This window comes from Paenibacillus dendritiformis, assembly GCF_021654795.1.
GTDB lineage: Bacteria > Bacillota > Bacilli > Paenibacillales > Paenibacillaceae > Paenibacillus_B.
This window is the reverse complement of sequence record NZ_AP025344.1, coordinates 3742906-3799738: the sequence shown is the minus strand read 5'-3', so window position 1 is coordinate 3799738 and position 56833 is coordinate 3742906. Positions and strand designations below refer to the sequence as shown.

The following is a 56833-nucleotide window of genomic DNA, read 5'->3' as shown; positions in this document are numbered from 1 at the left end:
ATCCTCATGTATTCAAAAACGGTTGTGCAGTCAGTACTAATGTATAGGAATGTTATATTATTGTAACGAATTTCAACACCGTTTTCCACATCATGATTTTGCGGAACTCTGTAATCTCCCTTCCTCGATTGGTGCATACTAGCGCATATATGTCGTCTCAGGAAAGGAGAGCAATCGCTATGAACGAACGTCAGACCCGCAAGCAGCAAAAGCGTACGAATCCGTTCACGTTCGGCGTGCTGACCGGTTTTTTTGCCGGATTGATATGGGGAGGATTGCATTGGCTAAGCTATATTTTTCACTTTACGATAATCGTGCCCGGTTTTTTGGTCGAGCCGTATTTTAAGCATGCCTATTTGACCACGGGGTACGGCCAGCTTCTCGGCCTGGGCTCATTCATCGTTTTCTCGATTCTGGCGGCGCTGCTGTACGTGCTTCTGCTCCGCAAAGTGCCCGGTCCTTGGGCGGGCGTCATCTTCGGCCTGGTGTGGTGGGTGATCCTGTTCGTCGCTCCCGGGCCGCTGCTGGGATTGGTTCCGCCGGTACGTCACACGACATGGAATACGATATGGACAGAATCATGCACGATGCTGCTGTGGGGACTGTTCATCGGCTACACCGTGGCGACGGAATTCAATGAGGAGCGGGAGCGAGAGCCCGAAGATGCAGATCAATCCGGTGCGTCAGGAGAACCGCAGGATTCGCCGGGGAATGGAGAAAATGACGGCGGCGGAGATGCACCCGACGACCGCGGGCAGCCTCAGCCTGTCATGTAATCCCCAAGCAGGCCGAAAGTAAGCTTCTCCTTTGCGGTTACGCTTCTCATTTGCCGCTTCGTATGTTAAAATACGTGAGGATTCTCATGTAATCGTGTACGGGGAAAGGGGTGTGCGGCTTGGCTTCCTATCTGTTATTGAACGGACCGAATCTGAACATGCTCGGCATTCGCGAGCCCGGCGTCTATGGCGACGAATCGTTGGCGGCGATCGAGGGCAGGCTGACGAGAATGGCGGAGGAATGGGGCGTCCGGCTGGAGACCTTCCAGAGCAATCATGAAGGCGAGCTGATCGATCGCATCCATGCCGCTTACGGTACGCATGACGGCATTCTGATTAATCCGGGCGCTCTGACGCATTATAGCTATGCGCTCCGTGACGCCATTAGCGCCGTGAACATCCCGACAGTTGAAGTCCATATGTCGAACATACATAAAAGGGAAGCCTTCCGGCATGTGTCGGTAACCGCACCGGTTGTCCTCGGTCAGATTGCGGGATTCGGATCGAGGTCCTACGAGTTGGGCCTAATGGCGCTTCATCAGGCCGTAAGCGATGTGAAGCGGGAATAATCGGGCGGGCCGGAATAACGGATTGACAATAGTCCATGTCAGGAGATGATGAGAATGAGTCAACACCGCATTACTCGGTTAAGAGAAGCGATGGAAGCTCGCGGCTTGGAAGCACTGCTTGTGACCAGTGCGGTTAACCGGACCTATTTGACCGGATTTACCGGATCTTCAGGCTATGTCTTCATTTCAGCCGAGCGGGCGGTTCTAATGACGGATTTCCGTTACACGACGCAAGCGGCGGATCAGGCGAAGCATATGGAAGTGGTGGAGCACGCGCCGAGAATGACAGACACGCTGAAGCAGCTGCTGTCGGAGGCCGGCTTGACCCGAATCGGCTTCGAGCAGGAGCACGTGACCTATTCCACCTATGCCGCCTACAGCGAGCAGCTCCAAGGGATCGGGATGGTTCCGGTCGGCAGACTCGTCGAAGATCTGCGGATGATCAAGGACGCGGAGGAATTGGCGGTAATGAGGGAAGCGGCCCAGCTGGCCGACAAAACCTTCAGTCACATTCTGGGCTTCATCAAGCCGGGCGTGCGGGAGAAGGATCTCGCATTGGAAATGGAATTCTTCATGCGCAAGCATGGGGCCACATCCAGCTCGTTCGATACGATCGTCGCTTCCGGGGAGCGTTCGGCGCTTCCGCACGGCGTGGCGAGCGAACGGGTCATTCAAGGCAACGAATTCATCAAATTTGATTTCGGCGCATTGTATAACGGCTACTGTTCCGATCTGACACGGACCGTCGTACTCGGCACTCCGTCGGATAAACACCGGGACATTTATAATATTGTACTGGAAGCGCAGCTGAATGCGCTGGCTCACATCCGTCCAGGGATGACGGGACGGGAAGCCGACGCGTTGGCGCGCGATATTATCAAGCGCCATGGATATGGCGATCAGTTCGGGCACAGCACCGGGCACGGCGTAGGCATGGAAATTCATGAAATGCCCCGTCTTGCCTCTTCGTCCGATGATGTGCTTACCCCGGGCATGACCGTAACGGTCGAGCCGGGCATCTATTTGCCAGGCTTCGGCGGGGTGCGCATTGAGGATGATATTGTCATTACGGACAGCGGAATCGAGATTATTACTCATTCGACCAAGGAACTGCTCGTATTGGACATGTAGTCGGACAGGATTGAGAGCTAGCTGCAAGGATCTGCTCCGTCCAAGGAATCTGGGTTGCATAATTGTAGGAGGGAATCAAGCGAATGATATCAGTTAACGATTTTAAGACAGGATTGACAGTTGAAGTGGACGGAGATATTTTTACGGTCCTCGATTTCCAGCATGTGAAGCCGGGTAAGGGCGCCGCTTTTGTGCGTTCCAAGCTGAAAAACCTTCGTAACGGCAACACAGTGGAAAAAACATTCCGCGCGGGCGAGACGCTCTCGAGGGCGCAAATCGATAACCGCGAAGTACAGTACCTGTACAATAGCGGCGATGAATATACGTTCATGGATAATGAGACCTACGATCAGTTCAACCTGACGAAGGAACAACTCGAATGGGAACTGAACTTCCTCAAAGATAACATGATCGTTCATATCGTCAGCTACCAAGGCGAAATTATCGGCATCAATCTCCCGAACAGCGTTGAGCTGAAAGTCGTCGAGACAGAGCCAGGCGTTAAAGGCAACACCGCAACAGGCGCAACGAAAAACGCGACCCTGGAAACGGGCCTCAACGTTCAAGTGCCGCTGTTCATCAACGAAGGCGACGTCCTTCTGATCGACACGCGCGAAGGCAAGTACATTTCCCGCGCCTAAATACCGGATTCCCGAATCGAATCCGCACAGCCCCGAAAGCCTGCCGCTTCCGGGGCTATTTATATGCCTTGGGAGAGGCGTCACCTTGGGCGTGCCATTCATTCGCAGGTTAGTACAATCCTTCGCAGTCTTATGATGAGTATCCCGGTAGCTCAGGAATTCAGTAAGTCAGTCGCGGCTTCTACCTAGCATTGAGGTAAAAGATTACCGGGTTAACTAAAATATGAAAAACATCACCGCTAACTAACGCCTGAGAAGGCCCCAAAATCCCTCATTCATTGCCATGAACGGTGCTGAGATGATGGAATTCGCTGCCTTCTGCTTCCTTCTCCTATCTTCAGTCCCTTACACTCAGTCCCTTACACTCAGTCCCTTATGCTCAATATCCCCGCTCCTCAGGAACCGGGGTTTTTACCGTGCGCTAGACCCTCTACTTGGTCCCGCTATCCCCATTACTCAGGAAGGCTCCGTAACTGAAAGCCTAGATGTTGGGATAAGCCACGGTACCAAAAAATGGAGCTATCTGCTTCGGTTGCTTCCCGTCAGGCATAACCCATCCAAATTCCTATCTAGGCTGCTATAAAATAGCCGTTGGGGCTTATAGACGAGGCAGCTCTCCACAAGTAGCGGCGTCTTGCTCCATTGTCGGCACAGCAAATTGCCGCCAATGGCTCCCAGCCTGTCGTATGGCGGGCGACAGCATTTTCGCGGTAACAAAATTCATCCAGATAATTCTGCAGATACTTGCCGCTTATCCCGCGGAACGTATCGCATAACCAACGCTGCGCACGCCGGAACACAGTATAGACCGGACTATTCCGCTTAACCCGAAAGCGCTGGCGGATGATAGAGATCATGGACTCCGGAGCGGAGACGTGTTCGGTGATAAAGTGATCGCGGCCGCAAGGAAGCAGCAGCTTGCCGGACATATGCTTCCGGTTGACCTGCTTCATTTTATATTGCCGTTCCTCTCCATTTGAATCAAGTGAGGCAGCCACAATTAGCGGCTGCTCGCGCGGGCCGAGATCGATATTGGGATATTGGCGCGGGCCGTTAAAGGCAATAAAGCCAAACACACGCTGATCAAGCCGCTCTTGTTCATCGGCACAACAAATTGCCGTTCGAATTTTTTGGAGCATCGCCCATGCCGTTTTGTAGGTCACTTGAATAATGGAGCTCAACCGAACAGCATTTATTCCTGCTGCGGGACAAGAGACAAGCCATATCGCAGCTATCCATTTCCGAAGGGAAGTTCTGCTTCCTTCCATGATCGTACCGGCAGTCAGGGACGTCTGATGCTGGCAGTCGCTGCATTCATAGAGAGGAAGCCTCCGCGTCCGGATCGTATACGCATGGGTATGCCGGCAGTTCGGACAACGAAAGCCGCGTGGCCATTTCAGCCCAAACAGGGCAGGTATGCATGATTCTTCTGTAGGGAATTGCTTCATTAATTCTTGTAACCCTCCAACATTCGACCAGCCTACCATCACGGCAGCCTCCCCTATAAATGAATGCAAACAAATGTTCCTATTCTGAATTATACCAAACATATGTTTCCATATCAAGCGTGTAAATGGGATGTTGGTTCCGGAAGTTTCCCAAAAAATGCGGAATTTAACTGCGGGATGACCACTTCAATTTTATGGGATCACCGACTCTTTATAAGGAAATGAAATTTTTAGGCATGAAAACGATCTGAACGAATGGTTTTACGTTTGAAAGGACCTGAGCGCATGGGAGATACCTTAATAGGAAGCGGAGACCCCTGAGTGGCGGGGATATCGAGCATAAGGCTGAAAGTGGGAACAGAAACGACGGGCACCTCCGTATAATGGATGCCGCAAGCTTGCCTCAGCACCTTTGAAATTCGCGGTATGGGCAACTGGAGGGCTGGAGCTGAACTGTATAATCGGGCGCTTCACCCAAGCATATTGAGCTCCCGGAGAATCACTGCGACTTGAGTGACAATATTCTAGCTTCCTGAGCATCTATGCGACTCGAGTGAGGAAATTCGAGCTTCCTGAGCATCTATGCGACTCGAGTGAGGAAATTCGAGCTTCCTGAGCATCTATGCGACTCGAGTGAGGAAATTCGAGCTTCCTGAGATCTATGTGACTCGAGTAAGGAAAGTCTGGCTTCCTTGGCATCTGTCCGACTTGAGTATGGAAATTCCAGCTTCCTGAGCAGAGGGGAGACTCCCTATAAGCATGTAGAAGTATGCTGAATGTATGGAGCATTTTTCTTATCGTTTGTCTCGATCCGAACGAAGGAGGGTAGAGGGCATCAAGTCGTCCGTGATTGTTGTATTTTTTTCTTCCATCGGCCCAAAAACGTGCTATAATATGCAATTAATGATTGATACAGTCCATTGAGGGTGGGAGTGAGTCAGCGTGGCACTATACGTTATGAAGTTCGGAGGCAGCTCCGTCGGCACGGTCGAACGGATGAAGCGGGTTGCCGAACGGATCGTAGAGAAAAAATTAGAAGGCCACCAATGTGTTGTCGTTGTATCTGCCATGGGGGATACGACGGATGACTTGATTGACCAAGCGAAAAGCGTAAACGATCAACTGCCGGCCCGCGAGATGGATATGCTGCTGACTACGGGAGAGCAAATTTCGGTATCCCTGCTGTCGATGGCCATCCAGAAGCTGGGCCATGCGTCCATGTCCATGACCGGATGGCAAGCGGGCTTCCGGACGGACGACATGCATGGAAAGGCGCGAATTAAGGACATTGCTCCTGAACGTGTGCATGCGGCGCTGAAAGCGGGGAACATTGTCATCGTCGCCGGCTTCCAAGGCATGACCGAGGAGGGAGAGATTACGACCCTCGGCCGCGGCGGATCCGATACGACGGCAGTCGCGCTGGCTGCGGCAATCGAAGCCGATGTATGCGAAATCTATACGGATGTCGACGGGATTTATTCTACTGATCCGAGAATCGTGCGCCGCGCGCGCAAACTGAAGGAGATCTCATACGATGAAATGCTGGAGCTGGCCAACCTTGGGGCGGCGGTTCTCCACCCCCGGGCTGTAGAATATGCGAAGCATAACAGGGTCTGTCTCGTCGTGCGATCGAGCTTCAATTACAATGAAGGGACCTATGTGAAGGAGGAAGCGAAGATGGAGCAAGGGGTGGTCGTTAGCGGCATCGCCTATGACAAAAATGTGGCACGCATCAGTGTTCTCGGCGTAGCCGATCTTCCGGGGGTTCTCGCCCGCATGTTCGGCGCGCTTGCCGATGAACAGATTGATGTGGATATCATCGTTCAGAGCGGGGTAACGAACGGGGAAGCCGATTTCTCGTTCACCACCGCCCTGCATGATCGTGACCGCGCTGTTCAGGTGCTGGAGAACATCCGATGCGAGGTTCCTTACCGTGAAGTGACCTCTGAGGCCGACCTGGTCAAAATCTCGATCGTCGGCGCAGGCATGGTCAGCCACCCTGGCGTCGCGGCGCAAATGTTCCGCGTCATCTCGGAGACGGGCGTCAGCATTAAAATGGTGAGCACGTCCGAAATCAAAGTCTCCTGCGTCGTGTCGAATGCCAAGCTGAACGATATTATTACTGCGCTTCACACTTCATATGGGCTGGATGCCGTCGAGGAAGCGTTCGTCGGCGGGCCAAAGGAACGAAGATAAAAAAAGGAAGATATGAACAAGATAAGCCGGTCCGATGGGCCGGCTTGTTGTCATTTGTCGCAAGGGGTTGGGAGAAGCGGCTAGAACTTATCGATAATCCATCGGCTGATGGTCAAGAGCAAAGCCGTTATTCCGGCCGCCATTAGCGGCCCCACCGGCACGCCCCGCAAGAGAACGATCCCGACCAGAGAACCGGCCACGAGGCCGACGATCATCTGAGGATCATTTTTCAGCAGCTCCAGGCCCCGGCCGTTCATGGATGTGGCGATGGCCCCGCCGGCCAACGCGATAATTCCTGGCCAAGATGTGAGCGTGCTCCATAGATGTTCGGCCGTGATCCGCTCGGCAGCGAAAGGGACAAGGACGGCTATCGTCAGGAACAGCAGTCCCAATTCGAGCCCTCTCCGCTCGATGGCAGGCAGATACCGTTCCAGATGTACGAGCTTGACGATAAGCAGGATGCATGCAGCCGTCGTAATGATCGGGGAACGGCTGACCAGTCCGACAACAATGAGTACAACCAGTACCAATTCGCCATTCATGATTATTGCTCCTCGACAAGAAAAGTTTGTCCGTCCAATTGATCAAAAGGGGACGTCGTGAACATCCTCTATTTACTGTATGAACAAGCCTTCTCTGTTTAGAACAATGAACGTTGCTTATCATGATGAGTCTGGGAGCCCTATGTTGCGAACGGAAGCATCATCTGCTGAACCCACACCGGAACGACCGATACCGTGTCGATGCCGGCGCAGTATTCGACATCCTTGGCATATCCCAGCTTGGCAAGACGCATCCCGCCGGAGCAGCCGAGCAGCGCGGACGTAATGTCTCCTGCATGGTGTCGATAGGCGCTGACGAGAATGCTTCCCAGGTCATTTGTGCGCATCTCCTGTTCCTGGCTGCCAAGCCGGAACAGTTCGGCGACGATAAGACCGGCGCACAGGCCGTCCTCGAAGGCGAATTCATCCTGCATACCGGCGCATAATAACGCAATGTCCTTGCGAAGCTGGTAGGCAATTCGCGCGCATTCCGACGCATTCAGAAAGGCTCCGGCCAAAATAACGTCCGCCTTTGCCGCCTTATGGATCGCCCGCGTTCCGTTCGACGTCGTCAGCACGACACGCTTCCCGTACACGTTCTCGCCAATATATTCGAACGGAGAATTGCCGGCATCGAATCCCGGTATTTTTTTGCAATTGCGCTCCCCTCCCGTAATATCCCCGTCACGGGCAGCCTGCTTGGCCTGCTGCACCGTCTCGACCGGCAGGATGCCGGATGCCCCATGCGCCAGCGCCGTAATGATGGTGCTTGTCGCTCGGAGCACGTCGATGACGATGACCGTCCGGTTCGCCAGCTCAATCGATCTGGCTTCATTGACGCTAGCTATGACATCGACCTGCATCGTTGCTCCCCCCTTACTCTCTCTCCGGCTTCGCCTCGGCGATGCCGTTAGAACACGGCTCTACTTCACCGTGTCCAGCAAATGGCCCATCGTATCGGAACGCAATCCCCGCCGCAGCGCCTCGCAAGCGATAATGTCATCCGGCGCGATATTGCCGAGATTGGCTTGCGGTCCGAGCGTTTGGAGAATCGCGGTCTGCTGATCCTTCCGCGGAGCCTCCCACATGAGCCGGTGCGGAGAATGAACCGCTTCGGCAATCATCAACACCATTTCCGTATCGCAGCCCCCGCGTTCGTCATATACGCCAACGCCTGCTCCCGATTCCCTGCCTTCAAGCGTCATCCATTCGGCGCCATGCGCAATATCTTCATTGAACGCTTCCAGCACGTCGTCCCAGATGAAGGTGGAGCCGGCCGCTTTCTTCCCGTATTCGGAGCAGACGAAGAACCCTTCGTCGCGGGCGCGCTGGATCAGGTCATTCCGCTTCTCCCGGGGCAGCGCGATCGTCCCGTCGGATACTTCGATTCCAGTGAAGCCCATTTCTTTCATCATATGAAAAAATGGTTCGACCATGCCTTTGGCGACGGCATATTCGAGAAATGTTCCCCCTGGCATCACCGTAATCTCATACTGCCGCGCCGTGTCAAGCTTCCATAACAATATCGGGGCCGGCGTAACCGCAGCCGTGCCAAAGCCCAGCTTAATGATATCGATATGCTCATGAGCTGAAGAGAGCAGATCGGCAAATGCGTTTGCTCCCAAGCCTTTGTCCATTACCATCGTCAATCCGGTTGTTCTCGGCTTGCGGGTTCGTACTCCGCTCGGATCCACCATGGCTCTAGGCCATTGTTCGATTTGAGGTTCGGATAGACTCATCGCATAATCCCCTTCATGTCCCCAGATTAGTCGAATCATGCAAGCAATATATGCGCCCGCCTGCCGACAGGTGCCTACCAGGGCGGGGAGACTGCGATTGGGGAGGAGGTGGTCAAGGTATCGAAGAATCGAAGGGACGAGCATGAATGGTACGGTTCCGCGCATACAATGGTCAATATACGGAAAAGGACAGGCTGCATCATGCCTGCGTGTGCCGGAGATCACGGTGAATCCGGATCCGCCCATACGATTCCCTCGGAGCGAAAGGAGGTGCGAAATTGTCCGTTGATAAATTTGTCGCCAGTATGTCAGGCCTCCGCATTATATCGGGGTGCCTGGAAGTTACCGCGGCTCTCATTATGCTCAAGCTGAATGAACCGGAGAAGGCGCTGGCCGTCAATTCACTGCTTGCGCTTGTCGGTCCGCTCGTTCTCATCGCGACGACGACCATCGGTCTCATCGGCATCGCAGACAAGCTGAACTGGAGCAAGATGGTCTGGATTGCGGCCGGAGTATCCTGCCTGCTTGTCGGCATTTTGAAGAAGTAGGAACCGGGCATTCGGGGCGCCGGGCCCGGCGGGGGCATAAAAAGCGGCGTGGCGCCATACATATAGGGATACAAGCCCAGGTTGTCCGGCTGTCGAATGATGACACGGGAGGGAATGCCAATGGAAGCGCTAAGCTGGTCGGCGGTGCTGCCGCCGATGCTCAAGTCAATCCTGATGGGGCTGCCCGCCGGCACATATCGGGAGCTGGAGGAAATTCGTATCCGCGTAGGACGCCCGCTGGAAATCGGCATCATGGGCGACTTCCAGCTCGTGACGGAGCGGGGGGAGCGTACGGATAATCCGAACGCTGCCTATCGCCCTAGCCGGGAGGATGGGCATCAGCTGCTCGATCTGATAACGAATCATTCATTGTACACGATGGAGGAAGAATTGCGCCGCGGATTCGTCACGATTCCGGGCGGACACCGGATTGGCCTCGCCGGCCGCACGGTGCTTGCGCAAGGCCGGGTAAGCCATCTGCGGGAGATAACGGGCTTCAATCTGAGGATTGCGCGGGAGGTGCACGGCATCGCGGCTTCGGTAATGCCGATGCTGCTTGATTTCAAGCATGCGCATGTTCATCATACGCTGATCGTGTCGCCTCCGCAGCAGGGCAAGACGACGCTGCTGCGCGACCTGGTGCGGGCGATTGGCAGCGGGTGCTGGCATCATCCCGAAGCGAGGTGGAAGGCGCTCAAGGTAGGCGTCGTAGATGAGCGGTCCGAGATTGCCGGGTGCATCAAGGGCGTGCCGAGCTATGATCTCGGCTATCGGACCGACGTAATGGACGGGTGCCCCAAGGCGGAAGGGATGATGATGTTCATCCGTTCCATGTCGCCCGACGTGCTTGCCGTGGACGAGATGGGACGGGAGGAGGATGTGCAGGCGATGAGGGAGGCGATGCATGCCGGCGTTCGCCTGATGGCCACCGCGCATGCGGAGGATATGGACGATCTGCTGCGCCGCCCCGGCATCCGGCAGCTGCTCGAGGAAGGGGCCTTCCGCCGCATCGTCACGCTCCGGCGGGTCAAAAGGGAATGGCAGCGCAAAGTATACGACGAGAAGGGCAGAGTGCTGCAGAAGCCCGTGCTGCCGGCGGAAGGGAGGCGGCCGGAATGTTCAAGCTCCTCGGATCGGCACTCCTGATCGCCGCCGCAGCCAGCATCGGCTGGCTCAAGGCCGCTTCCTACGCAGCGCGGCCGAAGCAGCTCCGCCTGCTCAACCATGCGCTTCAACGGCTTGAGACGGCCATCATGTACGGCCATACGCCGCTTGCGGCGGCCTTCGCCGAGATTAGCCGTCAGCTGCCGCCTCCGCTGCGCGCGGTCTTCGCCGATGCGGCGCAAGCGATGGACGCCGCGGATGCGGTCCCGCTCACCGCCCGCGAAGCGTGGCAGCTGTCTTGGGAGCGGCATCGCGGGAATGCGGCGCTGGCGAACGAAGACCTGCGCATTCTGCTTGAATTGGGCTACAGCCTCGGCATCAGCGATCGCGACGATCAGCGCAAGCATATCCGCCATGCGATCAAGCAGCTGGAGCAGGAAGAATTCGTGGCCCGCGAGGAATACCAGCGGTATGGCACGATGTGCCGCAGTCTCGGCGTATTGAGCGGCTTGTTGGCCGTTATCTTGATGTATTGAGGTGCCAGGAAATGAATGTGGATGTCAGCGCCATTTTCCAAATCGCCGGGATCGGCATTATCGTGGCCATGATACATACCGTGCTCAAGCAAATGGGCAAGGAGGACATGGCGCACTGGGTGACGGTCATCGGCTTCGTCGTTGTCCTGTTCATGGTCGTCCGTCTGCTGGATCATCTCTTTCAAGAGATTCGGACCATCTTTTTGTTCCAATGATTGAAGTTGACTAGCGCGGCAAGTCCGCATTATCCGGGTAGGTGGTTGCCGTGGAAATCATACAGGTGGTCGGTCTCGGCTTGATTGCCGCCATCCTTGTGCTGGTGGTCAAAGAACAGAAGCCGATGTTCGCCTTTCTGATCTCGGCCGTGACCGGAGTTATTATTTTCATATTTCTTATCGGCAAAATCGATATCGTCATTCACGTGCTGGAGGATCTGGCGGATCGATCCGGGATTCAGCCGGTCTACCTGAAGACGATTCTGAAGATTATCGGAATCGCTTATATAGCCGAATTCGGCGCCCAGGTGGTGAGGGACGCCGGCCAGGAGGGCATCGCCTCGAAGATAGAGCTGGGGGGCAAGGTGCTCATCATGGTGCTGGCGGTTCCGATCATTAGCGTCATTATCGAGACCGTAATGAGATTGCTGCCAACATAAGGTGGAGAGGGAATGAATCGATTACGACGGATAGACAAGCCGCCGCGGAAGAGAATGCGCATCTGGGCCCCGGCCCTGCTGTGCTTCCTGTTCGCCTTCATCGGGTCCGGGTACGCGTCCCCCGAGTCCCTTCAAGGGGATACGGGGAATTCCCGCGTGCAGGCGGTGACCGAGCAGTGGGGCCGCGAGCAGGCGGACAAGCTCGATACGGGGGATGTCGAGCGCTATTGGAACGAACTGCTGGGGAAATACAGCGGCTTTTTTCCGAGAGACTCGCTGCCCGACTTCGCCGATCTGCTGCTGCCCGGAGGAGAGAAGCTCACGACCGGGGCGGTGCTGCAGGCGCTCGGCAAGTTCCTGCTGCAGGAAGTGATCCTGAACGGCAAGCTCATTCTGACCATCGTCATTCTGGCCGTATTCAGCATGGTGCTGGAGACGCTGCAATCGGCGTTCGAACGGAATGCGGTCAGCAAGATCGCCTATGCCGTCTCTTATATGGTCATCATTATTTTGGCCATCAACAGCTTCCATGTGGCGATCGGCTATGCGAAGGAAGCGATATCGAGCATGATTCATTTCATGATGGCGATGGTGCCGCTTCTGTTCACGCTGCTGGCTTCGATGGGGAATCTCGTTACCGTCTCGGTCATGCATCCGCTCATCGTCTTCATGGTGCATCTGATCGGAACGCTCATCTATACCGGCGTCTTTCCGCTGCTGTTCTTCTCTACCCTGCTGCATATCGTAAGCGCCTTGTCGGACAAGTACAAAGTCACTCAACTGGCCAATCTGCTGCGCAATATCAGCATCGGCCTGCTGGGCGTCCTCCTGACCGTCTTCCTGGGTGTCATCTCCGTGCAGGGCGCCACAAGCTCGGTTACCGACGGGGTGACGGTCCGGACGGCGAAGTATATTACGGGCAATTTCGTGCCTGTCGTCGGACGCGTTTTCTCGGATGCCGCCGATACGGTTATATCCGCCTCGCTGCTCGTCAAGAACGCGGTCGGCTTGAGCGGGGTCGTGATCCTGCTGTTCATCTGCGCGTTCCCGGCGCTGAAGATCGTGACGCTGGCGCTCATTTACAACGTCTCCTCCGCCATCATGCAACCGCTTGGCGACACGCCGGCAGCCGAATGCCTCAAGACGGTCGGCAAAAGCATGATCTACGTCTTCGCGGCGCTTGCGGCCGTCGGCCTGATGTTCTTCCTGGCCATTACGATACTGCTGACGGCAGGCAATGTCGCCGTCATGATGAGGTAGACCGCGAGAGAAGGGAGGCAGGGGTATGCAATGGTTCAGTCAATGGCTTAAAGAGATCATCATGGTGATTTTGCTGGCCGCCTTCATCGACCTGCTGCTGCCGAACCGTTCGATGCAGCGCTACGTCAAGCTGATGCTCAGCCTGATTATTCTGCTCACCCTGCTGTCTCCGGTACTGCGCCTGTTCGACTCCAACGTGACGGCGGAGCTTGCCCGCGAATGGGATACGCTGCTGACCGCTTCCTCCGCCAACCGTCCCGAAGGGAAGTCGCTGGAGCAGATCCGGCGGGAAGGGGAGCGGCTGGCCCGCGCACGCGAGCGGGAGGCGCTCCGGCTGGCCGGAGCGCAGATGGAAGCCAGCATGAAGGAGCAGATTAACCGGGCGCTGCTCCAGGCGGAGGCCGCCGGCTCCAACGGGGGCGCGGCCGTGCAGGTGGCGGCCGTGCAGGTTACGCTGACGCATGACGCCAGACAGGGGCCGCCAGCGATTGAGCGAATCGCGCTTACCCTGGAGGAGGCGCCGGCGACCGCGCGGCCGGAAGCCCCTGAGAGCGGCGGCCCGCTCGATCCGGCTCCGGTCGCGGCTGTCGAGCCGGTTCGGATCGAGCCGATCGGGGCCGGAAGTCCGCCGCCGGAGGCGCCGGACGGCGCGCCGGTCTCCGGCACGGGAAGCGGGGAGCTCCTGCGCATGGAGGCAGCCGCCGTCGGAGCGCTGACCTCCGCCTGGCTCGTGAAGCCCGAGCAGATTGCGGTGTCATGGTCGCGGGAGCGCCCCTTCCCGGCCGGCGCCTACAAAAGATAAACGGGAACCAGCCCGCGCAAAAAAAATGCGGACAAACCGTCATAAAATCGCCGCACGCGCGTATAGGTGAAAATAGGACAAGTGAGAGCAGGTCCATACTACGCAAAGGCGGTCGATAGCGTTGGCGAAATGGTTGCAGCAGATTGAACAGTGGATCGGCAAGGGCTCGAACGGTTCCAAGCGAATCAAAGCGTTCCGCTGGCTGCTTCTTCTCGGCTTGACCGGCGCGGCGCTCCTCTTGTACGGCACGTTCCAGTCCGGGGGCGGGGGATGGCCGAAGGGCACAAGCAATGTCGGCCGCGAACCGCCGGCGGTAGGCGTCTTTGACGGCGCGGAGCAGAATGCGGCCGCTGCTTCGGCTGCGCCGGGCTCCTTCGAGTCGGTGGAGATGACATTCGAAGCCCGGGTCAAGTCCATTTTGGAGGAAATTGTCGGGGTAGGACAAGTCGATGTGTTGGTCACGATTGACTCGACGGAAGAGATTGTCATCCAGCGCAATTACAAGGACAACCAGCAGTTGACGGACGAGACCGACGCGAACGGGGGCAAGCGGCATACGACGCAGCATACCCGGGATGGAGAGATTGTGATGTACGAATCTTCCGGGGGCAAGACGCCGATTGTGACCAAGCGCATCAAGCCGAAGGTTCGCGGCGTTGTCGTCGTCGCCAAAGGGGCGGAGAACGCCGTCGTCAAGTCGCTCATCGTCGATGCGGTCGAGAAAGGGCTGAATGTGCCGGCCTATCGAATCTCCGTCGTGCCGCGCAAAATCGCCGAGTAGCAAATCAACCTGCATAATGCATGAATCGTGAAGGAGGAGAAAAAGACGATGAATACGAAAAGACAAACGATATGGCTGGTATCGATGCTTAGCTTGATGGTGGTGCTGTCCGCTTATTATTTGTTCACGGAGGACACGCCGAAAGCCCCTGAAATGGCGGCCGAGCAGCAGCAGCTGAAGGGCGATGCGACGGAAGCGGCCCAGCTCCCGCAAGTGGAAGTGACCGAAGTGTCCGTAGGGGAGGACGCGCAGGCCAAGGCGGCAGGGAACGGAGCGCCCGCCTCGGAGCAAGGACAGCAAGGGGCCGGCTCTGCGGTCAACGCCGAGGGCGGACAGCCAGGTCAGGATGCGGCGGCGCCAGAGGCGACTCCGGAGGAGAAAGAGCAGGCGATGCTCGATCAAGTCGTGGCCGAAGGCGTCATGAAGCGAAGCGCGATCGAGCAGAAGCAGATGGAGCGCAACGAGCAATACCAGCAGGAGCTGGAAAAGCTGATGGGCATGATCAATGACGGCAAGACGACGGGCGATAAGCTGGCGCAAGCCTATGAAGATATGAACCAATTGGAAGAGCGTGAGGTAAAAATATCCAATCTGGAAACCGAGCTGCAAAAGAACTACAACAACGCGGTCATCACCCAGGAGGACGACCGGTTCACCGTCGTCGTGCAAAGCAACAAGATGGAGGTGTCCGAAGCGGTGGACATCATATCGAAAATGATGAAAGAGCTGAATGTAACGCAGGACAAGGTAAGCGTGCAGTACGTCTCCGAATAATGCGGCGTTGTCGGAACTGGCCCGGTCTAAAACTGGGCTCTTTCCATTTGAGACGATTATGATATAATACATACGTCGTAGATTGTCCGCCTGATAACATAATCTACTTGCTCATACATATCGTCTCAAGGAGTGATTCAAGTTGTTCAAAATAAGCGAAATCAAGGAACTGATCAAGCTCCTGGACCAGACATCCGTACATGAACTGGAAATAGAGAACGAAGGCTGCCGCATCGCGATCCGGAAGCCTGGCAAGACTGAGGTGTTCAATGTACAGACATCGGCCGCGCCGCTTGCATACCCAGCTCCGGCCCCGGCAGCGGCGGCTGCTCCATCGGAAGCGGCGGCTCCAGCGGCTGAGCCTCAGCCGGAGAAGAAGGAAGAGCAAGCGGGCTTGGTCCGCATCGTCTCCCCGATGGTCGGCACCTTCTACAGCGCGCCTTCGCCGGAATCGCCGCCGTATGTCAAGGTGGGCGACAAGATCAACGAGAAATCGGTTGTGTGCATTCTGGAAGCGATGAAATTGATGAACGAGCTGGAAGCCGAGGTCAAGGGCGAGATTGTCGAGGTGCTAGCCACGAACGGCCAATTGGTCGAATTCGGCCAGCCGTTATTCCTGGTGAAGCCAGAATGACGTGTTCCGTCATTCCATTACGATGCCCAGCCAAGGAGGTCCAAGGATGAAGTTCCATAAGATTTTAATCGCTAACCGCGGCGAGATAGCCGTTCGCATCATTCGCGCCTGCCGCGAGCTCGGCATTGCGACGGTCGCTGTCTATTCGGAAGCGGACAGGGAAGCGCTGCATGTGCGTCTTGCCGACGAAGCTTATTGCATCGGGCCCACCGCGTCCAAGGACAGCTATTTGAACTTTACGAATCTGATGAGTGTCGCCACGTTGACGGAATGCGACGCCGTACATCCGGGGTACGGGTTCCTGGCGGAAAATGCGGACTTCGCGGAGATCTGCGAATCGTGCGGCATTACATTTATCGGCCCGTCTGCCGACGCCATCGAGCGCATGGGCGACAAATCCGTCGCCAAACAGACGATGAAAGACGCCGGCGTTCCGGTTATTCCCGGATCGGACGGATTGGTCGAGGATCTGGATCAGGCGCTTATGATAGCGCGTGATATCGGATATCCTGTCATTATCAAGGCTACCGCGGGCGGCGGAGGCAAAGGAATCCGCATCGCGGAGGACGAAGAAGCCCTGATTAAGCAGATGACGGCCGCTCAGCAGGAAGCCGAGAAAGCGTTCGGCAATGCGGGCGTGTATCTGGAGAAATATTTAACCGGAATGAAGCATGTGGAGATTCAGATCATTGCCGACAAGCATGGCCATGCCGTTCACCTGGGCGAGCGCGACTGTTCCGTGCAGCGCCGCCGCCAGAAGCTGGTCGAGGAAGCGCCATGCCCGGTCTTGACGCCCGACGTCCGCGAGCGGATGGGAGAAGCGGCTGTTCGCGCCGCGCTTGCTGTCGATTACTCCGGTGCCGGCACGTTGGAGTTTCTGCTCGGGCCGGACGGCAGCTTTTACTTTATGGAAATGAATACCCGGATTCAAGTTGAGCACCCGGTAACGGAGATGATTACGGGAATCGATCTCATTCAGGAGATGATTCGCGTGGCTCAAGGCGAACCTTTATCCTTCCGTCAAGAGGATGTCGTCATTGACGGATGGGCTATAGAGTGCCGCATTAACGCGGAGGATCCGGCGCGGAACTTCATGCCTTCGGCCGGCCAGATCGGTTTTTATCTGCCGCCGGGCGGATTTGGCGTTCGCGTCGACAGCGCCGCCTACCCAGGCTGCCTGATCTCGCCGCACTATGATTCGATGATTGCCAAGCTCATTGTATGGGCGCCGACGCGCGATGAGGCGATCGACCGCATGAAGCGGGCGTTGGCCGAGTTCGCCATCGAGGGCATTCATACGACAATACCGTTCCATATTCGCCTGCTTGAGCACCCGAAGTTCATCAAGGGCGATTTTGACATTAAGTTTTTGGAAGAATACGAGGTCTGGAAGTCCTAGTTCGGCCGGCGCCGTTTGTCTTGTACATGAGCAAATGGTATAGTTAGGTTAATTATGGACAGGAACTGCCTCTAGTACAAAAAGACGAGGAGAGTGTGACGGATGAATCAGGCAATCGCATCGGAATTTGAGCGCACGGATTTGGGCAACATCCAGATTGCGCCGGAGGTCATTGCAGTTATCGCCGGTCTCGCGACAATCGAGGTTGAAGGCGTAGAAGGCATGAGCGGAGGATTCGCCGGCGGCATCGCGGAGATGCTCGGACGGAAGAACTTGTCCAAAGGCGTAAAGGTAGAAGTAGGACAGCGCGAAGCGGCTGTCGATGTCAACATTATTATTGAATACGGCCATCGCATTCCTACCGTAGCCAGCGAGATTCAGCAAAATGTCAAGCGCTCGATCGAGATGATGACCGGGCTTCATGTCGTGGAAGTGAACGTGCATGTGCATGACGTCCATTTCAAGGCGCAAGAGAAGGTGGAAGAGACGGATCCGGCACGAGTTAAATAAGAGCGATATGGAACCCCCTCCAAGAGGGGGTTTACTGCCATTCAATACGAAATTGTTCAAAGGAGGCAGGCTAGCGTGAGCAAAATTGTGGACAGGTTCTTCCTGTTTATATACAGCTTCGCGATCGGCACGATTGCCATAGCTGTCATTCTTGCCGCTACAGGCTTCATCGCCCAACCGATACGGTTGACGGAGCCGTTCTGGCTGCAGTCGGCGGTCATCGCGACCGCCGCCGTATTGTTTTTGTTGAGCATCCGTTTTTTCTATGTGTCTATCCGGAGAGAGCGTGCTGCGCTGCCTTCGATCGATCAGCGGACAGAGATTGGCGATATCAAGATCTCGATGGAGACGATAGAGAACCTGGCGCTTAAGGCGGCTGGAAGGATACGGGGAGTCAAGGATTTGAAGGCCCGCATTCGCACGAACGATGCCGGGCTGGACATTGTGATCCGGACGGTCGTAGACGGCGAGACATCGATACCCGAGCTGACGGAGGAGGTCCAGCGCCAGGTTCGCGACTATGTGCAGCAAATTACGGGGATTCCGGTCTCATACGTATCCGTGTATGTGGCGAATGTGGTCCAGACGCAGACCTTCAAAGCGCGAGTGGAATAGGTGGTGAGCTTTCCGGATGTGGAATGAATGGTGGGAGAGTCACAGGAATCGCATCATCGGCATCGCGGCTGGGATATTGTTCGGTATCATTTATTTGATCGCCGGATTTTGGGATATGTTATTTTTTGCGCTGCTCGTCTTCATCGGATACAATGTAGGCAGGCAGAAAGATTTGAATCTGGGCCCCATGTTCCCGTGGCGGCGAATCGGATTATGGCTGTCAGAACGGTTTGATAGGTTTAAGTAGTCCTATGGACGCTCCGAACGACTGCTTGACCGCCGGTCTCTTACCGACGGAACAACAATCGGGGCGGTCATAGGATTTTTTGGACTGGGCATGATTCCGGGTGGGCCATGGCAGCCTAGAGAGAAGGAGCCACCTTCGGACGGGAGTGCGAAGTGGCGATTCGGATGCTATATAGATGCAGGAGGAGTATTTTTCATGAAGAGACGCATTGCCAGAGAGATGGCAGTTCAAAGCTTGTATCAGCTGGAAATGACGGACGTGACGCCTGAGCAAGCGGTGGACATGATCGTTTCGGAATCGAATCAAGAAGAGAATGAAATCGGGCTGAAGCCGGAGCATGCGCACGCGATGCATACGCATGTGCTGGAATGGGTGCGCGAGACGTGGAAGAAGCGGGACGAGATCGATACGATCCTGGCCCGTTATTTGAAGGGCTGGCAGGTCGACCGGCTCTCGCGGGTCGATCGTCAGGTGCTGCGCCTCGCCTGCTATGAGATGGCGTTTCGCACCGATGTGCCGCCGAAGGTGGCCATCAACGAAGCGATTATTTTGGCCAAGCATTTCGGCACCGAGGAATCGGGCAAATTCGTGAACGGCGTGCTCGGCCAGATGCTCCGCGATCGCGGCGGCCAGCAGGGCGGAGCGGATGCGGGAGCAGGCGGAAGCCTTCATCGCAATGACGATGAGCCGGCGGATGGAACCGCGATGGAGAGCGACTTGCGGGGATAATCGGCTGCCTAGGGCGAGCTTATATGAACGAATGGAGGAGAGACCATGACAGCGCAACTTTTGAATGGACAAGCATTATCACAGACGATACGCGAAGAAATCAAGCAGCAGGCGGCACGGCTGATCGAGCAAGGAACCCGCCCCGGATTGGCGGTCATCATCGTGGGCGACGACCCGGCTTCCCATGTATATGTGAACAGCAAGCATAAAGCCTGTCTCGAATTGGGGTTCTATTCGGAAGTGCACCGTCTGGCGGAACAGACCTCCCAAAAAGAGCTTCTGGAGCTGGTGGCCCGGCTGAACGGGCAAGCGGCGATTCACGGCATTCTCGTCCAGCTCCCGCTGCCGTCTCATATCGATGAGAAGGCGGTTATTGACGCGATTGCGGTCGAAAAGGATGTCGACGGCTTCCATCCGGTCAGCGTCGGCAATATGGTGCTTGGCGACGAGTCCCTCCTTCCTTGTACGCCGGCCGGCATCATGGAAATGCTTAAGCGCAACGACATTCCGATTGCCGGGAAGCATGCCGTCGTCATCGGCCGCAGCAATATCGTCGGCAAGCCGATCTCGCTGCTCCTGCAGCGCGAGCATGCGACGGTGACGATGTGCCATTCGCGAACGCAGCATATCGAAGAGCTCTCCCGAATGGCGGATATTCTCGTCGTCGCCATCGGCAAGGCGCATTTCGTGAACCGTTCCTTCATTAAGCCGGGAGCCGTCGTGATCGATGTCGGCATGAACCGGCTGGAGAACGGCAAGCTCGTCGGCGATGTAGATACCGATGACGTGAAGGAGCTGTGCTCCTGGATTACACCGGTGCCGCGCGGCGTCGGTCCGATGACGATTACGATGCTGATGTCCAATACGTTGAAGTCGGCCGAACGGTTCCACCGCTTGGCGCACGGTTCGCTTCAGGCGTAGCCGGCGGCAGGCGGGAACCAGGCGGCGGGTTGCGGTCCGCGAACCGGAGGACGGCTCCATCAGAAGCCGCCGCACCGCTGCGGCCGCCAATGTTCATAGGGCAGGAATGTCTCGGGGGAGGAGGCTGCGGAATGGCGAATCAGGCACGGGTTCTGTCCGTTAAGGATCTGAACCGTTATATACGAATGAAGCTGGATGGGGATGCCCGGCTGCAGGATGTCTGGGTGAGAGGCGAAATCTCGAACTTCACCCACCATTCCAGCGGCCATATGTATTTCACGCTGAAGGATGCGGACAGCCGTCTCCGGACGATTATGTTCGCGTCCTATAATCAACGGCTTCCCTTCCGGCCGAAGGAAGGGGCGCGCGTCATCGCCCGCGGCAACGTGACGGTGTATGAGCGCGACGGCCAGTATCAATTCTATGCGCAGCATATGCAGCCCGACGGCATCGGCAGCCTGTATGCGGCGTTTGAGCAGCTGAAGGAGCGCCTCGGAGCGGAAGGGCTGTTCGCGGCCGAGCGGAAGCGGCCGCTGCCCCGTTATCCGAAGAAAATCGGGGTCATCACGTCGCAGACGGGCGCCGCGGTGCGCGATATTATCATTACGCTGCAGCGGCGCCAGCCCGGCGTCCATATCGTACTGTATCCGGTGCTGGTGCAGGGCAACCAGGCCGCTGCCTCAATCGCGGCGGCCATCGAAGCGATGAACCGCCACCAGGAAGCCGATGTGCTGATTGTGGGGCGCGGGGGCGGATCGCTGGAGGAACTGTGGGCCTTCAACGAAGAAATCGTGGCTCGCGCCATCGCCCAATCGGCCATCCCGATTATTTCGGCCGTCGGGCATGAGACGGATTTCACGATTGCGGACTTCGCCGCCGACCTGCGTGCGCCGACGCCGACGGCGGCCGCCGAATTGGCGGTGACGCATCAGGAGGAACTGCGCCAGCATCTTCAGCATGTGGCGGAGCGGATGCGGCACGGCATGCGGCGAACGGTGCAGCAGAGCCAGGAGCGGCTGCTGCGCGCTCAGCGCTCGCCCGTGCTTCGCAAGCCCGAACTGCTGACGGCGAAGCATCAGGAGCGGTATGAACGGCTGCGGGAGCGGCTCGCATACCGGTCGCGCAGCCGCTTCAAGCAAGCGGACGAGCGGTGGAGGGAGCTGCGCGGACGGCTGCGGGAGCAGACGCCGGTGCATCAGGTGCGTTCCGCGCGGGAGCGGCTGAATGGCATCGAACGCCAGCTTCACCGCGCGATGGCGATGCAGATGAATGAGCGGCGGCTGAAGCTCGGCGCCCATCTGAAGCATCTCGACGCCTTGAGCCCGTTGAAGATAATGGCGCGCGGGTACAGCCTCGTGTATGATGAGCGGGAGGAGAACATTATCCGCACGATTAGAGATGTGCAACTGGGAGACGTCGTGCGCGTGAAGCTGAACGACGGGCAGCTCGATTGCCACGTCTGGTCGATGAAAGGAGACAGCGATTGATCGATGGATAATCAAGAAAAAGCTATCACTCAGGAAATGAGCTTCGAGACGGCAATGGAGAAGCTGGAGTATATCGTCGAGCAGTTGGAGAGCGGAGATGTGCCGCTGGAGCAGGCTATCGAGCTTTTCCAGGAAGGGATGGGCCTGTCCGGTCTGTGCGCCCGCAAATTGGAGCAGGTTGAGCGCAAAATCGAGGTCTTGTCGGAGCAGAATGGCGAGCTGAAGCGGCAGCCGTTCCCGTCGGAAGAAGCGGGTGATCGGATTGAATAGCGCTGGAGCGGAAGAAACGTTCGCTTCTTATCTGGAGCGTCACGTCGCGCGGATTGAGCGGCTGCTGCCGGCTCAATTCCCCGCCGGCTGGCAGGTCCCTGCCGAATTGAAGGAATCGATGCTGTACTCGCTGATGGCCGGGGGCAAGCGCCTGCGGCCGCTCTGTGTTGTCATCGCATGCGAGAGCCTGAACGGCCCGCTGGAAGCCGCCGATCCGGTGGCCTGCGCCATCGAGATGATACATACATACTCCCTCGTCCATGACGATCTTCCGGCGATGGATAACGATGATTACCGCCGGGGGAAGCCGACCAACCATAAGGTGTACGGGGAAGCTCTTGCCATATTGGCGGGGGATGCGCTTCTCACCCACGCCTTCTACACGGTCGCGCAATGCTCGCGCCGTCACGGCATCCCGGCCCAGATCGCCCTGACCATCGCCGAGGAGCTGTCCGTCTATGCCGGCATGCGGGGGATGGTGGGCGGCCAGACCGCGGACATGCTGGGCGAACAGGGAATGACGACGCTGGACCAGCTCAAATATATTCATCTCCACAAGACGAGCGATCTGATCGTGTTCGCGCTTCGCGCCGGAGCCCATCTCGCGGGGGCGAACGAAGCGCAGTTGGACGCGTTGACCGAGTTCGGGACGAAGCTTGGCCTCGCCTTCCAGATTCAGGACGATATCCTGGATATTACGGGCGAAGAAGCGCTGCTCGGCAAGCCGAAAGGGAGCGATGAGAAGAGCGGGAAGGTGACCTACCCGTATTTTATCGGGCTCGAGGCATCGAAGCAGGAGGTCGCCCGTCTGACGGAGGAAGCGAAGCAAGCGGTTCGGCAGGCCGGATTCCCTTATCCGGCGCGCCTCTACGAGCTGGCGGATTATTTAATGGAACGCCAATTCTGATTCCGCCGCCGGGTCTGCGGCCGGCGGATTCCAGGGGGGCGCTTCCATGGAAATGATATTTCATGATTCGCTTTCCCGTTTTGTGATATAATAGAGACTACATAGAGTGGTGCAGTATTCTAGTCGGCCTCCCGACACCGAAGGCGGGCCTAAAAATTCGCCAAAGGGCACATCGATGAAGTTCCTGGTGTTGGCTTGCGACGCCCAGTCGTGGGCTGATGCTGGGAGTTAAGGTTGTGGGGCGATCCACAATGGCATGTGGGCGTTGACCCCGCTTCCGCGGAGGCCCAAGTGCGTGGTACGGCGTCCTCGCGCGCCGCATTACGGCTTGGGGTATGAACCTATATTGCGAGTCACGCGGAACGCTCTCCGGCTTGCCGGATCGTTCCGTGAAGGTGGCTTGTATGTAGCGTAGCCTGCCTTGAGTGAGTCTGCAGGGATAGCGGATGTGTAGATATGACGGTCTTCGGCCAAAGACCTGCCTATCGGATGCCGCTTGAAATCTGATTTGCAAAAGAGGCTAAGGGTCGGTTCAGGGCTGCTCGAGGAAAACTCCTAGACTGTTCACAATGTGAGGCTTTGTGGGGATTATAGTGTGGTCTAAGTGGTAATCCAGTCTGACGTCCGGCGACGGCGTCAAGACGCCCTTAATTGGAAACGGCCTGCCCGGCGACGGGGAGGCGGGCGTCTGGGAAAACCTACTGGACCTAAGCCACAGCGTTTATCCAGAAAGCTGCCACTCCAACCATCTTTGGTTATCAAGACACATAAGAATGAGTTCGTTCGCGGGAACATCTCATAAAAGGATGAGTTGACAACGATAATGAAGTTTTCATTCAAACATTCCGTCAAGTGGAGCATATTCATTTTTTTCGTCACCTTCGCGATGGCCGTCATATTGTCTGTTGCCTCCACGTCAATGCTGGGGAAAGCGGGCTGGGGCGTCGGTATGGTGATCGTGTTGATGCTCGTGCTTATTGGAGTGTTTTTTGATATTATGGGCTTAGCTGCGGCTGCCGCGAAAGAGACTCCGTTCCACGCGATGGCGGCGGAGAGAGTGCGCGGAGCCAAGCAAGCGATCTATATCGTGCGCAACGCGGATCGTTTCTCGAACTTCTGCAATGACGTGATTGGTGACATGACAGGGGTTATCAGCGGTTCGGCCACGGCGATCGTAGTGACGAATTTGCTATGGTCCATGAATGCCGAGAGCGTATGGATGACGACGGCGGTAAGCGTTGCCTTCACCGGCCTCGTATCCGCATTAACCGTCGGAGGCAAAGCGTTGGGGAAGTCATTTGCGATTCATTACTCCACACCGATTGTGTTGCTGATTGGCAAATGTTTCCATTTTTTGGAGAGCAAGCTTCATATCCGCCTGTTCACCAAAAAACGCGGCAAATCGAAACAACGAAAGCGAGGGAATTCCCGTGCTGCTCGAACAGATTAACCAACCTAGCGATCTGAAGCGGTTGACGAAGGAAGAACTGCCGATCCTGGCGGAAGAAATTCGACAATTTCTCATTGAGAAGCTGGCGGTGACCGGAGGACATCTGGCATCGAACCTGGGCGTCGTCGAGCTTACGCTTGTCTTGCATTATTTATATGACAGTCCCCGGGACAAAATGATATTCGACGTGGGCCATCAGGCATACGTTCATAAAATATTAACCGGACGCAAGGACCGGTTCGATACGCTGCGCCAGTACAAGGGGCTGTGCGGCTTCGTCAAGCGCGCGGAGAGCGAGCATGACGTATGGGAAGCCGGGCATAGCAGCACCTCGCTGTCCGCGGCGATGGGAATGGCGCTCTCCCGCGATTTCAAGGGCGAGAGCAACAAGGTCATCGCGGTCATCGGCGACGGCGCGCTAACGGGAGGCATGGCGCTCGAGGCGCTCAACCATATCGGGCATGAGAAGAAGAATCTGATGGTCGTGCTCAACGACAACGAGATGTCGATTGCCCCGAATGTCGGAGCGCTACATAATTATTTGTGCAAAATACGCTCCGATCGGAACTATTTAAAAGCGAAAGAAGAAGTGGAGCAGCTGCTCAAAAAGATCCCGGCGATTGGCGGCAAGCTGGCCAAGACGGCGGAGCGGGTGAAGGACGGCTTCAAATATTTGGTCGTGTCCGGCATGCTGTTCGAAGAGTTCGGCCTGAAATATTTCGGACCTGTCGACGGGCACGACATTGACAAGCTGATCGATATTTTTCAGCAAGCGAGCCGCGTGAACGGCCCGGTGCTTATTCATGTCGTTACCCGCAAAGGCAAAGGATATACGCCGGCGGAAGCCGACTCGCATAAATGGCACGGCATCTCGCCGTACAAGATTGAATCCGGGCAAGTGCTGAAAGCGGTAGGCAATCCGATGTACACCGAGGTATTCGGCAAGACGCTCGTGGAGCTGGCGGAGCAGGACGATCGCGTCGTGGCCGTGACGCCGGCCATGCCGGGAGGTTCCGGACTGCTCGGGTTCGCGGAGCGCTTCCCGGGCCGCATGATCGATGTCGGCATCGCCGAACAGCATGCCGCCACCATGTGCGCCGCATTGGCTATGGAAGGGATGAAGCCGGTATTTGCGGTATATTCCACCTTCCTGCAGCGGGCGTACGACCAGGTGGTGCATGACATTTGCCGCCAGAGCGCGAACGTGATCTTCGCCATCGATCGCGCCGGGTTCGTCGGACCGGACGGGGAGACCCATCAAGGCGTATACGATATCGCTTTTATGCGCCATATTCCGAATATCGTGCTGATGATGCCGAAGGACGAGAACGAGCTGCGCCATATGCTGAAGACAGCGCTCGATTACGATGAGGGACCGATTGCGGTGCGGTACCCCCGCGTCAACGGGGTGGGGGCCGAACTGGACGCCGAGCTCCTCCCGATTCCGATCGGGACATGGGAAATCGTTCGCTCCGGCGATCATGCCGCCGTACTCGCGATCGGCCCGATGGTTCAGGTGGCCGAGGAAGCGGCGGAGCAGCTGCGGCGCGAAGGCATTCGGCTGCGCGTCATCAACGCGCGCTTCATGAAGCCGCTCGACGAGGCGATGCTGACTCTGCTCGCCAGAGAGCAGCTGCCGATGATCGTGCTGGAGGAGGGCTCCGTCGCGGGCGGCCTGGGCAGCGCCATCATGGAGCATTATGCCCAGCATCATGTATTCGGCATCAAGGTGAAGCCTATCGGGGTCCCGGATTGCTTCGTGGAGCACGGCAGCATCAAGGAGCAGCGCCAGGAGGCGGGCCTGACCGCCGAGCAACTGGTGAAGGAAGTGCATACGATGCTCTTCGCCCATGGCGATAACCGGATGAGCCGGGCCTAGCCCGAATACCCACTGACAGACAGGAGTACAGCATGTCCATACCGAAGGAACGGATTGATGTTCTGCTCGTGGAGCAGGCCTATTACGACAGTCGTGAAAAAGCGAAAGCCGCCATAATGGCCGGCTTGGTATATGTGAACGAGGAACGGATTGAGAAGGCGGGGACGAAGGTCCCCCGGGACGGAACGATTACGGTGAAGGGCGCCGTCCATCCTTATGTAAGCCGGGGCGGCTTGAAGCTGGAGAAGGCAATTCGCCACTTCGGCCTCTCGATGACGGAGGCCGTCATGCTTGATATCGGCGCTTCGACAGGCGGATTTACCGATTGCGCCCTACAGCACGGCGCGCGCTACGTATATGCCATCGATGTCGGCTATAACCAGCTTGATTGGTCGCTTCGCAATGACGAGCGGGTTCATGTCATGGAACGGACCAACTTCCGCTATACGGAGCCGGAGCATCTGGAAGGCCCGGTTCCGGATATCGCGACCATCGATGTGTCCTTTATCTCGTTGAAGCTGATTTTGCCGCCGCTTCAAGCCCTTATCGGCAAGCCGGGCCGGGTCATCGCGCTGATTAAGCCTCAATTCGAAGCGGGAAGAGAGAAGGTCGGCAAATCGGGCGTCATCCGCGATCCGGCGACGCATGAACAGGTGCTGAGGGAGATACTGGACTTTGCCGCATCGTTGGGCTTCCGCCTGGAGGGGTTGACTTATTCCCCCATTACGGGAGGAGAAGGCAATATCGAATTTTTGGCTTATTGGAGCGTGCCGGAAGGCGGATCGCCGGAGCCTGCGGCTTCCCGCGAGCAGATTCACGCAGTTGTGGAGGAAGCCAATTCGGTGTTCCGATCGACCTCTTAATCCTTCGTTCGATTCCATCCGCTGAAGCTCATCCGGGACAGACATCCGACGGATGAGCTTGCTTTGTGTTTGGCGCCGGCGGTGCCCTTTCCATCATAGCGGGGTGGTGATTCCATTGAGCGATATCTGGGTCATGGGATTGATTGTTATCGGCATACTGATGTGGATCGGCTTCGGCGTGCGGAGGTACGCCCATTCACCCGAGCCGATGGAGGATGTTTGCCTGAGCGACCGGTTTCCGGAGGATGAGGAGGCGATACAACTCGTCGAGGATGCCGGGTATGAGGTCATCGGGGGCAAGTTCTGCATGCCTTTGCACTTTACGGTAGACGGGGAGGACATCGATGCCCGCATCCGGATTGACATGATCGCCAAACGCGACAATCAATGGTATATTGTTCGTATCGCACGCGAACGGATGCAGCTCGATTGGGACGGCAGCGGCATGAAGCGGCAGTGGATGCCTTATTTCGCCGCCTATCCCGACACGGCCGGCCTGCTAGTCGTGGATAGGCTGGAACGCCGGGTGCGGCTGATTCGTATGGACTGGGGGGAAGCCTATGTCCACGGGGATTAAGGCAATACTAAGATAAGCAACACCCCGTCTCGCTTGCTGCGGCCATAGGCCATGAGTAGAAGGAACAAAAACGGAGGGCTCACATGAAAGGTCAACGACATATCAAAATTAGGGAAATCATAATGAACAACGAGATCGAAACCCAGGATGAATTAGTCGATGCCTTACGGAGCGCAGGCTACCACGTGACGCAGGCTACCGTGTCCAGGGACATGAAGGAGCTGCATTTGATCAAAGTTCCCATGAAAGACGGGCGGTACAAATATTCGCTGCCGGTCGACCAGCGCTTCAACCCGGCGCAGAAGCTGAAGCGGGCGCTGCTGGATAACTTCATCAGCATTGACAGCACGGAGAATCTCGTCGTGATTAAATGTCTGCCCGGAACGGCGAACGCCATCGCCGTCCTGATGGATAACATCGAATGGCCGGAGATTATGGGCACAGTTTGCGGAGACGACACGATACTTATCATTTGCCGCACCAAGAAGGAAAGCGACGAAGTCGTGGCGCAAATTGAAGAGTATATTTCGTAAACGGCATCCTGGGAGGGGAGTCCATGTTAATCGCATTATCCATTACGAATCTGGCCGTCATTGAATCCGTACAGCTTCAATTTCACCAAGGATTTCACGTTCTGACCGGGGAGACGGGCGCCGGCAAATCGATCATTATCGATGCGCTGGGCTTGATCGGGGGAGCCCGGGGTTCCTCGGAGTTCGTGCGCTATGGCTGCGATCGGGCGGAAGTGGAGGCGTCCTTCGATCTGCCCGCCGATCATCCTGCCTGGGAGGCGATTGCGAAGCTGGGGGTTCAGGCGGATGCGGAAGAATTGCTTATTATTCGCAGGGAGTTGACGGCCAACGGCAAGAGCATGTGCCGGATTAACGGCCAGATGGTCAATCTGACGATGCTTCGGGAAGTGGGGGAACTGCTCATCAATATCCACGGCCAGCACGAGCATCAATCCTTACTGAAGGTAGAGCGGCATCTGGATTGGCTTGATGCGTACGGCGGGGAGGAGCTGGCGGCGCTCAAGAAGCGGTATCGTGAAGAGTTCGGCTGCTTCATGGCGCTGCAGCATGAACTGAACCAGTTGAAGCAGACGAGCCAGCAAGCCTATCAGATGCTGGATTTGTACCGTTTTCAGATTGAAGAACTTCACAATGCCGGACTCCAGGTGGGCGAGGATGAATTATTGGCGGAAGAAAAGCGCAAACTAGCAAATGCCGAGAAGCTGATGGATCATGTCAATCATGCTTATGAGCGGTTGTATGGCCAAGGCGCGATGGATGCGGTCAGCGTGGCCATCGCCAAGCTCGAAGATGTGATGCCGTATGATCCCGCCAAGTTCCAGCCGATGGTGGAACAGCTGCAGACCGCCTATTACCAGTTGGAGGATGCGGCATACCAGCTGCGCGACTACCGGGAGAATATCGAATTCAATCCGGAGCGGCTGGAGCAGATCGAGGATCGACTGGAGCAGTTGAATGGATTGAAGCGGAAATATGGGGCGACCGTGGAAGAAATGATCGCTTATGGCGAACGGATACAGGCCGAGGCGGACAAAATCGAGCACAAGGACGAGCGGATTGCCGCGCTGGAGAAGGAGAGCCAAGAGCGGCTGGCGAAGCTGGCCAGACGGGCGCAGGCATTAAGCGATGCCAGACGGGAATTGGCCGATAAGCTGACAAAGCGGATCGAGAAGCAGCTGCAGCATCTTCATATGGAACGCACCCGGCTCGATGTCCGTCTGGAACGGCTTCAAGACGGACAAGGCTTCGATGTGAACGGAGTGAATGTCCGCTTCACGAAGAACGGGTGGGACGATGCGGAATTTCTGATTTCGCCGAATCCGGGCGAACCGCTGCGGCCTTTGCACAAGATCGCATCCGGCGGGGAGCTGTCGCGGATTATGCTGGCGTTGAAGACGATATTCGCCGAGATGGATCGCATTCCGGTGCTCGTCTTCGACGAGGTGGACACCGGAGTAAGCGGCCGGGCGGCCCAGGCGATCGCCGAGAAGCTGGCCGAAGTGTCCCGCAGCGGTCAAGTGTTCGCGATTACCCATCTTCCCCAAGTGGCCTGCATGGCGGATCATCATTATTACATAGAAAAACTCGTGCGGGACGAACGCACATCAACCCAGGTAACGGAATTGCAGGAACAAGGACGCGTGGCCGAACTGGCTCGGATGCTTGGCGGCGTGGAAGTAACGGAAAGAACCCTGCATCATGCTCAAGAAATGCTGAAGTTGGCTGAACGTCAAAAAGGTGCGTAATTCAAGGGCTTGAGGAATCATTTTCACTCATAAAACACTGGGGTCAAGGTTACCTTAATGTTACGAAACGGGCACGCCCTTTTTCGTCAAAGCTTCCGTCAACAAAGGAGTGTGACACCTTTGAACCCCAACGCAAAACGGCTGCTCGGTCTTATGCTAGCCATTATTGTTTGTTTATGCTGCACCACAGCCCCTTTCCGCACCTACGCGGCTTTGCCGAATCATCTGCGTCTTTTTGAAGGAGAACACAAGCAACTGAATCTGGTCATGCCGGTGCAAGCGCAGGCTACCGTGGATAGGCCCGATATTCTGAAGGTGAACGGGCAGAGCGAGACCTCCTTCCGCTTATCGCTGCAGAAGCCGATCTCGCTGCAATCTTCCCAGACCGGACAGGCTGAATTGAAGCTGAAGCTGTTCGGCGGCATTCCGTTGAAGACGTTGAAGGTCAATGTCGTTCCTAACCTGCGGGTCGTTCCCGGGGGACAGACAATCGGCGTCAAAGTCAAATCGTCCGGGATTCTCGTCGTCGGGCACCATCTTGTTCATGTCGGACCTGAGCGCAAAATATCGCCGGGTGAAGAAGCAGGCGTCCGGTTAGGCGACATGATTATGAGCATGAACGGAACCCGCCTTAACGATGTGACCAAGGTGGCGGATATCGTTCGCGAAGCCGGCGAGAAGAAGCAGGCGATTGAGCTGGTCATTCAACGGGGCGACACCGAGATGAAGACGAAGCTGAAGCCGGCCTATGATGTGGAGGACAAGACCTGGCGGCTTGGATTATATATCCGGGATTCCGCCGCGGGCGTCGGCACTCTTACTTTTTACGCCCCAGATCAAGGGGTGTACGGAGCGCTTGGCCATGTCATCACCGACATGGATACGCAGACCCCCATCACGGTAGGCCAGGGCGAAATTGTTCAGTCCAATGTAACCTCCATCTCCAAAAGCCAGAATGGCGAGCCTGGCGAGAAACGGGCTCATTTCTTGAAGGAAGGCCGCGTCTTGGGGAATATTGAACGCAATACACCGTTTGGCATTTTCGGCAAAATGACGAATCAACCGGAGCACAGTCTTTACAAGGAGCCGATTCCCGTCGCTTTCAGCGAGGAAGTTCAGGAAGGCCCCGCAGAGATGCTTACGGTCGTCAACGGCCAGCAGGTGGAGCGATTCAAGCTGGAAGTGGTTCATGTGACGAAGCAGACGTCACCGGCCACCAAAGGGATGGTCATCCGCATTACAGACCCTAGATTGCTGCAAAAGACCGGGGGCATTGTCCAAGGGATGAGCGGAAGTCCCATCATACAGAATGGCAAGCTCATTGGCGCCGTTACTCACGTGTTCGTCAATGATCCGAGCTCCGGCTACGGTTGCTTCATTGAATGGATGCTGCAGGATGCGGGTGTGGTGCTCTCGCCACCCCCGACCTCCAGCAAAGAAGGCTCACATGCTGCGTGAGCCTTTTTTTATGACCTGATTCGCCTTTAGCGTGTCGAAGGAATGCGAATGATGTAGAAAAAATGAATAACTATACATTATAAATCATGTTCCTAAAAAAATAAAGAAAAAAAGTTTTCGACAGAAGGAATTTCATTCTTGGTGTCGAATAAGTTATTCTTGTAGAGGAAAGCCAACGACATCAATGCTCGGGAATGCTAAACTTTGACAAGGGAGGATCAGAAGTTGCAAAAGATCGAAATACTGTTAGCGGACGACAACCGAGAGTTCACGAATTTATTAGCTGATTTCTTATCAGAACAGGAAGACATGGTTGTCACCGGTGTCGCCTACAATGGCGAAGAGGTGCTTCAATTCCTGGAACAGACGAGAGCGGTGCCTGATGTGCTCATTCTCGATATAATTATGCCTCACCTGGACGGTCTGGGCGTGTTAGAACGTTTACGCAGTATGAATCTGTCCCCGCAACCGAAGATCATCATGCTGACCGCATTCGGTCAGGAGAGCATTACGCAGCGTGCCGTGCAGCTCGGCGCGTCCTATTACATCCTGAAGCCGTTCGACATGGATATCCTGGCGAACCGGATCCGGCAGCTGGCTGGCATCGCTTCGACTCCATCGGTCGGCAGCTCCAGTGCCGGCAGCTACATGACCTCCTCCAAGTCGAATGTCGTCCAATTGGGCAAGACGAAAAATTTGGATGCAAATATTACGTCCATCATACATGAAATCGGCGTTCCGGCGCATATTAAAGGATATCAGTACTTGCGCGAAGCGATTACGATGGTGTACAACAACATCGAAATTCTCGGCTCGATCACAAAAACGCTCTATCCGGCCATTGCGGAGAAATACAAAACGACGCCGAGCCGCGTCGAGCGCGCGATTCGCCATGCCATCGAGGTGGCCTGGACCCGCGGCAACATCGACAGCATCAGCCGCCTGTTCGGCTACACCATCAACATCAGCAAGTCGAAGCCAACCAATAGCGAATTCATCGCGATGGTCGCAGATAAGCTGCGGATTGAGCATAAGGTGTCGTGAAGCTTAGAGCCGTAAGGGTTGCCGACGTTAGGGAGAACGTTCGTTCCCGTAAACTTATCGGCGTCCCGTCAAAACGTTCCGATAAACTTTTCGAGAACATTCCGATAAACTTGAGCGATTCACCTCCGTTTCCTGCGCGAACTTGTCGGCGTTGACTTAGCGCCAGTGTAGCGTAGATCGAAGGCCGACGCAAGGGTTAGTGTACAAGGATTTCGCGACCAATTGATGCTTCCATTGTTGTTTGAAGCGTAAATCGAAACGCCCGCTTATCCGATAAGTTTTCGGAAGTGGGCGTTTTTCAACGTAAAAACACGAATGATTCCTCCCATATGCGCGATAATCGTTAAGATTTACAAGATTGCGCATTTCAAGCCGGTCGGTCGCGATTGTTCGGATTATCTTCGGAAATTCATGCGAAAAAGCCCTGCCGTAGCTGGTGGGGCCGTTTCTTTGTTACGGCAGTATTTTCCGGTACGTACCGATAATTTTTACCGTAACGCACCGGTAGAATTTTCCGGTAAATAAGACTTACTAATAAGATCTAAAAACATAGCGCATCGGAATAGAAAAGCACTATTCCTCGCGCGCAGAAGTAATACAACAACTATTCTTCGCGGAAGAAAAGATGCGCGAATCCTCTATAGTAAGGATACATTGCCGAGCGCATGGGCGCGAAGGCTTGTGCGCAGCACAATGGCCTTTTCTCTTTACATTACCGTTAGTCTATACAGACTCGCGCGAATGTCCCGTTAATACCCGACTCCCTCCGCTCCACACACACGCAATATTCCCGCCATTTTAGCCGTCTTCTCTCTTCTGAGTATCAAACGTCCATCTCCGCTAGAAAACGCCTATTTTGCGGTAAATATCCCGTTAGAGCTAACGCATTCCTTCCCTTAAATGCGCTATAATAATCATAAAACGACCGGGCGGTGGGGAAATGATAGATATTGACTTGGATATGATTATAAAAGTGGCCTCGTTCATCGGAATACCGTCTATTTTTTTATTGTTAACCTATCTATTTAAGGGAATCAGTCTCGCGCAAGTAACTCCATTTGAGCGACATCTTATGAATGATACAAAGAAGATGATTAGCGGATTTCTTGAGTCACTTTTCCCAGCAATTATTCTCGGAATATTACTTGTGGTAAGTTTAGAGGTGATAGATGAGTTCAGTTTTTATACAAATCTACTTATTGGAACTTTTCCGTTCATTGGAATGCTTATAGTAGACATTATTCTTAACAGTCGATTTAGTGGAAAAGAATCCTACTACTTAATTGAAAACGGTCAAAAAATATTCATTCATAAGATAACCAGTGAGGGTGATATCGTTCTAAGTAACGAGAAAATTATATCAAAGTACAGTGTGTATATCATTCAGAAAAAAGAATTTTTGTACGGAAAGGAAATTAAAGTTGAACATATTGATATGAAAGAACCTGCCTTGCCTAAGAAAATGCGCAATTGACTTATATTCAGATCTTCTTTCCTGTCCATGCACATGATAACTCTAGTTTACTTTCGTCCAATAAATAGGGTATAATTGCCATGCAATAGAATGGCTTTATGGGCGGTCGGCTAGTCTCCCGGAAGGGAGGTGACGCCAGTGAGCGTATACGAAGCAATGTCCGTTATGTTCCAATTCGGGATATGGATACTCGCGTTGTTGACTTTTGTCGTGACGCTGCTGATATACATGCACACAAAGAAATAGACCGCCCCCGGATAAGGTTAACGGTCTATTTCCAACACCTTCGAAGCCACCGCCTTTGAAGCGGCTATTGCACTGGAGTCGTGTTCGAGCACGGCTCCTTTTTCTATTTATATGATAACATAGCAGTTTTTATACGTCTACTTTATTTGGCAAGTGCTCTAAATGTTCGTTTGTAATACGTTAGACTCCCTCACTTTTGTACTCCCTCGTTAGTAAAACGCCTAATTTGCCGCTTATTTTAAGCGAGAGCACGTGAATTATTGTTCTAAAGGATTACATAGCAACGCGCGCAATATACGACGAAAATTATGATGTGTTTTATTTGGCATCTGCTCTAATCGTTCGATTCTGCTTCCTCAAATTGCAATAGAGCAGATATATCTTTGATGTCTAAGGCATGGGCGATTTTCTCGATGTTCCCCATGTTTAATTCTTGAAGCTTATTATTGCACATAACCGAGATCTTTGATTGTGGGACCCCTGACAATACTTCTAGTTGTTTTTGAGTGATTCCCCGTTCTTTTAAAACCTCTTTAAGTTTAATCGCTAATCTTAACACCTTAATTACCCCCAAAAAATAATTTGTAGAAAGACTGTTGACAATATCACGATATCGGTATATTATGATGATAGATATCACGATATCGGTATATTCCCAATATACCACCTATATTCGGAAAAGTATACACTTTTCTGCTAGTTTCCTATTGCCAAAAATGGAGGTGAACCGCATGTGCATGGCGCAAAGCTATGTCGATCAGCTTAACAAGCTGAACCGAAGTGTTACGGCTACATACGAAGGGCTTAACCGGATGCAGTCGATGGTGGACAAGGAGTTGAGCGAGGTCTATCACGAAATCGAGGCGGCGACACTTGACCTCTATCGCGAGCATCAATTGATGCAACGGCTACAGGACGTATTGAAACGCCGTCGCGTTGTTAAGGACGAGTTCGTTCGGATTCAGGCGGTAAAGCTCGCACTCGATTCGTCAGTGAACAAGCTGAATCAGCGGTACCTGTCTCTGGCTGAGAAAAGCGACGAAATCAGACGTAGCTTGAACGTAACAATGACCATTACCGACGTTGTCGGCGAAATCAACATTATGGAGGGATTAACGATATGAAAACGATGGATATGGTAACGAAACAACGGTACACACAACTTCTCGCGAAAGCAGCTCGCACATTGGAATTGCTGGCCGAAGTTCTCGAAGTAGACGCGGACGAGTACCAAGATGCAGAATGCGACGCGGTAATGATTCGTAGCGCGATTACCTTGTGCGAAGTAAATCCTACGCGGGGATATTTGGACGACCTGGAACGCGACATTGCTAGAGGCTTAGGGTATGTCCGTTTCGTCCGTCGAATCTGGCGCAAGCGCAGCCGCGCGCGTGAGGTTTACGGCTACGAAATCGGGTATTATCGCAACTGCCGGACGGGGAACTACGAGGTATCGTGGATCGACCCGGTAAAATCCAGCTTCGATAAGAGTCGCGTTAAACGGGCGGTATTCCTTCCGGGCGTCATACATAGTATCGCGCCGCAGACATTGGCCGACGAGGTCGCCGGAGTAGTTACGGTGACATACGACCAAATGTTGAAGCTCGGTTTCATTATAGAGCAGGTAAGCGCGGCATGAAACAGGCGGTCATAGAACTGGATCTCGGCTATGAGATCATCCATCTGAACGGGTATCTAGTCACAGACGATTACCTAGTCGCTATCGAGAATAATGTGATGTGGATGTATCATGTGAGCGAGAAGGTCGAAGGCGACGTATATACCAGCACAAAGGCCGGATTATGGCTCGGGCAGTTAAAACGCAAAGATGCCGACGAACAGGCGCTCATATTACGAGTTCTCGACTTTCTTCGGAATTTATCATTTTACGATTTTCTTCGATATCATCATGACTGGACGATGGACTACAATTTTCAATTTGTCGAAGCCGTCAATTAATAACGTTCTTTTCGATGTGACAGTGGCTTGCGTGGTTTTGGCAGGTCTAGAGTATTACCAATACGAAGTATTGCCAGTGCAGGCTTCACATTGCATGGCACCCGCGTTTTCATAGAACGTCGGGTTTCTTTTTTTTATTCTGCCGTTGACATTGCCCTTACGGTAAAGTGTACGGTTGAATGGAACACCGTATTGAAATGCAAAGCCTTTCCCCCGTTAAAAAATGAAGAATGGAGGTGACCTCTTGCTTTCGATTGGAGAATTCTCAAAGATATGCGGAGTGTCTACAAAAACGCTTCGATATTATGCTGAAATCGGACTAATCCATCCGGATGAGATTAATCCGGAAAACGGTTATCGGTATTATTCCATCATGCAACTCAAAAAGATGCTCCTGATTAACCGTCTGAAATCTTATTCTTTTTCTCTGGAAGAAATTAAAGACATTTTGGAATGGGAAGAGGATCAAGCAGAAGAGAAGCTTCGTTCTGCCCTGAACCGCAAGCGAAGGGAAGTACAGGAAAAGATCGATGCTTTCGCCTATGCCCTCAATCAAATGAACCGGGATATTTCGAATTTGGAGAAGGGCATGCCAATGATGGCACACCTTGACCATATAGAGGTGCAGCTTGTTGAAACCGGGCCAATGAATATCCTTTCTATGCGGCAGATGCTGAGCAGTGATGACTATGCTGCAGGCTATGGAATGTATTTTAGCGGGCTCTATGCAAAGATTGTTACTGAAAAACTCACCCTGCTTGGTGCGTCGATGACGATTTATCACAGCCCGGAATACAATCCGGCCGGCAACGACACAGAGTTTGCCATCCCGGTAGCGGAAGCGGTAAAGGGAACGAGAGATTTTCCCGGAGGCCTCTGTGCGAAATCTGTGCTGCATGGTTCATATTCCGAATTGACATCGGTATATGCCAGGCTGAGGGAATGGATAGAAAATGAAGGCTATGAATTGATAAAGTCACCCTATGAAGTGTATATCACCGACCCCAATCAAGCGGCCGTTCCTGAAGACATCGTTACCGAGGTATATTTTCCTGTAAAGAAAAAATAACGTCTTGTAGAGAGGTGCCTATCATGCAAAGAAGTTACTGGCCAACGACAGAATGGCAAGCCGCAGACCCGGCAGCTTTAGAAATGGACGCTGACAAGCTGTTAGAGCTTGAACCTGCGATAAAAGGCGAATACAGCAATATTAACGGTATTGTGGTTGTAAGAAAAGGATACATTGCTTATGAAAGATATTATCATGGGTATGGCCCGGATGCCGCGCACCACGTGGCGTCGGTAACGAAAAGCATCCTATCAGCCCTCATTGGGATTGCCATAGATGCAGGATATATTCAAAATGTGAATCAGAAGGTTCTTGATTTTTTCCCCGAGTATGTGGCCGCCGACGCTGTTGGGCAGAAGCGGGACATCACGATTCGCCATCTTCTCACGATGACGGCTCCTTATCCATTTGAGGATTGGCATGAACCGCTGGACAAGCTGTGCATGCAGCCCGATTGGGTAAAGTATACGCTGGATATACTGGGTCAAAAAGGGAGTATCGGAGCTTTCAAATATTCCACCGCCGGGGCGCACCTGCTTTCAGCCATTATCACTCGCAGCACAGGAAAAAGCGCCTGGGAGTTTGCCGACGAACATTTATGTAAGCCGATCGGCATGAGAGAAATCCCGAATTTCGAAATGAAATCATTCGGCTTCGACGACTTATTCGGGAAAAACGTGAAAGGATGGGTTACGGATCCTCAAGGCAACTCCACGGGAGGGTGGGGACTTACGTTAACTGCCCGGGATATGGCACGGTTTGGCGTTTTGTATCTGCACCGTGGCATGTGGGACCATCACCAGGTGATTTCGGGAACATGGATTGACCAGTCAACGGAGATGAACCCCAATCATTACGGGTATCTATGGTGGTTGCGCGAAGAGGACGGAGTTTTTGCCTACTCGGCACTAGGCGATGGCGGTAATGTCATTTGCTGCATTCCGGAAAAGGAACTGGTCGTTGCCATTGCATCCGAATTCAGCATGAATCCGCGTGATCGATGGACACTCATTAAGGAAGGCATTATCCCGGCTGTACTGGATTAAATATAGATTTGCCTAGGCTAACAATGATCAAGGTATCCCAGCTATAAATTGTTTAAGCTACCCGCAAACTCCATTTTGATTACCGAAATGGAGTTTCTTTTATTAAAAACAACCCCCTTCCGATATGGTAGAGGTATCTTCATAAAAGATGTACAAAGTAAGAACTTTTGCCGAGCGTTCTATCACAAAGGTTGGACGCAAGACCGACATACAGTCCCTTATTTACACGTATTAATATACGTATTATAATGATCGCATAGGGAGGTGAAGAGATGCCGAGTAACTCTTCGAGGGAGTTAATCAGGCTGATCGAAGCTGACGGGTGGTTTTTGCTACATACGGCAGGAAGTCATCATCAATATAAACATCCAACTAAGAAGGGCAAGGTAACAATACCTCATCCGAATAAAGACTTGCCGCGTAAAACAGTGGAGAGTATTCTGAAACAGGCGGGGCTGAAATAGCCTCTCTGTAAAGGATAAACATAAATTATCAAAGTTCATGTAACACCAATTGCTCGCGTAGCCAAAGAACATGAAGGGAGTTGAAAATATGAAAGACCGATACATCTTTCCTGCGATCTTCGATTATGCAGATGATGGTATTTCCGTGAGGTTCCCGGACTTACCCGGAGCATTTTCTTGCGGGGAGACCGACGAAGAGGCGTTTCGCATGGCAAAAGAATGTCTTGCGTTGCATTTGTACGGAATAGAACAAGACGGAGAAGAGATTCCGGAACCAACCCGTACGCTTGACCTTAGACTCGGCGCTAACGAGTCCGCCGTTCTCATCGACGTATGGATGCCGCCCTTCCGTGACTATATGGCGGAGAAGGCTGTGAAGAAAACGTTGACCATTCCGAAATGGCTTAACGACGCTGCGGAAGAGGCGAATGTTAATTTTTCACGGATTCTTCAGGATGGATTGAAAACGTATCTTGGCGTATCTGACCGCAAGTCATATGAAAAAGGCCCTGTTGAATAAAACGGGATTTAACTGATATTCGACGCCTCACATACTTATCTGCGCTCCTGAAGCATGGGGAGAATGATTATAAGGCGGGATAAACCCATATGCGTCTGTCCTGACTGATGGGGAGAGTGCGAATAAAGGTTAGCGCGTATGCATTTACTTGGTCTCCAGGGAGTTGCTCTCATGAATATAAGCATGCTGTGAAGGCAAAGCCCCGCAAGCGGACATTTCCCGCCGGGGGCTTTTTCCAATATGTAACCGCAATCCAAAAGTCTTTATTCCGGCTCATTCGATAAATCGATATCGTATTCCATTCTTTTGGCCGTGCGTTCGGCAACGTCCCGGCCCAGCAGCCGGCTGACAAGATGGAAGGACATATTGATGCCCGCCGAGATGCCCCCGGAGGTGACGATGTTGCCTTCATCGACATATTTGACGTCCCGCTTTACCGTCAGGTTAGGGTAGTCCTTTTCCAAGCGGTCGTAGGAATTCCAATGGGTGGTCACGGTCTTGCCGTCGAGCAATCCGGCTTCGGCCAAGATTAAGGCTCCGGTGCAGACGGAGGCCATGATGCTTACTTCATCCATGCGGCTCTTAACCCATTGAGTCGTCGTCTTGTTGTACATTTCCGTCCGGCTTCCCGGGCCGCCCGGAACGATGAGAATATCGAAGCGAGGCGCATTGTCATAGCTGTAATCGGGCTGTACTTTCAACCCGTTCCGCGCGGTTACCAGTTGGCCGGCTTCCGATACGGTTTGGACGAGAAAAGGTCTGGCTGCAGGGTTAGCCGAATGCTCCGTTACGGCGAATACTTCAAATGGCCCTGCGAAATCAAGTACCTCTACGTCGTTATACAGTAAAATTCCTACATGAATCATGGCTCGTTGATTCCTCCTTTATCCCAATTGGCTCTTGCATGCTGCCATTTTATCAGGCTGTGGATTGAAAAACATGACGAATAAGGGCTATAAAATAAGAACAAATTTTGAATAACCAGGTTCTGGAAATCGATCCGGGTCGCCGGGATGGGATGTGCGCTGCACGATTTTTATTGGAGAATTCGGCGAAATACGGTAAAATAGACGAGCGTTGAAGGAATAGCCGTATACGTCTTCGTCGAAAATAAGACTTCCGTGTGCGGCAGCCATCCGCTATAAATACAATACATGACTGTGCAACAAAGGGGTAAGCCAGCAACGATGAATGCTTATATCTTTCCGATCAAAATCGCGTTGATTACGTTTCCGATCGCGGCGTTTTTTCTGACGCTCCCGTTTTTAATCGTGCAGTACCGCAAATACGGCTATGTGAACAAGGTACGATCATTGGTGCTGTACTCGATGCTGCTGTATTTTATTTCCGCATACTATCTCGTCATTCTGCCTCTGCCGGCCAATCGCGACAACTGCGTGCCTGGCGGGAGCGGGGTATTTTCGCAGTGGATTCCATTTACATTCATCCGTGACATTATGAAGGAGACGAATGTCGTCTGGTCACAGCCTTCGACCTATGTGCAGATATTAGGGGAACGGGCCTTTTGGCAGGCGGCTTTTAACGTCGCTCTAACGCTGCCGCTCGGGGTATATTTGCGTTATTATTTCCGGAAATCGTTCCTTGGGACGACGCTCATTGCCTTTATCGTGTCCCTCTTCTTTGAGACGACGCAGCGCACGGGCTTGTACGGGCTGTATGCCTGCCCATACCGGCTGTTCGATGTCGATGATTTGCTTCTCAATACGGTCGGCGGGATGCTTGGATTTTTGCTGGCTCCCTTGATTACGTATTTCCTGCCGCACAGCAGCCAGCTGGATGCGGACGTGGATCTCACGCGCAGGCCGGTCGGCTTCATTCGCCGGGCCATCGCGCTATGGCTCGACTATTTGTGCATCGGCTTTATTTATTGGATAATCGCCATATTCATGGTCGCGGCCAACGGCAACGACGTGGATCGCTTCCTGGATTATTTGCAGTCCAACGGTTGGGTGCTGGCGGCCACGGTTTTTGTCTATTTCATGCTGATGCCGTTGTGGACGGAAGGGAAGACGTTCGGCAAATGGGTGACGCGCATTCATCTGATCGATGACCGCTTAGCAGAGGATCCGGAGCGGACGAACAAGCTTTCTTTCAAAGGTCTGCTTATCCGGTACGGCTTGCTGTATTTCGGCATCGGCGGGATCAATTATGTATTTTTCTATGTGATGAATTCCGGCTCCATCCTGGAACTGGGCCGATTCGCGTGGATCGTCATCATTCTATGGCTCGTCTTCAATGCGTTCGTGGGTCTGCATGTCCTGCTGCATATTTTCCGTCGCGATAAGCGTCTCTTCTATGAAAAAATGAGCAAAACCCGCAACGCCATCACGATCCCGGACCGGATGCTGCCTTACGCGGGAACGGCCGACCCGCAAGAGACGAAGGAGGATGCCGAAGAGAATCCGCCCGTCCGCCGTACGATGGAGTTCCAGGATGGATCGAAGCTCATTATTCGGGGGGATGCCGTGGCGGAGCCGGAGAAGGAGCAGTCTTCCGATGAGCCTGCAGAGCCTCGGGATGCTGTCTCTGGCGAGCCCGATGCAGGGGCGAAGCAGGAAGGTGCGTCCGCCGAAGGCGAAGCGAAGGAATGGAGCCGGGAGGAGCAGGTAGAGAAGGAATTGGCGCGGCTTCGCGCCAAGCTGGAGCAAGACCGGTCCGACAAATAGAGGAAAAGCAAAAACGGTCTCCGGCCGTCCGAAAGGGCGGGGAGACCGTTTTGTGCTATGAAGAGGCAGGCGGTTCGGAAGACGAATTGTCGCGGGCATCTGCCTGCTGCGGAGCCATTGGCTTGAACGAGGCCGGCCGCGGCCCCTTCTTCTTGCGGAAGCGGGGGGCGACATAATTCCGCTTGCGGTCGCGGTAGAACACCCAGCCGCCGATAAAGGCGACTCCGATGGCGAACATGACGAAGCCCCCGAGGAAAGGAAGCCAGCCGAAGGCTGGGGCGGCGAGATTGTCATTCCCATGGTCGGCGATGTAATCGAAGATGACGTTCTTCATCGTCAGAAAGCCGAAGGTCGCGAGCAGGCCCGGAATAACAAGCAGCAATATGGCAATAAAGCGGGTTATCACATGCGTATCCTGTCTCATGAAATGATCACCTGTCGAAATATGTTCATCATAACCTACGTTTTATCTTACCTTGAATTCGTGGGATTGTCTAATCGGAACGCCCCCTTGGGACGGCAGGGCCGATGACAGATTCAGGTTTGCGGCGCCGAAAAAAGGGAGTACAATAGAACCATTGGATTCGGACGATAAAGGAGTGCTTGGTATGACAAAGCAAGTCGATGTAGCCATTTTGGGCGGAGGAACGGGCGGATATGTCGCTGCCATCGCCGCGGCGCAGGCCGGCAAATCGGTCGTGGTCATTGAACGGGAGAAGCTGGGCGGAACGTGCTTGCACCGCGGGTGCATTCCGAGCAAGGCGCTGCTGCGCAGCGCGGAAGTGTATCAGGAGGCGGTGAACTGCTCGGCCTACGGCATCGAGGCCGAGGGTGTGAAGCTGCGGTTCGACCGCGTGCAGGCCCGCAAGCGGGATGTTGTCGAGAAGCTGCATCAAGGGGTCTCGCTGCTGATGCGGAAGCATGCGATTGAAGTGATTTATGGCACCGGCAGGGTCATGGGACCATCGATTTTTTCGCCGAAGAGCGGCTCGGTGGCGGTCGAGTATCCGGACAAGGAAGCCGATACGATTGTGCCGAAGCATCTCATTATCGCGACCGGATCCCGTCCGCGGATGCTGCCGGGATTGGAGGCGGACGGAGAACTTATCGTGACGACGGATCAGGCGTTGGAATGGGACCAGCTTCCGGAGCGCGTCGCCATTCTGGGAGGCGGCGTCATTGGCGTCGAATGGGCATCGATGCTTGCCGACTTCGGGGTGGAAGTCGATGTGATCGAAGCGGGGGAACGGATTGTCCCGATGGAAGAGGATGATACGGCGCGCGAGCTCGAGCGGCAGTTGGCGAAGCGGGGCGTCCGCTTCCATACGAAGGCGGCGCTTCAGCCGGAGGCAGTACATAAGGATGAAGAGCGGGGAGAAGTTCATCTTATCCTTGAAGAAAACGGGGATAGCGTAAGCATAAAAGCGGACAAGCTGCTCGTATCTATAGGGAGACAGGCGAATATCGAGAATATTGGCTTGGAAAATGTCGGCTTGGAGACAGAGAAAGGGTTTATCCGCGTCAATGAGTGGATGCAGACGAACGAATCCCATATTTATGCGATTGGCGATGTCATCGGCGGCTTGCAGCTCGCCCATGCCGCGGCGGCCGAAGGGCTGACCGCCGTGCGCCATCTATGCGGCGATAAGTCGGTTGGGTATGACGCGCGGAGCATTCCGCGGGCAATCTACTCGCGTCCGGAAGCGGCTTCGATCGGCTGGACGGAGCGCGAGGCAAGAGCCGCAGGCTACGACGTGAAGGTAAGCCGCGTGCCGCTGCATGCGGTCGGCAAGTCATTGGTGCACGGAGAGCCGGAAGGATTCGCCAAAGTGATTGCGGACGCCGGATCCCGCGATCTGCTCGGCATCCATCTTGTCGGTCCGCATGCGACCGAGCTGATCGGGGAAGCTTCGGCAGCCATGCTGCTGAACGCGACCGCATGGGAGATGGGACAGGTGATCCGGCCGCATCCGTCGCTCTCCGAGATATTGACCGAAGCGATGCTGGGCATCGAAGGCAAAGCGATTCATATTTGACGCGTCCGGCCGCGGAAGCTTGACCATAGCTGATGTTTTCTTTTTGAGAACGATGGGAGTATAATATGTTTAGAGTCAAGTCTTAGTACCTGGTATTATACTCGCACAGACTTGAATGAAGAAGGAGGTCTGCTTCATGACGCCGGAAGCGAATACTCGTCAGAAGACGAGGCATGAGTCCCTCGGGCTCTCGGATGAACAAGCGGTTGACATGTACCGGAAGATGCGGCTTGCCCGCATGTACGATGAACGGGCGCTGCTGCTGCAGCGAGCAGGAAAAATCAATTTTCACGTGTCCGGCATCGGTCAGGAAGCTGCCCAGATCGGTGCGGCATTTGCATTGGATAAAGAAAAGGACTATTTTTTGCCTTATTACCGCGACTACGGATTCGTCCTCTCCGTCGGTATGACAATACGAGAATTGATGCTGGCCATTTTTGCCAAGGCCGAGGATCCGAACAGCGGCGGCCGGCAGCTGCCGGGCCATTTCGGCAGCAAGCGTCTTCGCATCGTAACCGGGTCCAGTCCGGTGGCGACGCAAGTGCCGCATGCCGTAGGGATTGCGCTGGCGGCGAAGATGCGGAACGAGGAAGCGGTCTCCTTCGTCACGCTGGGCGACGGTTCGAGCAACCAGGGGGATTTCCACGAGGGCTGCAATTTCGCAGGCGTGCATAAGCTGCCGATGATTGTGATGGTGGAGAACAACCAATATGCCATCTCCGTTCCTCTGGACAAGCAGGTCGCGGGCCGCATCAGCGACCGGGCCTTGGGCTACGGCTTCCCGGGCGTGCGCGTCGACGGCTGCGATGTGCTGGAGGTGTACCGCGCCGTCAAGGAGGCGCGCGAGCGGGCGATCCGCGGCGAAGGGCCTACCCTTATCGAAGCGGTCATGTACCGGCTGACTCCGCATTCGACTTCGGACAACGATATGGTCTACCGGACGAAGGAAGAAGTGGCAGAGAACTGGAAGAACGATGCGCTGCCTCGCTATAAGGCGTACTTGATGGAATGCGGCCTCTGGTCGGAGGAAGCGGACGCGAAGCTCGCCGCGGACATCAAATCGTTGATGGACCGCGAGCTTGCCTACGCCGAGCAGGCGGCCTTCCCGGCTGGAGAAGAGGCGCTGCGGCACGTCTATGCGGAGGAGGAAGCAGGCACATGGCGGTAATCGATTATATTGACGCAATACGAACGGCAATGAAGGAAGAGATGGAACGGGATGCGGACGTATTCGTGCTGGGCGAGGATGTCGGCGTCAAGGGCGGCGTGTTCACGACGACGAAGGGGCTGTATGAGCAATTCGGCGAAGCGCGCTCGCTCGATACGCCGCTGGCCGAATCGGCGATCGCGGGCGTCGCGATCGGCGCCGCGATGGTCGGGATGAAGCCGATCGCGGAAATGCAGTATTCGGACTTCATGTTCCCGGCGACGAACCAGATCATCAGCGAAGCGGCGAGAATACGCTACCGCTCCAATAATGACTGGTCCTGTCCGGTTGTCATTCGCGCTCCGATCGGCGGCGGAGTGGCCGGCGGACTGTACCATTCGCAATGTCCCGAATCGGTCTTTTTCGGAACGCCCGGCTTGAAGATCGTCGCTCCGGCTACGCCTTATGACGCGAAGGGCCTTCTCATCGCCTCCATCCGCGATCCGGACCCGGTATTATACTTCGAGAATAAAAAATGCTACCGCATGATAAGCGGGGAAGTGCCGGAAGGCGATTATGTCGTTCCGATCGGAAAAGCAAATGTCGTGCGGGAAGGAACGGATATTACCGTCATCGCTTACAGCCTGCCGGTTCATATGGCGATGCAGGCTGCGGATGAACTGGCCAAGGAAGGAATCAGCGCGCATATTCTTGATCTGCGCACGATACAGCCGCTGGATCGGGAAGCGATTCTCGAAGCGGCGGCGAAGACGGGCAAAGTGTTGATCATTCATGAAGACAACAAGTCGGGTGGCGTCGGCGCGGAGGTATCCGCCATTATCGCGGAAGAGCTCCTGTTCGATCTGGACGCCCCGATCAAGAGACTGTGCGGCCCGGACATTCCTGCAGGACCGTACAGCCCTCCGCTGGAGAAGTTCTTTATGCTGAACAAGGATAAGGTCAAGGATGCCATGCGCGAGCTGGCGTTGTTCTAAGGACGGGAACCGGCCGGACAGGCGGAACGCCGGCGCTGCGCATAGGCGCGCCGCGCAAATCCGCGGGGTCCGGCCGGTTGTCAAGAACGGGAGTGAGATTCAATGTCTGATGTTAACGGGAAAGAAATCACGATGCCGCAGTTGGCCGAATCGCTCGTGCAGGCCACGATCGGCAAATGGCTGAAGCAGCCCGGGGATTCGTTCGAGGCCTATGAGCCTATCTGCGAGGTCATTACCGATAAAGTCGTCGCCGAGCTGCCGGCTACCGAAGCGGGCGTCATGGAACAGATTATCGCGCAGGAAGGGGAGACGGTCGCCGTCGGCGCCGTCATCTGCCGCGTCCGGACCGAAGGGGGCGCGGAGCCGGCGAACGCAGAGCAGGCGAACAAGCCGGCCGCCGCTCAGGACAGCGGTCAGGCGCCAGCTTCCGCCGGGCAAGATATGAGCGGGCGCTACTCGCCTGCGGTCCAACGCCTGGCGTTCGAGCACGGCATCGATCTGACCCGCTTGAAGGGTTCAGGCTTGGGCGGACGGATAACGCGGAAGGACGTGCTGGCGGCCGTCGAATCGGGCGCTTCCGCCTCTGCCGGAGGAGCCGGTGCGGGCGCGCAGACGCCTCGCCAAGCAGAGCAGCCGGCCCAGCGCGGCACGGCTGCGCCAGCGGCTTCATCCGATCCGCTGCAGGATGCGGCTCAGGTGCCGGTGCGCCATTCAGGGCTCCATCTGGCGGATTCGCCGCGCATACCAACCATCGAAGTAGAGGAGGCCGGCCGCGGGGAGACGTTCATTGACGTGACGCCTATCCGCCATACCATCGCCAGCCGGATGCGGCAAAGCGTCTCCGAGATTCCGCATGCGTGGACGATGATAGAAGTCGACGTGACGAATCTCGTGCTGCTGCGCAACAAGGTCAAGGACGAATTCATGCGCAAGGAAGGCTTCAACCTGACCTATCTCGCGTTCGTGCTGAAGGCGGTCGTCAACGCGATCAAGGATTACCCGATCATGAACTCGGTCTGGGCCGTCGACAAGATTATCGTCAAGCGGGACATCAACCTGTCGCTGGCGGTCGGCACCGAAGACTCGGTCCTGACCCCGGTCATCAAGCACGCGGATCAGAAAAACATTGCGGGCCTCGCCCGGGAAATCGACGAGCTGGCGCGCAAAACGCGCGAAGGGCGGCTCAGACCCGATGATATGCAGGGCGGAACCTTCACCGTGAATAATACGGGGTCATTCGGCTCGATTTTGTCCTACCCGATCATCAACTACCCGCAGGCGGCGATTCTGACGTTCGAATCGATCGTCAAGAAGCCGGTCGTCATCAACGACATGATCGCGGTCCGCTCGATGGCGAACATGTGCTTGTCGCTCGATCACCGCATTTTGGACGGCGTTATCTGCGGGCGCTTCCTGCAGCGGGTGAAGGAGAATTTGGAAGGTTACACCCTCGATACCAAGGTGTATTGAGAGCTAGACGCGGCATGAGCGGAACGAGAGAAGACTTTTTATAGAAGAAGGCGATATCAGGATGAATGGAACGGCAGAATCGGCACAAGGCGGGAGAAGGCTTCGTGTTCATCATCTGGGCTTCACCGGCTACGGCGAAGCGTGGGAACTGCAAAAAAGCATCGTGAAGCAGGTCGATAGCGGCGCACGGGACGATACGCTGCTGCTGCTGGAGCATCCGCCGACCTATACGATCGGATCGCAGCGGCATCCGGAGCATTTGCTGCTCTCTCCCGAGCAATTGAAGGAGCGAGGCATCGCCGTCTACCAGATCGATCGCGGCGGGGACATCACCTACCACGGCCCGGGGCAGCTTGTCGGCTACCCGATACTGCTGCTCGAAGGGAAGCGGATCGACCTGCACGGCTACTTGCGCTCCCTGGAGGAAGCGATCATTCGGCTCCTCGCTTCGTTCGGGGTCGAGGGAAGCCGCAAGCCGGAGTATACGGGCGTCTGGGTCGGCGACGTGAAGCTGGCGGCGATCGGCGTCAAGTTCAATAAATGCCGCCGGCACCGTGGCTTCGTGACGAGCCACGGCTTCGCCCTGAACGTCAAGAGCGGCATCCAGGCAGGGGGCTTCAGCGGCATTGTGCCGTGCGGAATCAGCGAGTATGGCGTCACTTCCCTGGAGGACTGCACAGGCAGGGAGTTTACGGTGGAGGATGTCGGCAGGCTGCTGCTGCCTTACTTGGCCGAGGTGCTGGAGTACGATCAGGCGATCGTCGAGCCATTGGCAGAGCTGAGCAGATAGCGGCGGCTTCTGCGGCAGGAGTTCCCGCCTCGGCATGGCGAAAAGGTCATGTATGGCGCGGAACGAAGGCTGCTTTGGGGATAGCGGGAGGACAGGCGTCTTGCGGGAACAGCTTGTCCCTCCCATTCCGGATGGGGGCGGTCAGCCGTACAACAATGGCTCGATCAGCACGAGCGCGGTCGATACGAGCATGGCCGCCAGCATCAGATAGACGATGATTTTGAACCACTTTTTGGATTGCATGTAACGGGTAAGCTCCTTTCTTCAGCGAATGCTGAATTTCAGATCATTACCCTTATTGTAACGAACAATTCGTCAGGAGGAAAGCGAATATGGTTCAACAGGATAGAGTAGTGAAGCATTTCATGGAATTGGTGCAGGTGGACAGCGAGACGAAAAACGAGCGCGCGATCTGCGACGTGCTCAAGCAGCGGTTCGAAGCGCTCGGTCTGCAGGTGATCGAGGACGATACGGCTCAGACGACGGGGCATGGAGCAGGCAACCTGATCGTGAACTGGCCGGCGACGCCGGGACAGGAAGGCAGCACCCGCTTGTTCTTCACTTCCCATATGGATACGGTGAAGCCGGGCAACGGCATCCGTCCGCAGCTCGGCGAGGACGGCTACATACGGAGCGACGGCACCACGATTCTCGGATCGGACGACAAGGCCGGTCTGGCGGCCATGTTCGAAGCCATTCGCGTCATCACGGAGACGAATCGCCCGCATGGCCAGGTTCAATTCGTGATTACGGTAGGCGAAGAATCGGGCCTCGTCGGCGCCCGCGCCATGTCGGCCGATCATTTGCAGGCCGATCTCGGCTACGCGCTCGACTCGAACGGAGAGGTCGGCGCTATCGCGGTGGCGGCGCCGACCCAAGCGAAGATTTCGATGGAGATTTTCGGGAAGTCGGCCCATGCCGGCGTGAATCCGGAGGATGGCATCAGCGCGATTCAGGTTGCCAGCAAGGCGATCGCGCGCATGCCGCTGGGACGGATCGATCACGAGACGACGGCCAACATCGGCCGCTTCGAGGGCGGCGGCGCCACGAATATCGTCTGCGATTATGTGAAGCTGGACGCCGAAGCGCGCAGCATCGTGCAGAGCAAGGTCGAAGCCCAGGCGGAGAAGATGAAGGAAGCGCTGGAGAGCGCGGCAGCCGAATACGGCGCCCGGGCGGAATTCAAGAGCGAGATCGTCTATCCGGCGTTCAATTTCACGGAAAAGGATGAAGTCGTGCAGCTGGCGCAGCGCGCCATCGAGCGCATCGGCTCCGTCTCCCGCCTGTTCCATTCCGGCGGCGGCAGCGACGCCAATATCTTTAACGGCATGGGCGTGCCGACGGTCAATCTGGCCGTAGGCTATGAAGATATTCATACGACGAGCGAACGCATTCACGTGTCCGATCTGGTACGCACGAGCGAACTGGTCGTAGCCTTGATCGAAGAAGCGGCGAAGGCGTAAGGGCCGGGCCGGGCGGTTCGATGGAAGCCTGTACGTGCGGACCGGGCCGGGAGCGATCCGTTCCGCGCCGGTTAGCCGGGCTCGGGCCGTTCCCCTGCTGCCTGAAGGAGGAGATGCGGTTGTCCTTCATTCATCATTCCTCGATGTTCGATTTTCAATATCGCAATACGGCGCCTTACGAGACGCCGTATTTCCATTCTCATGCCAACTATGAGATCTATCTGTTCCATTCCGGCCATGTTCATTATTTGATCGGCGATCAGATCTATCTCCTTCAGCCGGGAGATTTGATTCTGATGCACGGCTTGACCCTGCACCGGCCGAATATTGACACCCGTTATCCGTATATTCGCTCCATCATTCACTTCGATCCGCGCTATGTAGAGGCGATCCATGCGGCAGGCGATGCCGCGCAGGAGCTGCTGCGTCCGTTCCGGTCCTTGAAATACGCGCGCTTGCGGCTGTCCGAAGGCCAGGTCGACGAAGCGATGCGGCTGCTCGGCCGCATGAGCCTGATGGGGGAACGCGGGGACTTCGTCGGCATTCAGCGGCAGCGCCTTGCCTTTCTCGAATTGCTGTACTGCATCTATGATTGGTGCCAGGAGCCGCTCGCGGAACGGTCGGCGGAAGGGGAGCCCGAGATCCGGGTGCAGGAAGCGATACAGGTCATCGAAGGCTGCTATCATGAGGAGATGACGCTGGAGGACATCGCCAGCCGCCTGCATATGAACAAGCATTATCTCAGCAAAGTGTTCAAAGAAGTGACCGGTACCACGGTCTTTACGTATCTGTACCATCGCCGCATCAATCAGGCGAAGATTTGGTTTTTAACCGAACCGGATTGGTCGGTGACCGAGGTGGCGATGCGGGCGGGGTTCAAGCATCTATCGCATTTCTCCCGCTTGTTCAAGCAAATGGTCGGCTGTTCGCCGGATCAATACCGCAAGCAGCTTCAAGCTTCCGAGTCGGGGTAACCTGACCGGAAGCTTTTTTTGGCTGAACGGACGGAACAAGGCAAGGTTTTTTCCACCGGCTGCGGCTGCTCGCTCTTCCGAATGCCAACCACAGTTAAATGCGTCCCGGAAACGCTTAATCCGATGAAAGCGCACTCAGCCCGTCTTGTGATACGCTACGTACAAATGCAACCGTTCCGGCTGCGTTCCATCTCATCATTCGTCAGTTAAGGAGGAGACGCGAGTGGATACCGTACGAATCGGCGTCATCGGATTAGGAAATATGGGGAGCGCGCATGCGAAGTGCATCGCGCGCGGCGAGATCATCGGGGCGGTACTGGCTGCTGTCTGCGACAGCGTTCCCGGCCGCCGGGAGTGGGCGGAGTCCGAATTGGGGGAGCATATCCCGTTTTATTCGACAGAGGAGGAGATGCTGGCTTCCGGGAAAATCGATGCCGTACTGATCGCGACCCCTCATTACCATCACCCGCAATCGGCGATCAACGCATTCGGGCGTGGGCTTCATGTCCTAATCGAAAAGCCGGCAGGGGTCTATACGAAGCAGGTCCGGGAGATGAACGAACGGGCGGCGCGAAGCGGCAAAGTGTTCGGCATCATGTACAATCAGCGCAGCCAGCCGATCTATCAGAAGCTCCGCGATCTGATTCAATCGGGAGAACTGGGCGAGATTCGGCGGACGAACTGGATTATTACGAACTGGTACCGGCCGCAGAGCTACTATAATTCAGGCGGCTGGCGCGCGACTTGGGCGGGCGAAGGCGGCGGCGTGCTCATCAATCAGGATCCCCACCAGCTAGATCTGTGGCAGTGGACGACCGGCCTTGTGCCGAAGCGGATGCGGGCGTTTTGCCGCTTCGGGCATTACCGGGACATCGAGGTCGAGGACGATGTTACCGCTTATGTGGAATATGAAAATGGAGCGAGCGGCGTATTCGTCACGACGACCGGCGAGGCGCCGGGCACGAACCGCTTCGAGATTACCGGGGATCGGGGCAAAGTCGTCATTGAGCACGGGAAGCTGACATTTTGGCGGCTGAGGGTGCCGGAGCCGGAGTTCAACCGGCAATATGAAGGCATGTTCGGACAGCCTGAATGCTGGAAATGCGACATTCCGGTCCATGGACAGGGCGGCGAGCACCGCTGCATTATTCAGAATTGGACCGACGCGATCCGGACAGGGGCTCCGCTCCTGGCGCCGGGCGAGGAGGGCATACACGGTCTGACGCTGTCGAATGCGATGCTGCTGTCGGCCTGGACGGACAACTGGGTCACGTTCCCGCTGGACGAGGATCTGTTCCATGCGGAGCTCCAGAAGCGGATTGCCCAGTCCCGCTATTCGCCCGCTGCGCCGGAAGAGGCGCGGGCTCCGGCGGATATGAGCCGTTCGTTCGGTTCGTAGCCGCCGTCTGCCGGAGGGCAGGCTGGGTGCAGGCTCGTCCGGATACAGCGGCGAAAAACGGGGAGAAGGAGGTTGAGGGTGGATGAACCAGGAAGAACAGGCGATTCGGCAGATGGCGCATGAGGTCGTGAAGCAATGCGCCGTCACCGATATGCACACCCATCTGTATGCGGAGAACTTCGGTTCCCTGTTGCTCTGGGGGATCGACGAGCTGTTGACTTACCATTATCTGATTGCCGAGATGTTCAGGCATTCCGACGTTCCGGAGGAGACGTTCTGGGGCTGGAACAAGGAGCGGCAGGCAAATCACGTGTTCCAGACCTTATTCGTCGAACGTACTCCCGTCAGCGAAGCGGCGATCGCGGTCGTCGGCATATGCCAGCGCCTCGGCATGCCGATCGCAAGCCGCAGCATCGAGGCGCTGCGGGAAGCGTGGGCGACGGTCAGCTTATCGGAGCATATCGATCATATTTTCCGCTTGGCGAATGTGAAGCAGGTCGCGATGACCAACGACCCGTTCGATCCGCTGGAGCGTGCGGTATGGCACAGCGGCGGCGTGCGGGATTCCCGGTTCCTGGCGGCGCTCCGGATCGATTCCTTGCTGCTGGACTGGGAATCGGCCTGTCCGAAGCTGCAGGCGGAAGGGTTTGCGGTTGCAGCCGACTGGGACGGGCAGAACGGGGAGCAGAATGCCCGCGAAGCGAGACGGTTCCTGAAGGAATGGGCGGTGCGTATGAAGGCGGTCTATATTGCCGCATCGCTGCCCGGAACGTTCCGGTACCCGGATCACGGATGGAGCAGCCGCATGCTTGACGAAGCGGTCATCCCCGTCTGCCAGGAGCTGAACCTGCCGCTCGCGCTCATGATCGGCGTCAAGCGTCAAGTCAATCCGGCCTTGCGCCTGGCGGGAGACCGCGGGGAGCGGACCGACATCGGCATGCTGGAGCGGCTGCTTGTCCGCCATCCATCCCAGCGCTTCATGGCCACCCTGCTTGCCCGCGAGAATCAGCACGAGCTGGCGGTGCTCGCCCGCAAGTTCCGCAATCTGCTGCCTTTCGGCTGCTGGTGGTTCCTGCATACCGAATCGATGATTGCGGAGATGACCCGGATGCGGACCGAACTGCTTGGCACCTCCTTCATTCCGCAGCATTCGGATTGCCGGGTGCTGGAGCAGTTGATTACGAAATGGGACTATTCCCGCCGCACGATTGCCGATGTGCTGGCTCATCAATATATTCGCCTCGCACGGGCGGGATGGACGGTAACGCGGGAAGAGATGGAACGGGATGCGGATGAATGGTTCAACCGTCAATTCCGGACGTTCGCCGGCATCGCGCCGGCCGGATCGTCAGGATGAGCGAGGAGGATGATTATGTCGCAGTGGTTTGATTTGCGAGGCAAGACCGCGGTGATTGCCGGTGGAACGAGCACGCTCGGCCGATCGATGGCCGAGGCGCTGGCTGCGCATGGCGCCCAGGTCGCCATTATCGGGCGCAGGCCGGATGCCGCCGCTGAAGTGGTAGAGCGGCTGGCCGCGGCGGGAGGGAGCGCCCAGGCGTTTCTGGGCGATATGACGGACGAGCGCGATATCGAGCGCGTTCACGCCGAAGTAATGCAGTGCTGCGGCCAAGCCGATGTGCTGCTGTATTGCCCCGGAGTGAACAGCGCGACGCCGTTTTTCGAGCTGGAGATGGAAGAATGGGATCATATTATGAACGTCAATGTGAAGGGCGCCATCCGGATGTGCCAGCAATTCGGGAAGTCGATGATCGAAGGCGGCCGCGGAGGCTCCATTATTCTCATCTCCTCCGTCTCCTCGGATCCGCCGTTATCCCGCGTGTTTTCCTACTCCATGTCGAAGGCGGCCCTGAACAGCATGACCCAATATTTGGCCCGGGAGTTCGCTCCCCACGGCGTCAGGGTCAACGCGATCATCCCCGGCTTCTTCCCGGCGGAGCAGAACCGGGCGATTCTGTCCCCGGAGCGGGTGGATGCGATTATGCGGCATACGCCGATGGGGAGGTTCGGCAGCCCCGAGGAGCTGCAAGGGACTGCCGTGTGGCTGGCGTCCGAGCGGGCTTCGGGCTTTGTGACCGGCGCATTGATCCGTGTCGATGGCGGTTTCGGAGCGATGACGATCTAGTGTCCGCAAGTGATTTTTCCACAGAAGTTCCTGGAATTTTTACTAATTGTTTTGATATAAAGGAGGACGCATCAATGAAATGGTCTGTCTTTACCGTAGCCGTTCCCGATCTGTCGGTGGAACAAGTCATTCCGGAAGCAGCCGCTGCCGGGCTTCACGGAATCGAATGGCGCTGCGCCTCGAGGCCGGCGGAGGCGGAGAGCCAGCCCCCATCCTTCTGGGGCAATAATCGGTGCACCATCGAGCCCGGAACCGCTCCGGAAGCGCTTCGGGGCCTGCGCCAGCAGATGCGCGAGCATGGCCTCGACAGCGCCGCCGTCATGCCCTACTTGAAGGTCGGAGATATGGAGGCGGCGGAAGAAGTGATGCGTATCGCCCGGGCGCTGGGAGCGCCGATGATGCGGATCGGCGTCCATGGCTATAACCGGAGCCGGCCTTACGGCGAGCTGTATGACGAGCAGATGAAATATGTGGCGAAGCTCGTGCCGCTGCTGAAGCAGTATGGCATCCGGGGGCTGATCGAGACGCATCATATGACGATCGCGCCCAGCGCCAGCGCGGCCTACCGGATCGCGTCTTCCTTCGACCCGGAGCATATCGGCGTGCTGTTCGACCCGGGCAATATGGCGTTCGAAGGGTATGAGAACCACCGCATGGGCCTGGAAATACTGGGGCCTTACCTGGCGCATGTTCATGTCAAAAATGCGGATGTCGCGGCCGCGCGGGAACATAACGGCCCGAAGCTCGAATGGTCGCCGCTGGAGCGTGGATTCGTCCGCTGGCAGCAGGTGATGGAGGACTTGAACGCAATCGGTTATGACGGTTATTGCGGGGTGGAGGATTTCAGCGGCGTCCATTCCTCAGGCGATATGCTGCGCGGCTTCGTCTCGCTGATGAAGGAGCTTGCGCATGGCGCCGCTGCCCGTCAGGAAGCCGGAAGCGCCGGGGGGAGTTCGCGATGAGCCGGGCTGACGGCATGCGGTACGCACCGGAAGGGAAGCCGAACCCGGTATGCGGGCCGGGGGAATTCGTATTTGCGGCGATGGCGCTGGAGCATGGGCATATTTACGGCATGTGCAACGGCTTGGTGGAAGCGGGAGCGACCTTGAAATGGGTCTACGATCCCGACCCCGCCAAGGTGGAGGCGTTCCAGACCCGCTATCCCGGCGTTCGGGCAGCCCGTTCGGAGGCGGAGGTCTTGGAGGATCCCGAGGTGCGGCTGATCGCCGCGGCCGCCGTACCGGCGGACCGGTGCGCGCTCGGGCTCCGGGCGATGGAGCACGGCAAAGATTACTTTACGGACAAGACGCCGTTCACGTCGATCGAGCAGCTGGAAGCGGCTCGCCGCGCCGTGGCCGGGACGAAGCGCAAGTATATGGTCTACTACAGCGAACGGCTGCATTCGGAGAGCGCGGTGTATGCCGGGCAGTTGATTCAGGACGGCGCCATCGGCAGAGTGCTGCAGGTCATGGGAACGGGACCGCATCGGCTGCAGGCGCAGCAGCGTCCGGCCTGGTTTTTCGAGAAGGAGCGCTACGGCGGGATATTATGCGACATCGGCAGTCATCAGGCCGAGCAATTTCTGTACTATGCGGGCTGCCGCGACGCGCAAGTGCTGCACAGCAAGGTGGCCAATTACGCCCATCCCGAATATCCGGAGCTCGAGGATTTCGGGGACGCCATGCTGCTGGGAGACAACGGCGCCACCAATTATTTCCGCGTCGACTGGTTCACGCCGGACGGACTCGGCACATGGGGGGACGGACGCACCGTCATCCTGGGCACGGACGGCTATATCGAGCTGCGCAAATATATCGATATCGCCCGTTCCAACACCCCTGATCATGTGTACCTCGTGAACCATGAGGGCGAACGCTATATCCCGGTGTCCGGCCGGGTCGGATTTCCCTTCTTCGGGGAGCTGATTGCCGATTGCCTTCATCGCACGGAACGGGCGATGACGCAGCGGCATGCGTTCAAGGCGGCCGAGCTGGCGCTGGCGGCGCAAGCGAATGCGGTCGTCATTCCGAATCCTTCAGGCAAAGGAGGCGGAGAACTTGGAATTAACGTTCCGCTGGTACGGCGCGGATGACCCGGTCCGGCTTGACTATATTCGCCAGATTCCGGGGATGCGGGGCATCGTCTCGGCCGTCTATGATGTTCCGGTCGGCGAATCATGGA

The 56833-nt window shown here is 55.7% G+C and carries 63 protein-coding genes (1 of these 63 cut by a window edge); 55 read left to right on the top strand and 8 right to left on the bottom strand.

Annotation, left to right across the window (positions count from 1 at the left end):
* Window positions 1-179 precede the first annotated feature (179 nt).
* From L6439_RS16900 to efp, 4 genes are all read left to right on the top strand, one after another.
* Window positions 180-776 carry a YqhR family membrane protein gene (locus L6439_RS16900; protein WP_168181742.1) on the top strand — a complete coding sequence of 199 codons (597 nt, stop codon included), beginning with the start codon at window positions 180-182 and terminating at the stop codon, window positions 774-776.
* A 119-nt stretch (window positions 777-895) separates the two neighbouring features.
* Entirely contained in the window at window positions 896-1345 is a 450-nt protein-coding gene (gene aroQ, locus L6439_RS16895; protein WP_168181743.1) for a type II 3-dehydroquinate dehydratase, read from the top strand.
* Window positions 1346-1399: 54 nt separating this feature from the next.
* Complete coding sequence (locus L6439_RS16890) at window positions 1400-2476, top strand: M24 family metallopeptidase (RefSeq protein WP_168181744.1); 1077 nt, start codon at window positions 1400-1402, stop codon at window positions 2474-2476.
* 83 nt (window positions 2477-2559) lie between these two features.
* The gene (gene efp, locus L6439_RS16885; protein ID WP_168181745.1) at window positions 2560-3117 is read left to right on the top strand and encodes an elongation factor P; all 558 of its coding nucleotides are present in this window, start codon (window positions 2560-2562) and stop codon (window positions 3115-3117) included.
* 569 nt (window positions 3118-3686) lie between these two features.
* On the opposite strand, the gene L6439_RS16880 is transcribed toward efp, so the two are convergent.
* Complete coding sequence (locus L6439_RS16880; RefSeq protein WP_213468422.1) at window positions 3687-4604, bottom strand: transposase; 918 nt, start codon at window positions 4602-4604, stop codon at window positions 3687-3689.
* 903 nt (window positions 4605-5507) lie between these two features.
* On the opposite strand from L6439_RS16880, the gene L6439_RS16870 reads away from it, so the two are divergent.
* Window positions 5508-6761 carry an aspartate kinase gene (locus L6439_RS16870; RefSeq protein WP_213468188.1) on the top strand — a complete coding sequence of 418 codons (1254 nt, stop codon included), beginning with the start codon at window positions 5508-5510 and terminating at the stop codon, window positions 6759-6761.
* An 80-nt stretch (window positions 6762-6841) separates the two neighbouring features.
* Here the strand turns inward: L6439_RS16870 and L6439_RS16865 are convergent, their stop codons facing one another.
* The 3 genes from L6439_RS16865 to comA form a co-directional block, all read right to left on the bottom strand.
* Window positions 6842-7303: a DUF441 domain-containing protein gene (locus tag L6439_RS16865; RefSeq protein WP_168181747.1), complete on the bottom strand. Its 462-nt coding sequence runs from the start codon at window positions 7301-7303 to the stop codon at window positions 6842-6844.
* A 140-nt stretch (window positions 7304-7443) separates the two neighbouring features.
* Complete coding sequence (locus tag L6439_RS16860; protein ID WP_168181748.1) at window positions 7444-8166, bottom strand: 2-phosphosulfolactate phosphatase; 723 nt, start codon at window positions 8164-8166, stop codon at window positions 7444-7446.
* A gap of 60 nt (window positions 8167-8226) precedes the next feature.
* The gene (gene comA / locus L6439_RS16855; protein ID WP_213468189.1) at window positions 8227-9042 is read right to left on the bottom strand and encodes a phosphosulfolactate synthase; all 816 of its coding nucleotides are present in this window, start codon (window positions 9040-9042) and stop codon (window positions 8227-8229) included.
* A gap of 278 nt (window positions 9043-9320) precedes the next feature.
* Between comA and L6439_RS16850 the strand changes: the two genes are divergently transcribed.
* The 29 genes from L6439_RS16850 (at window position 9321) to L6439_RS16710 (ending at window position 34490) form a co-directional block, all read left to right on the top strand.
* Complete coding sequence (locus L6439_RS16850) at window positions 9321-9590, top strand: YqhV family protein (protein WP_172879089.1); 270 nt, start codon at window positions 9321-9323, stop codon at window positions 9588-9590.
* 120 nt (window positions 9591-9710) lie between these two features.
* On the top strand, window positions 9711-10736 hold the full coding sequence (gene spoIIIAA / locus L6439_RS16845; protein WP_168181750.1) for a stage III sporulation protein AA: 1026 nt from the start codon (window positions 9711-9713) through the stop codon (window positions 10734-10736).
* Window positions 10706-11230, top strand: a complete 525-nt coding sequence (gene spoIIIAB / locus L6439_RS16840; RefSeq protein WP_168181751.1) for a stage III sporulation protein SpoIIIAB — start codon at window positions 10706-10708, stop codon at window positions 11228-11230. Before spoIIIAA ends, spoIIIAB begins: the two co-directional genes overlap by 31 nt.
* Window positions 11231-11241: 11 nt before the next feature.
* Entirely contained in the window at window positions 11242-11445 is a 204-nt protein-coding gene (spoIIIAC, locus tag L6439_RS16835) for a stage III sporulation protein AC (protein WP_006676747.1), read from the top strand.
* Between the two features lie 50 nt (window positions 11446-11495).
* Window positions 11496-11885: a stage III sporulation protein AD gene (gene spoIIIAD / locus L6439_RS16830; RefSeq protein ID WP_168181752.1), complete on the top strand. Its 390-nt coding sequence runs from the start codon at window positions 11496-11498 to the stop codon at window positions 11883-11885.
* Window positions 11886-11897: 12 nt separating this feature from the next.
* Complete coding sequence (spoIIIAE, locus tag L6439_RS16825) at window positions 11898-13145, top strand: stage III sporulation protein AE (protein WP_213468190.1); 1248 nt, start codon at window positions 11898-11900, stop codon at window positions 13143-13145.
* A 25-nt stretch (window positions 13146-13170) separates the two neighbouring features.
* On the top strand, window positions 13171-13947 hold the full coding sequence (spoIIIAF, locus tag L6439_RS16820; RefSeq protein ID WP_213468191.1) for a stage III sporulation protein AF: 777 nt from the start codon (window positions 13171-13173) through the stop codon (window positions 13945-13947).
* A gap of 121 nt (window positions 13948-14068) precedes the next feature.
* A complete protein-coding gene (spoIIIAG, locus tag L6439_RS16815; protein WP_168178003.1) occupies window positions 14069-14728 on the top strand; it encodes a stage III sporulation protein AG in 660 nt (219 codons plus the stop codon).
* Window positions 14729-14776: 48 nt separating this feature from the next.
* Window positions 14777-15502 carry a SpoIIIAH-like family protein gene (locus tag L6439_RS16810; protein WP_168178004.1) on the top strand — a complete coding sequence of 242 codons (726 nt, stop codon included), beginning with the start codon at window positions 14777-14779 and terminating at the stop codon, window positions 15500-15502.
* A 142-nt stretch (window positions 15503-15644) separates the two neighbouring features.
* Window positions 15645-16136 (top strand): acetyl-CoA carboxylase biotin carboxyl carrier protein, encoded by a 492-nt coding sequence (gene accB, locus L6439_RS16805; protein WP_168178005.1) that lies wholly within the window; start codon window positions 15645-15647, stop codon window positions 16134-16136.
* A 46-nt stretch (window positions 16137-16182) separates the two neighbouring features.
* On the top strand, window positions 16183-17535 hold the full coding sequence (gene accC / locus L6439_RS16800) for an acetyl-CoA carboxylase biotin carboxylase subunit (RefSeq protein ID WP_213468192.1): 1353 nt from the start codon (window positions 16183-16185) through the stop codon (window positions 17533-17535).
* Window positions 17536-17637: 102 nt separating this feature from the next.
* Window positions 17638-18045 (top strand): Asp23/Gls24 family envelope stress response protein, encoded by a 408-nt coding sequence (locus L6439_RS16795; protein WP_168178007.1) that lies wholly within the window; start codon window positions 17638-17640, stop codon window positions 18043-18045.
* A gap of 75 nt (window positions 18046-18120) precedes the next feature.
* Window positions 18121-18660 (top strand): alkaline shock response membrane anchor protein AmaP, encoded by a 540-nt coding sequence (amaP, locus tag L6439_RS16790; protein WP_213468193.1) that lies wholly within the window; start codon window positions 18121-18123, stop codon window positions 18658-18660.
* A 16-nt stretch (window positions 18661-18676) separates the two neighbouring features.
* Complete coding sequence (locus tag L6439_RS16785) at window positions 18677-18907, top strand: DUF2273 domain-containing protein (protein WP_168178009.1); 231 nt, start codon at window positions 18677-18679, stop codon at window positions 18905-18907.
* A gap of 195 nt (window positions 18908-19102) precedes the next feature.
* Window positions 19103-19636 (top strand): transcription antitermination factor NusB, encoded by a 534-nt coding sequence (gene nusB / locus L6439_RS16780; RefSeq protein WP_168178010.1) that lies wholly within the window; start codon window positions 19103-19105, stop codon window positions 19634-19636.
* 45 nt (window positions 19637-19681) lie between these two features.
* Entirely contained in the window at window positions 19682-20557 is an 876-nt protein-coding gene (gene folD / locus L6439_RS16775) for a bifunctional methylenetetrahydrofolate dehydrogenase/methenyltetrahydrofolate cyclohydrolase FolD (RefSeq protein WP_168178011.1), read from the top strand.
* A 131-nt stretch (window positions 20558-20688) separates the two neighbouring features.
* A complete protein-coding gene (gene xseA, locus L6439_RS16770; protein WP_168178012.1) occupies window positions 20689-22044 on the top strand; it encodes an exodeoxyribonuclease VII large subunit in 1356 nt (451 codons plus the stop codon).
* 3 nt (window positions 22045-22047) lie between these two features.
* A complete protein-coding gene (xseB, locus tag L6439_RS16765; protein WP_168178013.1) occupies window positions 22048-22314 on the top strand; it encodes an exodeoxyribonuclease VII small subunit in 267 nt (88 codons plus the stop codon).
* On the top strand, window positions 22307-23221 hold the full coding sequence (locus L6439_RS16760; protein ID WP_213468423.1) for a polyprenyl synthetase family protein: 915 nt from the start codon (window positions 22307-22309) through the stop codon (window positions 23219-23221). Before xseB ends, L6439_RS16760 begins: the two co-directional genes overlap by 8 nt.
* 823 nt (window positions 23222-24044) lie before the next feature.
* Window positions 24045-24671 carry a CNNM metal transporter family protein gene (locus L6439_RS16755; RefSeq protein ID WP_213468194.1) on the top strand — a complete coding sequence of 209 codons (627 nt, stop codon included), beginning with the start codon at window positions 24045-24047 and terminating at the stop codon, window positions 24669-24671.
* Window positions 24652-26550, top strand: a complete 1899-nt coding sequence (gene dxs, locus L6439_RS16750; protein WP_168178015.1) for a 1-deoxy-D-xylulose-5-phosphate synthase — start codon at window positions 24652-24654, stop codon at window positions 26548-26550. The genes L6439_RS16755 and dxs overlap by 20 nt, the downstream gene beginning before the upstream one ends.
* 32 nt (window positions 26551-26582) lie before the next feature.
* Window positions 26583-27413 carry a TlyA family RNA methyltransferase gene (locus L6439_RS16745; RefSeq protein ID WP_213468195.1) on the top strand — a complete coding sequence of 277 codons (831 nt, stop codon included), beginning with the start codon at window positions 26583-26585 and terminating at the stop codon, window positions 27411-27413.
* A gap of 115 nt (window positions 27414-27528) precedes the next feature.
* Window positions 27529-27990 (top strand): DNA-binding protein, encoded by a 462-nt coding sequence (locus L6439_RS16740; RefSeq protein WP_237096505.1) that lies wholly within the window; start codon window positions 27529-27531, stop codon window positions 27988-27990.
* An 83-nt stretch (window positions 27991-28073) separates the two neighbouring features.
* Window positions 28074-28523 (top strand): transcriptional regulator AhrC/ArgR, encoded by a 450-nt coding sequence (ahrC, locus tag L6439_RS16735; protein ID WP_168178017.1) that lies wholly within the window; start codon window positions 28074-28076, stop codon window positions 28521-28523.
* 23 nt (window positions 28524-28546) lie between these two features.
* The gene (gene recN / locus L6439_RS16730) at window positions 28547-30268 is read left to right on the top strand and encodes a DNA repair protein RecN (protein ID WP_168178018.1); all 1722 of its coding nucleotides are present in this window, start codon (window positions 28547-28549) and stop codon (window positions 30266-30268) included.
* 120 nt (window positions 30269-30388) lie between these two features.
* Window positions 30389-31726 (top strand): SpoIVB peptidase, encoded by a 1338-nt coding sequence (gene spoIVB / locus L6439_RS16725; RefSeq protein ID WP_168178019.1) that lies wholly within the window; start codon window positions 30389-30391, stop codon window positions 31724-31726.
* A gap of 225 nt (window positions 31727-31951) precedes the next feature.
* Entirely contained in the window at window positions 31952-32770 is an 819-nt protein-coding gene (gene spo0A, locus L6439_RS16720; RefSeq protein ID WP_168178020.1) for a sporulation transcription factor Spo0A, read from the top strand.
* Window positions 32771-33710: 940 nt separating this feature from the next.
* Window positions 33711-34244 (top strand): hypothetical protein, encoded by a 534-nt coding sequence (locus tag L6439_RS16715; protein ID WP_168178021.1) that lies wholly within the window; start codon window positions 33711-33713, stop codon window positions 34242-34244.
* A gap of 156 nt (window positions 34245-34400) precedes the next feature.
* Window positions 34401-34490, top strand: a complete 90-nt coding sequence (locus L6439_RS16710; RefSeq protein ID WP_331253390.1) for a putative holin-like toxin — start codon at window positions 34401-34403, stop codon at window positions 34488-34490.
* A 334-nt stretch (window positions 34491-34824) separates the two neighbouring features.
* Here the strand turns inward: L6439_RS16710 and L6439_RS16705 are convergent, their stop codons facing one another.
* On the bottom strand, window positions 34825-35049 hold the full coding sequence (locus L6439_RS16705; RefSeq protein WP_168178022.1) for a helix-turn-helix domain-containing protein: 225 nt from the start codon (window positions 35047-35049) through the stop codon (window positions 34825-34827).
* Between the two features lie 172 nt (window positions 35050-35221).
* Here L6439_RS16705 and L6439_RS16700 point away from each other — a divergent pair, with 172 nt between their 5' ends.
* From L6439_RS16700 to L6439_RS16670, 7 genes are all read left to right on the top strand, one after another.
* A complete protein-coding gene (locus L6439_RS16700; RefSeq protein ID WP_168178023.1) occupies window positions 35222-35614 on the top strand; it encodes a hypothetical protein in 393 nt (130 codons plus the stop codon).
* Complete coding sequence (locus tag L6439_RS16695) at window positions 35611-36129, top strand: hypothetical protein (RefSeq protein WP_168178024.1); 519 nt, start codon at window positions 35611-35613, stop codon at window positions 36127-36129. The genes L6439_RS16700 and L6439_RS16695 overlap by 4 nt, the downstream gene beginning before the upstream one ends.
* A complete protein-coding gene (locus L6439_RS16690; protein WP_168178025.1) occupies window positions 36126-36449 on the top strand; it encodes a hypothetical protein in 324 nt (107 codons plus the stop codon). Before L6439_RS16695 ends, L6439_RS16690 begins: the two co-directional genes overlap by 4 nt.
* 244 nt (window positions 36450-36693) lie before the next feature.
* Complete coding sequence (locus tag L6439_RS16685; RefSeq protein WP_168178026.1) at window positions 36694-37518, top strand: MerR family transcriptional regulator; 825 nt, start codon at window positions 36694-36696, stop codon at window positions 37516-37518.
* Between the two features lie 23 nt (window positions 37519-37541).
* Window positions 37542-38564 (top strand): serine hydrolase domain-containing protein, encoded by a 1023-nt coding sequence (locus L6439_RS16680; protein WP_213468196.1) that lies wholly within the window; start codon window positions 37542-37544, stop codon window positions 38562-38564.
* 272 nt (window positions 38565-38836) lie between these two features.
* Window positions 38837-39028 (top strand): type II toxin-antitoxin system HicA family toxin, encoded by a 192-nt coding sequence (locus L6439_RS16675; RefSeq protein ID WP_168178028.1) that lies wholly within the window; start codon window positions 38837-38839, stop codon window positions 39026-39028.
* An 88-nt stretch (window positions 39029-39116) separates the two neighbouring features.
* Window positions 39117-39548 carry a type II toxin-antitoxin system HicB family antitoxin gene (locus tag L6439_RS16670; RefSeq protein ID WP_213468197.1) on the top strand — a complete coding sequence of 144 codons (432 nt, stop codon included), beginning with the start codon at window positions 39117-39119 and terminating at the stop codon, window positions 39546-39548.
* 263 nt (window positions 39549-39811) lie between these two features.
* Here the strand turns inward: L6439_RS16670 and L6439_RS16665 are convergent, their stop codons facing one another.
* A complete protein-coding gene (locus L6439_RS16665; RefSeq protein WP_168178030.1) occupies window positions 39812-40414 on the bottom strand; it encodes a DJ-1/PfpI family protein in 603 nt (200 codons plus the stop codon).
* A gap of 321 nt (window positions 40415-40735) precedes the next feature.
* Here L6439_RS16665 and L6439_RS16660 point away from each other — a divergent pair, with 321 nt between their 5' ends.
* A complete protein-coding gene (locus L6439_RS16660) occupies window positions 40736-42235 on the top strand; it encodes a VanZ family protein (RefSeq protein ID WP_168178031.1) in 1500 nt (499 codons plus the stop codon).
* Between the two features lie 55 nt (window positions 42236-42290).
* On the opposite strand, the gene L6439_RS16655 is transcribed toward L6439_RS16660, so the two are convergent.
* Window positions 42291-42659: a DUF2627 domain-containing protein gene (locus L6439_RS16655; RefSeq protein ID WP_168178032.1), complete on the bottom strand. Its 369-nt coding sequence runs from the start codon at window positions 42657-42659 to the stop codon at window positions 42291-42293.
* 184 nt (window positions 42660-42843) lie between these two features.
* Here L6439_RS16655 and lpdA point away from each other — a divergent pair, with 184 nt between their 5' ends.
* The 5 genes from lpdA (at window position 42844) to lipB (ending at window position 48673) form a co-directional block, all read left to right on the top strand.
* Window positions 42844-44271: a dihydrolipoyl dehydrogenase gene (gene lpdA / locus L6439_RS16650; protein ID WP_213468198.1), complete on the top strand. Its 1428-nt coding sequence runs from the start codon at window positions 42844-42846 to the stop codon at window positions 44269-44271.
* 136 nt (window positions 44272-44407) lie between these two features.
* Window positions 44408-45439, top strand: a complete 1032-nt coding sequence (locus L6439_RS16645; RefSeq protein ID WP_168178034.1) for a thiamine pyrophosphate-dependent dehydrogenase E1 component subunit alpha — start codon at window positions 44408-44410, stop codon at window positions 45437-45439.
* Window positions 45430-46413, top strand: coding sequence for an alpha-ketoacid dehydrogenase subunit beta (locus L6439_RS16640; RefSeq protein WP_168178035.1), 984 nt, complete (start codon window positions 45430-45432; stop codon window positions 46411-46413). Before L6439_RS16645 ends, L6439_RS16640 begins: the two co-directional genes overlap by 10 nt.
* Window positions 46414-46515: 102 nt before the next feature.
* Window positions 46516-47883: a dihydrolipoamide acetyltransferase family protein gene (locus L6439_RS16635; protein ID WP_168178036.1), complete on the top strand. Its 1368-nt coding sequence runs from the start codon at window positions 46516-46518 to the stop codon at window positions 47881-47883.
* 61 nt (window positions 47884-47944) lie between these two features.
* Window positions 47945-48673 (top strand): lipoyl(octanoyl) transferase LipB, encoded by a 729-nt coding sequence (gene lipB / locus L6439_RS16630; RefSeq protein ID WP_213468199.1) that lies wholly within the window; start codon window positions 47945-47947, stop codon window positions 48671-48673.
* A 141-nt stretch (window positions 48674-48814) separates the two neighbouring features.
* On the opposite strand, the gene prli42 is transcribed toward lipB, so the two are convergent.
* On the bottom strand, window positions 48815-48916 hold the full coding sequence (gene prli42 / locus L6439_RS16625; RefSeq protein WP_087442602.1) for a stressosome-associated protein Prli42: 102 nt from the start codon (window positions 48914-48916) through the stop codon (window positions 48815-48817).
* Between the two features lie 89 nt (window positions 48917-49005).
* Between prli42 and L6439_RS16620 the strand changes: the two genes are divergently transcribed.
* From L6439_RS16620 to L6439_RS16585, 8 genes are all read left to right on the top strand, one after another.
* Window positions 49006-50136 carry a M20/M25/M40 family metallo-hydrolase gene (locus tag L6439_RS16620; protein WP_213468200.1) on the top strand — a complete coding sequence of 377 codons (1131 nt, stop codon included), beginning with the start codon at window positions 49006-49008 and terminating at the stop codon, window positions 50134-50136.
* 20 nt (window positions 50137-50156) lie between these two features.
* The gene (locus L6439_RS16615; RefSeq protein WP_237096504.1) at window positions 50157-51110 is read left to right on the top strand and encodes a helix-turn-helix transcriptional regulator; all 954 of its coding nucleotides are present in this window, start codon (window positions 50157-50159) and stop codon (window positions 51108-51110) included.
* Between the two features lie 223 nt (window positions 51111-51333).
* Window positions 51334-52509 carry a Gfo/Idh/MocA family protein gene (locus tag L6439_RS16610; RefSeq protein ID WP_213468201.1) on the top strand — a complete coding sequence of 392 codons (1176 nt, stop codon included), beginning with the start codon at window positions 51334-51336 and terminating at the stop codon, window positions 52507-52509.
* Between the two features lie 82 nt (window positions 52510-52591).
* Entirely contained in the window at window positions 52592-53866 is a 1275-nt protein-coding gene (locus L6439_RS16605; RefSeq protein ID WP_168178041.1) for a glucuronate isomerase, read from the top strand.
* A 15-nt stretch (window positions 53867-53881) separates the two neighbouring features.
* Window positions 53882-54652, top strand: a complete 771-nt coding sequence (locus L6439_RS16600; RefSeq protein ID WP_213468202.1) for an SDR family oxidoreductase — start codon at window positions 53882-53884, stop codon at window positions 54650-54652.
* A gap of 74 nt (window positions 54653-54726) precedes the next feature.
* Window positions 54727-55614 carry a sugar phosphate isomerase/epimerase family protein gene (locus L6439_RS16595; protein ID WP_213468203.1) on the top strand — a complete coding sequence of 296 codons (888 nt, stop codon included), beginning with the start codon at window positions 54727-54729 and terminating at the stop codon, window positions 55612-55614.
* Window positions 55611-56744, top strand: coding sequence for a Gfo/Idh/MocA family protein (locus L6439_RS16590; protein ID WP_168178044.1), 1134 nt, complete (start codon window positions 55611-55613; stop codon window positions 56742-56744). Before L6439_RS16595 ends, L6439_RS16590 begins: the two co-directional genes overlap by 4 nt.
* On the top strand, window positions 56710-56833 hold the beginning of the coding sequence (locus L6439_RS16585; protein WP_168178045.1) for a mannonate dehydratase. Its footprint extends 950 nt past the window's final position; 124 of the gene's 1074 nt are visible here — the first part of the coding sequence; its start codon is at window positions 56710-56712; its stop codon lies beyond the right edge, outside the window. Before L6439_RS16590 ends, L6439_RS16585 begins: the two co-directional genes overlap by 35 nt.

Excerpts from the sequence above, each read along its gene's own strand:
- xseA (WP_168178012.1), top strand. The coding sequence starts at position 20,689 with ATGGCGAATCAGGCACGGGTTCTGTCCGTTAAGGATCTGAACCGTTAT.
- comA (WP_213468189.1), bottom strand. The coding sequence starts at position 9,042 with ATGAGTCTATCCGAACCTCAAATCGAACAATGGCCTAGAGCCATGGTG.
- L6439_RS16645 (WP_168178034.1), top strand. The coding sequence starts at position 44,408 with ATGACGCCGGAAGCGAATACTCGTCAGAAGACGAGGCATGAGTCCCTC.
- folD (WP_168178011.1), top strand. The coding sequence starts at position 19,682 with ATGACAGCGCAACTTTTGAATGGACAAGCATTATCACAGACGATACGC.
- L6439_RS16860 (WP_168181748.1), bottom strand. The coding sequence starts at position 8,166 with ATGCAGGTCGATGTCATAGCTAGCGTCAATGAAGCCAGATCGATTGAG.
- spoIIIAB (WP_168181751.1), top strand. The coding sequence starts at position 10,706 with ATGTTCAAGCTCCTCGGATCGGCACTCCTGATCGCCGCCGCAGCCAGC.
- L6439_RS16660 (WP_168178031.1), top strand. The coding sequence starts at position 40,736 with ATGAATGCTTATATCTTTCCGATCAAAATCGCGTTGATTACGTTTCCG.
- L6439_RS16785 (WP_168178009.1), top strand. The coding sequence starts at position 18,677 with ATGTGGAATGAATGGTGGGAGAGTCACAGGAATCGCATCATCGGCATC.
- L6439_RS16880 (WP_213468422.1), bottom strand. The coding sequence starts at position 4,604 with ATGGTAGGCTGGTCGAATGTTGGAGGGTTACAAGAATTAATGAAGCAA.
- L6439_RS16890 (WP_168181744.1), top strand. The coding sequence starts at position 1,400 with ATGAGTCAACACCGCATTACTCGGTTAAGAGAAGCGATGGAAGCTCGC.
- L6439_RS16590 (WP_168178044.1), top strand. The coding sequence starts at position 55,611 with ATGAGCCGGGCTGACGGCATGCGGTACGCACCGGAAGGGAAGCCGAAC.
- L6439_RS16680 (WP_213468196.1), top strand. The coding sequence starts at position 37,542 with ATGCAAAGAAGTTACTGGCCAACGACAGAATGGCAAGCCGCAGACCCG.
- L6439_RS16700 (WP_168178023.1), top strand. The coding sequence starts at position 35,222 with ATGTGCATGGCGCAAAGCTATGTCGATCAGCTTAACAAGCTGAACCGA.
- L6439_RS16755 (WP_213468194.1), top strand. The coding sequence starts at position 24,045 with ATGAAGTTTTCATTCAAACATTCCGTCAAGTGGAGCATATTCATTTTT.
- L6439_RS16795 (WP_168178007.1), top strand. The coding sequence starts at position 17,638 with ATGAATCAGGCAATCGCATCGGAATTTGAGCGCACGGATTTGGGCAAC.
- L6439_RS16615 (WP_237096504.1), top strand. The coding sequence starts at position 50,157 with ATGGAAGCCTGTACGTGCGGACCGGGCCGGGAGCGATCCGTTCCGCGC.
- L6439_RS16595 (WP_213468203.1), top strand. The coding sequence starts at position 54,727 with ATGAAATGGTCTGTCTTTACCGTAGCCGTTCCCGATCTGTCGGTGGAA.
- L6439_RS16900 (WP_168181742.1), top strand. The coding sequence starts at position 180 with ATGAACGAACGTCAGACCCGCAAGCAGCAAAAGCGTACGAATCCGTTC.
- L6439_RS16715 (WP_168178021.1), top strand. The coding sequence starts at position 33,711 with ATGATAGATATTGACTTGGATATGATTATAAAAGTGGCCTCGTTCATC.
- spoIIIAE (WP_213468190.1), top strand. The coding sequence starts at position 11,898 with ATGAATCGATTACGACGGATAGACAAGCCGCCGCGGAAGAGAATGCGC.
- spoIIIAA (WP_168181750.1), top strand. The coding sequence starts at position 9,711 with ATGGAAGCGCTAAGCTGGTCGGCGGTGCTGCCGCCGATGCTCAAGTCA.
- L6439_RS16670 (WP_213468197.1), top strand. The coding sequence starts at position 39,117 with ATGAAAGACCGATACATCTTTCCTGCGATCTTCGATTATGCAGATGAT.
- L6439_RS16745 (WP_213468195.1), top strand. The coding sequence starts at position 26,583 with ATGTCCATACCGAAGGAACGGATTGATGTTCTGCTCGTGGAGCAGGCC.
- xseB (WP_168178013.1), top strand. The coding sequence starts at position 22,048 with ATGGATAATCAAGAAAAAGCTATCACTCAGGAAATGAGCTTCGAGACG.
- L6439_RS16640 (WP_168178035.1), top strand. The coding sequence starts at position 45,430 with ATGGCGGTAATCGATTATATTGACGCAATACGAACGGCAATGAAGGAA.
- prli42 (WP_087442602.1), bottom strand. The coding sequence starts at position 48,916 with ATGCAATCCAAAAAGTGGTTCAAAATCATCGTCTATCTGATGCTGGCG.
- spoIIIAC (WP_006676747.1), top strand. The coding sequence starts at position 11,242 with ATGAATGTGGATGTCAGCGCCATTTTCCAAATCGCCGGGATCGGCATT.
- spoIIIAF (WP_213468191.1), top strand. The coding sequence starts at position 13,171 with ATGCAATGGTTCAGTCAATGGCTTAAAGAGATCATCATGGTGATTTTG.
- L6439_RS16690 (WP_168178025.1), top strand. The coding sequence starts at position 36,126 with ATGAAACAGGCGGTCATAGAACTGGATCTCGGCTATGAGATCATCCAT.
- L6439_RS16605 (WP_168178041.1), top strand. The coding sequence starts at position 52,592 with ATGAACCAGGAAGAACAGGCGATTCGGCAGATGGCGCATGAGGTCGTG.
- recN (WP_168178018.1), top strand. The coding sequence starts at position 28,547 with ATGTTAATCGCATTATCCATTACGAATCTGGCCGTCATTGAATCCGTA.
- L6439_RS16865 (WP_168181747.1), bottom strand. The coding sequence starts at position 7,303 with ATGAATGGCGAATTGGTACTGGTTGTACTCATTGTTGTCGGACTGGTC.
- L6439_RS16665 (WP_168178030.1), bottom strand. The coding sequence starts at position 40,414 with ATGATTCATGTAGGAATTTTACTGTATAACGACGTAGAGGTACTTGAT.
- L6439_RS16620 (WP_213468200.1), top strand. The coding sequence starts at position 49,006 with ATGGTTCAACAGGATAGAGTAGTGAAGCATTTCATGGAATTGGTGCAG.
- lipB (WP_213468199.1), top strand. The coding sequence starts at position 47,945 with ATGAATGGAACGGCAGAATCGGCACAAGGCGGGAGAAGGCTTCGTGTT.
- L6439_RS16635 (WP_168178036.1), top strand. The coding sequence starts at position 46,516 with ATGTCTGATGTTAACGGGAAAGAAATCACGATGCCGCAGTTGGCCGAA.
- efp (WP_168181745.1), top strand. The coding sequence starts at position 2,560 with ATGATATCAGTTAACGATTTTAAGACAGGATTGACAGTTGAAGTGGAC.
- L6439_RS16655 (WP_168178032.1), bottom strand. The coding sequence starts at position 42,659 with ATGAGACAGGATACGCATGTGATAACCCGCTTTATTGCCATATTGCTG.
- ahrC (WP_168178017.1), top strand. The coding sequence starts at position 28,074 with ATGAAAGGTCAACGACATATCAAAATTAGGGAAATCATAATGAACAAC.
- lpdA (WP_213468198.1), top strand. The coding sequence starts at position 42,844 with ATGACAAAGCAAGTCGATGTAGCCATTTTGGGCGGAGGAACGGGCGGA.
- L6439_RS16810 (WP_168178004.1), top strand. The coding sequence starts at position 14,777 with ATGAATACGAAAAGACAAACGATATGGCTGGTATCGATGCTTAGCTTG.
- nusB (WP_168178010.1), top strand. The coding sequence starts at position 19,103 with ATGAAGAGACGCATTGCCAGAGAGATGGCAGTTCAAAGCTTGTATCAG.
- L6439_RS16675 (WP_168178028.1), top strand. The coding sequence starts at position 38,837 with ATGCCGAGTAACTCTTCGAGGGAGTTAATCAGGCTGATCGAAGCTGAC.
- accC (WP_213468192.1), top strand. The coding sequence starts at position 16,183 with ATGAAGTTCCATAAGATTTTAATCGCTAACCGCGGCGAGATAGCCGTT.
- L6439_RS16695 (WP_168178024.1), top strand. The coding sequence starts at position 35,611 with ATGAAAACGATGGATATGGTAACGAAACAACGGTACACACAACTTCTC.
- L6439_RS16600 (WP_213468202.1), top strand. The coding sequence starts at position 53,882 with ATGTCGCAGTGGTTTGATTTGCGAGGCAAGACCGCGGTGATTGCCGGT.
- L6439_RS16710 (WP_331253390.1), top strand. The coding sequence starts at position 34,401 with ATGTCCGTTATGTTCCAATTCGGGATATGGATACTCGCGTTGTTGACT.